Here is a 57,089-nt window from a genome sequence, read left to right on the forward strand (position 1 = left end):
CCTGCGACGGGCCCCCCCCCGCTGCCCCCACCCTAAGACCCTGGGCCCCCCACCCCCCGGGGCCCGGGGCTGACCCCCCCGCCGGGCACGCCTGTGGGCGTCAGCCCACTACGATGTCAGGCGGCGGCGGTCGCCGCGATCCGCTCGGAGAACTCCACGAGGCGGTTGGAGAAGCCCCACTCGTTGTCGTACCAGCCGAACACCTTGACCTGGTTGCCGACGGCCTCGGTCAGCGGCGCGTCGAAGACCGCCGAGTAGGGGTTGCCGACGATGTCCGCCGAGACCAGCGGCGCCTCGGAGTACTGCAGGTAGCGCCGCAGCCCCGGGGAGGCGGCGGCCTCACGGAACGCCGCGTTGACGTCCTCGACGTCGGCGCGCTGGCGGAGGACCACGGTGAGGTCGGTGATCGAGCCCGTCGCGACGGGTACGCGCAGTGCGGCGCCGGTGAGACGCCCGTCGAGCTCCGGGATGACCTTGCCGATCGCCTTCGCCGCGCCCGACGACGTCGGGATGGTCGAGACGGCCGCCGCGCGGGCACGGCGCAGGTCGGAGTGTGGCGCGTCGTGGAGCCGCTGGTCGCCCGTGTAGGCGTGGATCGTCGTCATCAGTCCCGACTCGATGCCGAACGAGTCGTTGAGCACCTTCGCCAGCGGCGCCAGCGAGTTCGTGGTGCAGGAGCCGTTGGAGAAGACGTCGTGGCTGTCCGGGTCGAGGCTGTCGTCGTTCACGCCGAGGACGAACGTGGGGACGTCCCCCTTGGCCGGCGCCGAGATGATGACCTTCCTCGCGCCGCCCTTGAGGTGGGCTGCCGCCGCGCCGCCGTCGGTGAAGTGACCGGTGGACTCGATCACGACGTCGGCGCCGACGTCGCCCCAGGGGATGGTGGCCGGGTCGGACTGCGCGAAGACCCTCATGCGCGTGCCCTGGACGGCGATCGCGTCGCCGTCGTAGGCGACGCCGTCCAGGTGGCCGGAGACCGAGTCCCACTCGAGCAGGGTGGCCAGCGTGCGGGCATCGGTGAGGTCGTTCACCGCGACCACCTCGACGTCGGCGTTGTTGGCCAGGGCCGCGCGCAGGTAGGTGCGCCCGATCCGTCCGAACCCGTTGATGCCGATGCGTACCGTCATGGCTTCAGTTCCTCCTGTTGTTCTCGTGGGCGGGCCCGGCTGGTGCCGCCGCCCGGAGCAGGGCGAGAGCACCGGCGCGGGCATCGTCGAACGGGCCCGGGTCCTGCTGGGCGATGGCGAGCACATAGCCGCCCTGTAGGACGGCCATCAGGGTGTTGGCGAGTTGCTCGGGGTCGAGGTCGTCCCGCAGTTCGCCCGCGGCGACGGCCTCGCGCAGCACCGTGACCCAGCGGACGCGGACCTCAGCGAACGCGCGCGCCACCGGGGCGAGCAGCACCGGGTCCTCGCGGACCTGCGGGTCCTGGGTCATCCGGCCGACCTTGCAGCCCTTGAGGGCGTCGCGGGGTCGCATCAGGTATGCCTCGATCCGAGCCATCGGGTCGCCCGGACCGTCGAGTTCGGACCGGGCCGGCAGCAGATCGGCGACGTTGCGCTCAAGGGCGGCGAGCGCGAGATCCCGCTTGGTCGGGAAGTGGTGGTACATGCTGCCCTGACCCACGCCGGACCGCTCGCGAACGTCACGCGGGCTGGTGTCGGCGTAGCCGCGCTCCCACATGAGCTGCCTCATCGTGTCGACGAGTAGTTGTCGCGAGTCCATGGCATCACTGTACATACCAGTAGGTACAGTCCGCCCGTGGACCCCGCCCTGCCCGCTCCTGACCTGGGCCGCCTGGGCAGAATGGTGGCATGACCGACATTGACTGGGCGCGACTGCGCGCCGCCGCCACCGACGCGATGCGGCACGCGTACGCGCCGTACTCGACGTTTCCGGTCGGCGCGGCCGCGCTCGTCGACGACGGCCGCGTGGTGGTCGGCTGCAACGTGGAGAACGCCGCGTACGGGGTGACGCTGTGCGCCGAGTGCGGCGTCATCTCCAGCCTGCACGCCACCGGTGGCGGTCGACTCGTCGCGCTGTCCTGCGTCGACGCGACAGGTGAACCGCTGATGCCGTGTGGTCGCTGTCGGCAGCTGCTCTGGGAGCACGGCGGGCCGGAGTGCCTGATCGAGAGCAAGACCCGCCCGCTGCGGATGGCCGAGCTGCTGCCGCACGCCTTCGGCGTGGAGGACCTGGAGGCCGTCACCGGGGAGACGCCGGTGCCGGTGGTCCCGGAGCGGCTGGCCGCCTGGCGTGGGCGTGGCACCGTCTTCGTGCACCCGGACATGTCCGCCGGGCAGCAGGTCTGGACTGCCTACTGGGAGCGGTCGGCCGGAGACGACGTCGGTGCCGAGACCGGTGTGCTGGAGGAGGCCCCGAGCTGGGACGACCCGGCCGAGGCGATCACCTGGGGCCTGGCCCGGACACCGCGTGTGGTGGTGGTCGACGCCACCGGCACGATCTTCTGGGCTGGGGAGGGTGAGCCGCCTTTGGAGATCCCGGTGCGCTGGTCTTGATTGTGGTTGCGGTTGGGGGCGGGGGCCGACCGTGCCCGGCTCCGGGCGGTCAGGCTTGATCCCTCCGCCGGGCACGGTCGGCCCCCGCCCCGACCTGGGCGCGGGCCGCCGGTCGGTTCCTCCAAACGACTAGGGAAGATCTTTCAATGAGTGGTTTTGCTGCTGTTGACGTTATTCGGGTCAAGCGGGATGGCGGGGTGCTGTCGGACGCACAGATCGACTGGGTGGTCGACGCGTACACCCGGGGGGTTGTCGCCGACGAGCAGATGTCGGCGCTGGCGATGGCGATCCTGCTCAACGGCATGACCGGGCCGGAGATCGCCAGGTGGACCGCCGCGATGATCGCCAGCGGCGAGCGGCTGGACCTCTCGGCGGTACGCCGGCCGACAGTCGACAAGCACTCCACCGGCGGCGTCGGCGACAAGATCACGCTGCCGCTCACCCCGCTGGTGGCGGCGTGTGGCGCGGCCGTGCCGCAGTTGAGCGGCCGCGGTCTCGGGCACACCGGCGGCACGCTCGACAAGTTGGAGTCCATCCCGGGCTGGCGGGCCACGGTGAGCAACGACGAGTTCATCGCCCAGCTCGACGAGGTCGGCGCGGTGATCTGCGCGGCCGGTGCCGGGCTCGCCCCGGCCGACCGCAAGCTGTACGCGCTGCGCGACGTCACCGGCACGGTGGAGGCGATCCCGCTGATCGCCAGCTCGATCATGAGCAAGAAGATCGCCGAGGGCACCGGCGCGTTGGTCCTCGACGTGAAGGTCGGCTCGGGTGCCTTCATGAAGTCCGTCGACCAGGCCCGCGAGCTGGCGCGCACGATGGTCGAGTTGGGTGGTGCGCACGGCGTTCGGACGGTCGCCCTGCTCACCGACATGTCCACCCCGCTCGGCCTGGCGATCGGCAACGCGGTGGAGGTGACCGAGTCGGTCGAGGTGCTGGCCGGAGGTGGACCTGCCGACGTGGTGGAACTGACCCTCGCGCTGGCCCGGGAGATGCTCGACGCGGCCGGCCTGCCGGACGCCGACCCGGCGGCGGCACTGCGCGACGGCCGGGCGATGGACTCCTGGCGGGCGATGATCCGGGCGCAGGGTGGCGACCCGGACGCGCCGATGCGGACCGCGAACGAGGTCGAGGTGGTCCGCGCCGAGCGGGACGGGCACGTCGCGGCCGTCGACGCGTACGCGATGGGGGTTGCGGCGTGGCGGCTTGGCGCGGGTCGGGCCCGCAAGGAGGACCCGGTCAGCGTGCCGGCCGGGGTGGTGTTGCACCGGCGGCCGGGTGACCCGGTCCGGGCTGGTGACCCCCTCTACGAGCTGCGTGCCGAGGACGCGACGCGGATTCCGGCGGCGTTGGCCGAGGCCGCCGACGCGGTGCGGATCGCGCCGACCGCCCCGGCGGCGACGCCGCTGGTCATCGAACGCATCGGCTGAGGCGAAACAGGGGTCGGGGTGGCGTGGTGCCGGTCACCTTGGAGCGCTATTGTCGCAGGCCAAGGGGGGACAACCGGCGTTGAGCCGGCGCGAGCAGACAGGAAGACCCGCCGTGACCGTTGCTGCTCCCAACCCACGTGAGGTGCGCGAAGCGAGCCTGGACGAGCTGTCCCGGCTCGGCCTGCCGCTGCCGCCGGCCCAGTTCCCGCTGGTCTGGGAGCCGGGCGACGAGATCGACCTGCGCCCCACTGCGGAGATCGAGGCGCGGATCGCCGTGCTGCACCTGATCCTGGCCCGCTGCTTCGGGATGCCCCCGGAGGCGGCGATGAGCTGGCTGCTCGGCTCGCACCTGGTCGAGATGGTCACGCCACCGGAGTGGCAGTTCGTGATGGGCGGCAAGGGCGACCACCGCTCGTTCGTGCTGCACCACGACGCGCTCTTCGCGCTGGCCTGGGTGCTCGGGTTGAGCAAGCAACTCGACCCGACCCTGGCCGTCGACGAGCGGCTGGTCGAGCGGCTGCCGCACATCGCCGAGGGGGAGACGTTCCCGCGCTGGCGTTCCCGCATCCTCACCGCGCCGCAGCACCCCGCCGACGCGGCCGCCCTGCTCGACCTGCACTACTGCCTGGACTGGGCGTACCTGGAGACCGAGCGCGACGGTCGACGGGCGCCGGGCCTGGTCGACGCGAACGCGATCGGGCAGCGCCGCTGGGCGCTGGAGTGGGCGGTGATCCTGCGCGGGCCGTACCACGACGAGCCGCCGGGTTGGGAAGAGGTCGACCTCTCCACCTGAGCTCAGCGCGGTCGGTACGCGTCGACCCGCACCGCCACGGTCACCCGGACCGGTTCGGGCAGCGCCGCCAGCCGGGCGCGCAGTGCCTCCGGGTCGGTGTGCCACGCGTTCGGGCCCATGCCCACCAGGGTGGCGACCTCCGGCCGGGCCAGGGCCAGCTCCGCCCGGTGCGCCGACGAGCTGACCAGGGTGAAGTGCCCGCCCAGGCTGCCGGTCACCCGGTCGGCCTTGTCCGGGTCCACCCGCAGCAGGGCCAACGCACCCACCAACTCGGTGAGATGGTCGGTGTCGGGTGTGACCACCAGCAGGGTGCCCGCCGGGTCGAGCACCCGGTGGAACTCCGGGCCGTTGCGCGGGGCGAAGACGTTGAGCAGCACGGCGGTCGAGGCGTCCGCGAGCGGCAGCCGCTGCCAGGTGTCGGCGAGCGCCGCGGCGGCCCGGGGGTGCGCGCGGGCCGCGCGGCGCAGCGCCGGCTTGGACACGTCCAGGGCCAGACCCACGGCGTCCGGCAGCGCCGCCAGCACCGCGCCGAGATACCGGCCCGTGCCGGCGCCGGCATCCACCACCAGGGGGTACGCCCCGACGTCCGCCGCCGCCGGTTCGACACGTACCCCTGCCGTGGTGTCCTTTGCTCTGTTTATCTCCGCGCGCCGGTCCTGCTCGGACATCGTCGCGTCGGTTGCCGCGGAGCGGGAGTCGGACGGCGTGGCTCCCAATGGCGTGGCGGCCGTCGTGCGCAGCCGGGCAGTGGCCTGCGTCGCGGCAGCGGCGAGGGCGGCCGAGATGACGTCGTAGTGCCCGGCGGCCTGGAAGTCCGCGCGCGCGGCGACCATCTCGGCGGTGTCGCCCACGTGCGGGGCCCGGCCGGTGAGCAGGTTGACGTAGCCCTGGCGGGCGATGTCGAAGCTGTGCCGCCGTGGGCAGCGCAGGGCCCTCGCGTCGGTGGCCAGCCCCAGCGGTTCGGCGCAGACCGGGCAGCGCAGTCGGTCGAGGATGTGGGGGTCCACCTCAGGCCTCCGCGGCGGGCCGCGGCCGGGTGGCCCGAGGGGCCGGGTCGGCGAGGTTGTCGACCACCCGGTGGGTGAGCGCGCCGAGGGCGTCGACCTCCGCGGGGGTGAGCAGGTCGATCAGGTGCCGGCGGACGGCGGCCACGTGACCGGGTGCGGCGGACTCGATGGCCTGCCGGCCCGCCGGTGTGAGCACGACGACCGAGCCGCGGGCGTCGTCGGCGCACTCCTCGCGGGTCACCAGGCCACGCTGTTGCATTCGGCTCAGGTGGTGGGAGAGCCGGCTACGTGACCACAGCATCCGGTCTGCCAGCTCGCTGAGGCGCAGGCGCCCCTGGGGTGTCTCGGAGAGGTCGGACAGCACGTCGTAGTCCGGCTCGGAGAGGCCGGCGTCCTGGGTCAGGTCCCGGGCCAGCTCCAGGTCGAGCAGTCGACGCATCCGGCGGTAGCCGCGCCAGGCGCGGTCCTCCCGCTCGTCCAGCCACCGGGGTGCGTCCATCCGGCGAGTCTAACGCTTTCGTTGACATGTCATCAATCTGCCTCTAGCGTCGATGACATGTCAACCAATTCTCTCCAGGACGACCCGACCAGCCGTCCCGCTCGGGCCGACGTGGACGACCGGCTGTGGGAGCTGTTCGGTCAGCGGGGGCGCGGGGTGCTGGTCACCCTTCGCCGGGACGGGCGGCCCCAGCTGTCCAACCTCGACTACCTGGCCGAGCCGGGGTTGATCCGCTGCTCCACCACCGCGGGCAGGGCGAAGGTGCGCAACCTGCGCCGCGATCCCCGGGCCAGCTTCCACGTGACCACGCCGGACGGCGGCGCGTACGCGGTCGCCGAGGGGACCGTGACGCTCACCGAGCCGGCCGCGGCCAGCACCGACGAGACGGTCGACGAGTTGGTCGAGGTCTACCGCCGGATTCGCGGCGACCACCCGGACTGGGCGGACTACCGCGCCGCCATGGTCGCCGACGGGCGGCTTGTGATCCGCCTCGACGTGCACCGGGTGTACGGGTGGCGGCCATGACGCCCGGCCGGTCCCGTACCGGTCCGCCCAGGCCGCTGGCTAGGGTCTGAGCATGGTCGCAACTATCCGGTACGAGGACATTGTCAAGGCTCCGAAGGCGCTGCTGCACGACCACCTCGACGGCGGGCTGCGGCCGGCGACGATCGTCGACCTGGCCGCGGAGGTGGGCCACGAGTTGCCCACCACCGACCCCGAGGCGCTCGGACGCTGGTTCGTGGAAGCGGCCAACTCCGGCTCCCTGGAGCGTTACCTCGAGACGTTCGCGCACACCGTGGCCGTCATGCAAACCCCGCCCGCGCTGCGTCGGGTGGCCCGCGAGTGCGCACTGGACCTGGCCGCCGACGGGGTGGTCTACGCCGAGGTGCGCTTCGCCCCGGAGCAGCACCTGGAACAGGACCTGAGCCTGGACGAGGTCGTCGAGGCGGTGCTGGCCGGGTTCGCCGAGGGCACCGCCCAGGCCGTCGAGGCGGGCCTGACCATCCGGGTGGGCACCCTGCTCACCGCGATGCGTCACGCCGCCCGCTCGCAGGAGATCGCGGAACTGGCCGTACGGCACCGGGACGCCGGGGTGGTCGGCTTCGACATCGCCGGCGCCGAGGCGGGCTTCCCACCCACCCGGCACCTGGACGCCTTCGAATACCTGCAGCGGGAGAACTTCCACTTCACCATCCACGCCGGTGAGGCGTTCGGTCTGCCGTCGATCTGGCAGGCGATCCAGTGGTGCGGGGCGGACCGGCTCGGTCACGGGGTGCGGATCGTCGACGACATCGCCCCCGACGGCGCGCTCGGCCGGCTGGCCGCGTACGTGCGGGACAAGCGGATCCCGCTGGAGTTGTGCCCCTCGTCGAACGTGCAGACCGGCGCGGTGGCCTCGATCGCCGAGCACCCGATCGGCCTCCTGCGGGACCTGCGGTTCCGGGCCACCGTCAACACCGACAACCGGCTGATGAGCGGCACCTCGATGTCGCGGGAGATGTCGCTGCTGGTGGAGAACTTCGGCTACGGCTGGAAGGAGATGCAGTGGTTCACCATCAACGCGATGAAGAGCGCCTTCATCCCCTTCGACGAACGGCTGCGGATCATCGACGAGGTGATCAAGCCGGCGTACGCCGACCTGCTGGCCTGATCGGCTCAGGCGTGCGGGTGGCCGGCGAGCAGGCCGGCCACCCGACGCAGCACCTCCCGGGCGCGGGCCGCCTCCGCGCCCAACCCGGTCTGCCGACGCAGCACCGCCGGCTCGGCCCGCAACAGTGCCACGCCCCGGCTGACCAGCACCCCGGGTGCCTTGCGCTGCTCGGACAGGTCGCGGGCCAGCCGGCGCAGGAAGGTCGCACCACGCGGCCGGCGCAGCGCGTACGCCCCGGCCAGCAGTCCGCGGCGACGGCACTCCTCGACGATCTCGGCGGCGAAAATCCCTTCAGCCACGAAAAGTGGCGATCCGGCGAGATCAAATGACCGGGTGGCCACCCGTCGATCTGCGCCGATCGCATAAACCGGCACATCGGCTCGGCCCTCACGAGCGAGCTGGGCAATGATTTCCACCGCACTCGGGGCGTCCCAGGACTCTGGTGATTCCCAATCCACCTGGTCGTTTCGTCGCGGCAACGTAGGGTCATCGCCGTCTTTGTAGAAGTCGTCCAAGCAGAGCACCGGGAGGCCGGTTTGCTGGGCTATGTACGACTTCCCGGACCCGGAAGGCCCGGCGAGGAGGACAACGCGGTGCGGATGTTTCATTACCTTCAGTTACTCCGGCCAGACGGACTGCTATCAAATCGCATCAACATCTCATCACACCTTCGGTAGGTGACAACCTGGGCTTTCTTCTTGTCGACCGGCGTGATGGAATCTCGGGGGTCCGACCCGCCGGGTCGGTCGCTGGGCGTTGCCCGGAGGCAACGCGTTGAAGCTGTAATCGCGAGGGCGGTGACGTGAGCAAACGGCCAAAGACGGCGGGCTCCTTCCTGTCGCGGCTGCGCCGGCCGGCCAGCCGGCTCCGGGACATGCCGATCTGGTCCAAGCTCGGTCTCATCATGATCGTGCCGACCATCGCCACGGTCGTGGTGGGCACCAGTGGTCTTGTCGACCACGTGGAGACGCTCAACAATGCCAACCGAGCCGGCGACCTGGCCAACCTGTCGAGCTATTCGGGTGACCTGGTCGACGCCCTGCAGGACGAACGGACCGCCGCCGTGCTGCTGTTGGGCGCGGACGGGACGCAGCCGACGGCTCAGTACCAGGAGGCCTACAACCGGGTGAACTCCCGGGTGGACCAGGAAGCTGGCCCCTACCGCCAGCAGCGGACCGAGGTCGAGGACCTGCCGAGCAGCCTCGAGACGCTGCTCGACGGCATCGACCAGAACCTGCAGGACCTGTCCGGCATCCGCAGCCAGGTGTTCAACGGCAAGCTCGCGCTCACCGAGACCGTCCAGGCGTACGAGGGCCTGATCAGCGACCTGCTCGCCATCCGTGACTCGGCCACGCAGCTCGCCGGCGACAACGACCTGAGCGACCGGATGCGCGCCGCCGCGGCGGTCGCCCGGGAGAAGGAGTTCCTCGCCGCACGCCGGGTCGTCGTGCACCGCGCGCTGGGCGTGAAGGGCGGCAAGCGCCTGACGCCCGCGCTGCGCACCGACTACATCGCCAGCGGCACCGGCCAGCAGCAGGCACTACAGAGCTTCAAGGCCGTCGCCACCCCGGACGACGCGAAGTTCCACGACCAGACGGTCGCGGGCGGCGACCGCCGGGAGGCGCAGAACTACACCGGCTGGATCGACGGCAACACCACCGGCGACATGCGCGATGCGCCGTTCAAGCCGGACCAGTGGGAAGCCGCCATGACGGCCAACGCCAAGCTGATCCGCACCGTCGAGCGGAAGCTCGACAGTGAGGTGGTCACCGGGGCCGACACCCTCCGCTCGGACGTCCAGCGCCAGGTCTTCCTGGAGACCGGTCTGCTGCTCAGCATGCTGCTGCTGGCCATTCTCTTCGCGTACCTGGTCGCCCGCTCGATGGCCCGCTCACTGCGTGAGCTGCGGCAGGGCGCACTCTCCGTCGCCCAGTACGGCCTGCCGCAGGCGGTGGCCCGACTGCGCGACCCGCAGGTCGTCGGGCAGCTCTCCCCGGTGCAGCTGGCCAACCAGATCGCCGAACCGCTACCGGTGCGCAGCAAGGACGAGTTCGGTCAGGTGACCGAGGCGTTCAACGCCGTCCACCTGGAAGCCGTCCGCACGGCCGCCGAGCAGGCCGCCCTGCGCGCCTCCGTCGCGACCATGTTCGTCAACCTGGCCCGCCGTTCACAGATCCTGGTCGACCGCCTCATCGGGCACCTCGACCGGCTGGAGCGCGGCGAGGAGGACCCGGACCGGCTGGCCGAGCTGTTCCAGCTCGACCACCTGGCCACCCGGATGCGCCGCAACGACGAGAACCTGCTGGTGCTCGCCGGTGCCGACTCCACACGTGTGCAGCGTGAGCCGGCCGCTCTGATCGACGTGCTGCGCGCCGCGCAGTCCGAGGTCGAGCACTACACCCGCATCGAGTTCGGTGTCATCGACCGTGACATCGAGGTCGCCGCGCACGCGGTCAACGACCTGGTGCACCTCGTCGCCGAGCTGTTCGACAACGCCACCGCGTTCTCGCCGCCCGACTCGCAGGTGATGGTCGAGGCCCGCCGGGTCGGCGACCGCTCCTCGCTGTACGTCGAGGACCGCGGCATCGGCATCAGCGCCGAGCAGCTGCACGACCTCAACGAGCGGCTCGCCACGCCGCCGCAGGTGGACGTCGCGGTGTCCCGGATGATGGGCCTCGTCGTGGTCGCTCGGCTGGCGTCCCGGCACGGTGTCCGTGTCGAGCTGCGCCCCGGCTCCGACCGCGGCACGGTCGCCGACGTGACCCTGCCCACCTCGGTGCTGGTGCCCCGGGCGCTCTCCGGCCGGGTGCAGCAGCCGCCGGCCCTGCCTGCGTCCGGTGGCCCCCAGCAGGGCGGGTCCGTGCCGGTCTTCGGTGCGCTGCCCGCACTCGGCAACCACCCGCGCTCCAGCGAGTCCGGCAACCAGGTCACCCTCGGCGGTCGTCCGTTCGAGCCGGCATCGCGAAACGGTGCCGGCACCCCCGCCAACGCCGGTGCGTACGGTTCGATGCCGGCCTGGTCGGATCTGACCGGTGCGGCCGGGACGAACGGCGTCAACGGTGGCGACGGGTTCACCCCGCGGCCGGCCAACGGCCAGCCGATCGACCCGCTGCCGCAGCGCCGCTCCGGGGACGACGCTCCGACCACCGGTCAGCAGCCGTCCATTCCCCGGCAGTTGCCGAGCAGCCCCGAGACGCGTCCGTACTCGGTGCCGCCGGTCTCCGCGCAGCCCTACTCCGGCGCGCCGGTCTCCGCCTCGCCGGCCTCGGGTCAGCCCTACTCCGGGCAGCCCTACTCGGGTGCCCCGTACGGCGGTCCGCCGGTGTCCGCCGCGCCGGCCTCCGGGCAGCCGTACGCTGGTCCGCCAGTGTCCGCCTCGCCGGTGTCCGCGTCGCCGGCGTCCGGTCAGCCGTACTCGGTGCCACCGGCGTCCAGCCAGTCGTTCAGCGGGTTCGCGACCCGGTCCACCCCACCCGCGCAGGCGCCCAGCGCCCCCGCACCCCCGGCCTGGCCGCCGGTGCCGGGTGGCGACCGGGACGCGGCGACCCCGCCGGTGCCGGAGCGGCTCGCCGCCGCCCTGGACATGACGACGGAGCTGCCGCGCGTGCCGCGACCCGGCGAGCAGCCGCCCGCCGCGGCCCAGCCGCCAGCTCCGGCTCCGCAGGCCCGGCCGGCGCCACAGCAACCGCAGGCGCAGAACCGGCAGCGGTACGCGGACGAGACGATGGAGCTGCCGATCTTCCGGGAGCTGGAGTCGGCCTGGTTCCGGACCCGCCGCCCGGGCTCGGAGGAGTCCACCGCCGCCGCCCAGCCGAGCACGAACGGCGACACCGCGACCCAGCAGTTCGCCACGGTCGAGGCCACCGGTCGGACAGTCCACAAGACACCACCCGGGACGACAGGTAACACACCGATGGCAGACACTCCGACGGCCGGAGGAGCGCCGCGGGACAACGGCTCCACAGCGAACGAGGGCACCCGCCCCAGCCTCGCCGAGAGCCTGCCGAACCGCCGGCCCCAACCGCAGAGCAACGGCTGGCAGACCGCGGCTGACGACGGCTGGCGTGCCGCTTCGGCGGCGGCCGGCGCGGCACCGGTGAGCGAGACCACCACTACCGGCCTGCCGAAGCGCAAGCCGATGGCGCAACTCGTACCGGGTGCGGTGGAGAAGCCCGCCACCTCGGTCCAGCGCCGTTCCCCGGAGGCGGTCCGTGGCCTGCTCTCCGCCTACCACCGGGGTGTGCAGCGAGGGCGTAGCACCTCGGACAACCCGACCAGCCCGGAGGCAACTCCGGGAGGGCAATCCTCGCAGTCTGGCTCAGGCCCGGTGGCCGGGAGCGGGCAGAAGGAGCAAGAAGGATGACAACTACGCAGGATCTTGGTTGGCTGCTGGCCAACTTCGCCGACCGGGTGCCCGGCGTCGCGCATGCGGTCGCCGTCTCGGCGGACGGCCTACTCCTGGCGTCGTCACGGGATCTGCCGCGCGACCGGGCCGATCAGCTTGCCGCGATCTCCTCGGGTCTGGTCAGTCTGACCCAGGGGGCAGCCCGCTGCTTCGAGGGAGGCGCGGTGTTGCAGACCGTCGTGGAGATGGACAATGGTTTCCTGTTCCTGATGTCCATCTCGGACGGCTCCTCCTTCGCCGTGCTGGCCGCCCGCAGCTCCGACGTGGGCCAGGTGGGCTACGAGATGGCACTGCTGGTCGACCGGGTGGGCGACGCGCTTACCCCGCAGCCGCGTGCGGCTGCGGGCATGCTGGGCTGACGCCTCGCCGATCGTGAGGTCGGCAAGACTGCAACGACGACAACGACGGGTTTCACCGGTGGGAGCCGGTAGCGGGCACGAAGGGGGTGAGCGGCGAGATGGCCGATCGTGACGAACCAACCGGAGCGTTGGTGCGTCCATACGCCGTGACCCGCGGTCGTACCCGTCCTCGGCTCGACATCGCGCTGGAGGCGCTCGTCGAGACGACGGTGCGCGGCCGGGCCGCTGCCAATGGCAACGGCGGCCAGGGCCGCGAACACCAGTACATCGCCGCGCTGTGTGACGGTCGTGTGCAATCGCTCGCGGAGATCGCGGCGCGGATGCAGCTCCCGCTCGGTGTGGCCCGGGTGCTCATCGCCGACATGGCGACGGACGGCCTGGTCGCGGTTCACGAGCCGACCATTTTGGACGACTCCGACGACGCGGTGGGCACTGAACTGCTGGAGAGGGTGCTGAGTGGACTTCGCAGGCTCTGACATGTCGCACCGCCCACCGAACCCGAGTGGGCGCGTGACGTCGGCGAAGATCGTTATCGCCGGTGGATTCGGCGTAGGTAAGACGACGCTGGTCGGCTCGGTCTCGGAGATCACGCCGCTGACCACCGAGGCCATCATGACCTCCGCCGGCGTGGGCGTCGACGACACCCGGCAGGTGCCGGGTAAGACGACGACCACGGTGGCTATGGACTTCGGCCGGATCTCGATCGACCGTGACCTGATCCTGTACCTGTTCGGTACGCCGGGTCAGACCCGATTCTGGTTCATGTGGGACGAACTGGTTCGGGGCGCCATCGGTGCGGTCGTGCTCGTCGACACGCGCCGGCTGGCCGACTGCTTCGCGGCGATCGACTTCTTCGAGCACCGACGCCTGCCGTACCTGGTGGCGATCAACTGCTTCGACGGGATGCAGTACCACGACCCGCAGGACGTTCGAGACGCCTTGGCGATCTCGAGCGACGTGCCGGTGGTGGCCTGCGACGCCCGTAACCGGGAGTCGACGAAGCACGTGCTGATCTCGCTTGTCGAGTACGTGCTCACCATGCGCCGTACGCGCGCGGTCGCCCCGGCCTGATCGGGCACCGCACGCCCGGTGGTGGCTCCGGCCGCCACCGGGCGTTGCGCCCTGCCCCGTCGCGCTCTTCGCGCCGCTTCTCGAGATCTGGAAGGCGTCTGCCCCTGCGAGGCGCAGCTCTTCCACGATCTTCGAGGAGCGGCGTTGTCGTGTCCGCATCGCGCTGACGCGAACGCGCCCCCAGTCAGCTGACTGGGGGCGCGTTCGTGGACGGCAGAGGCGGGTGCGGTCAGGACTGGTAACCGGCGGAGCGGTACTCGTACTCCCGGTCGTCGTCACGGTCGCCGTGGTCGCGGCTGAAGTCCCAGCCGCCGGCCGCCTCGCGGCCGGGCCGACCACCCACCGCGAAGCCGCCGATCTCCTGCCCGCGACGCCAACCACGGAAGTAGCCTGTGGTGTTCTCCGCGAGGCTCGCCGCATCACGCACTATCCGCAACGGGCGCTCCTCGCGCAGCGGAGAACCAGGGACCAGGTTGGCCTGTGGCACGCGCTTCGGCAGCCCGGCGTTGGTCTCGGCACCCACCGCGGGACGCGCTGCCTGCTCGGCGGCCTGCCAGCCGGTGTCGGCAGTGGTCGACCAGTCCAGGTCGGACTCCTCGGCCTGACCGACGAACCAGGCCGACTTGGCCTGCGCGAAGATCAGCAGGTCGCCGTCGCCCTCGTCGGCGACCGGTGGCGGGCGGTGCTCGACCGGAGGCGATCGGCGCTCCAGCGGAGGTGGCCGGTGCTCCACCGGGGGTGCCGGCCGGTGCTCCGCGGTGCGGTCGGTGCGCGCGGCCGCTCGACCGCCGCGAGCGGCCTGCTCCCGGTCGACCAACCGCAACGGCGGCGTCTCCAGGTGCGCGTCGGCCGGCGGGTTGAGCCCTTCGCGCAGCGCCCGGTCAGCGAGCGGCGGTGGCTCCACCAGCCGCAGCATGGGGGGCTCCTGGGGCAGGTCGTCCGCCAACCAGGGCGGGGTGACCCGACCGTCGGCGCGACCCGGGTCGGTCGGCGCGTCGATGCCGCGGCCACCACCGTACGAGTAGGGAGCCGGGTTGTTCGGCGAGCTGTCGGCCGGGTCCTCCGGGTTGTTGACAAGCGGCCAGTTGGCCCGGGAGCCGGGTGGCGCCGACTCCTGACCAGGCCGGGGCGTCGGCACCGGAATGCTGAGATCGGTGGCGCTGAACCCGCCCGTCGGCGGCTCCTCGACCGGGCGTTGCAGGTGGCTCGGCCGGGGCTCGCCGTTGGTCTTGGGACGCGGCGGGATGACCGTGCGCTGCCGCTCCGCGCGGGCGTGGTTGATCGCGGCGGTGGTCAGCGTCGGCCGGAACGGCTCACCGGCCTCGGCCGGCGGCACCATGCCCCGCTGCGCGGGTGCGATCGGGGTGATCCCGGGCGGCGGAGGAGGCGGAGACGACACCGGTCGGTTGGTCGGGCCGTCGATCCGGTTGGGCATCGGATCGGTGCGCCCGGGCAGCGTGGACGACGGCGGGCCGGCCATCGCCGCCGGGGCCATCGGCGCGGGTGCCACCGGCGGCGGCGTGACCGGCGGCGGGGCGACCGGTGGCGGCCCGAGTGGGCGGGGCGATGCCAGCGGTGCGTTACCGGGGATCGGCTCGGGGCGGCTGCGCCGACCGACGGCCGGTGCGGGGTCGACCGCGGGCGGGGTGGGTCGGACCGACCGCAGACCGGCACCGGTGCCGGCCAGACCGGTCAGCCCCGCGTTGTTGCCGGCCAGACCGGTCAACTCGCCGACCGTCTCGCCACGGCGGGCAGCGGCCCGGCGACCGGGCGCCTGGACGGGCGTGCTGACCCGGGAGCTGAGCGCGCTGACCAGCGCCTCACACCCCGCGTCGCAGGCCCGCACGGAGGCCACGGCCTGACGGACCGTCTCGGCCACCGCGGACGTGAGCGCCCGGTTGACCGCGGCGCGGCGCGGCGTCTCGGAGATGGCGACCCGCAGCGCGGTGACCGCCTCGTTGATCTCCTCGGCGTCGGCGACCCCGTCGGCGGCGAGGTGCGCGGCGATGGCATCCGCCGCGACGGACACCTCGCGGCCCCGGGCGACGGTGCCGCCGAGCATGCCCGGCTCGGGCAGCGCGTCCAGCACCGCCAGCGAGACCGGCTCGGCCGGATCCGGGTACGCGCGCAGCGCCGCCGGGTAGAGCTCACGCAGCACCTCGCGCAGCGCCACGGCGGCGGAGTGCCGACCGCTGGCCAGCGCGGCGTGCGCGGAGAGCACCTGCTTGTAGCCGGCCAGGTCCCGGGGCGCCGGCAGGGTGACCGCGGAGAGCGCGCCCGCCTGCAACGCGCGGGCCAGGCCGACGGCCCGTCGTTCGGCCGGAGGCGACTGCATCTCCTCCAACGAGTCGTCATCGGCGAACCGCTCGGCGAAGTCGTCCACCGAGTCGTCGTCGGCGATGGCCAACGGTCGACCCGCCGCGCTCAACAGCGAGGTGACCGTGTGGTCGTCGCTGTCGGCGGCGATGGCCGCACCGCTCGGCCCGCCCGACCGCTCCACGAGCAGCGCGACGAGCTGGGCGTAGCCAGCGGCGTCATCGCTGATCTCGCAGACATGCAGCAGACGGCCTGCGTCGTCGACCACAGCGGACGTCAGCGTCGAACCGGCGGAGGCCGGTCGGTCAGCCGGATCCGCCGAGGCCAGACCGCAGTAAACGCGCACGAGCGCCACGGCGTCGTCCTCCTCCCGGGACAGGTCTTTCCTCTGCCAGCAACTGATGCTCCCCGGTACGGGTCAGTCGCGCCAGTCCACCACCGCAGAGATCTTGCCGACAATGGTGCGCCAACCCAAACTCGCGGTCTGTGCTCCGATCTTCTTCAGCCGCCGGCGACCCATGAAAGCGCCGATCCCGCCGTTGGTGGTGGCGCGCAGCGCCTCGTCCAGGTCGTCCAGGCTGGAGCCGGCGGAGAGCATGTCGAGTACCGCAGGCAGCCGCAATGCGTACGAGATGTCCCGCGCGATCTCGCCAGCCTCGATCAGCAGGGTCGAATCCCAGGTGTCGTGCCCGCCGCGCAGATTCTCCACGACCAGGTCGAGTTCGTAGGCGTCCTCGTCGAGCGGAGCGATGTCGGCCGGCTCCACCCGTTCGGACAATTCATTCCAGCTGTCCAGTTGGGACAGATCGTTGGGAGCACCGGACCGGATGAAACTGACCAACGACTCGGGGGTCTTGAACAGCAGCAGCTTGCCCCGGTTGCTGAGGAAGACCGGCACCTCCTCGTCGTCCGCCTCGTCCGTGACGGCCTCGTCGGCCTCGGTCTCGTCCTCGGCCTTGCCGGTGGCACGGCGGCCCGTCGACTCGTCCTCGTCGCTGTCGGCGAACTCGTCGGCCAGCTCCTCGTCGAGGATGACGACTGTCTCGTCGTCCTCCTCCTCGACGACCTGGCGGCGGGCGAGGAACGGGTCGTCCTGGTCGCGCTCGGTGACGTCGGTCGGGGTCAGCGAGCTGGCCGGCCGGTACGCCCGCAGCGTGAAGCCGGTGCCGGCGGGCAGGGCGATCTCCACCGGATCGATGCGCAGCTCGTCCCAGAGTGAACGGTCGACCGGGGCCGACGCGCGGTCGGTCTCCTCGGCCTGATCTGGCTCGGCCGCGCCGGTGGTGTCGTCGAGCTCGGGCTCGTCGGCGTCGGGCCGTTGGGGCGACTGGCGGGCCACGCTGACCTCCGTGTGCTTCGGGTTGCCCACCCGCCGGGGTCTCTGACCGACGAGTGACTCTGGGCACATACCCTAGTCGGCGGCCCTGGGTGACCGATGCCCGCACCCCGGTGGTCGGTTGGCGCGTGGGTTCGACCTGCTGGTGGCTGCCGCTGGCGAAGCGGCCGTTCGACAAGTAGCGTAGCTACGTATGAAGGCCCAGTCGTTGCACGGCCATCTCGACGCTCTGCTGCTCGCCGTGCTGGAGCAGGGCGAGCAGCACGGCTACGCCATCATCGAGGCGCTGCGCGAGCGCAGCGACGGCAGCTTGGACCTGCCCACCGGCACCATCTATCCGGCGCTACGTCGCCTGGAACGCGCGGGGCACGTGGCGAGCACCTGGAGCACGGTCAACGGTCGGGAACGGCGGACGTACCAGCTCACCGACTCCGGCCGCCGGGCGCTGGCCGGGGAGCGCGCCGGCTGGCACGAGTTCCAACTGACCGTCGGCCGGTTCCTCGGTCCCGGCAGCCCACCCGGCACCCCGGCCTGACCCTCCCGGGCCCGGGTCAGCGGGCGACGGCCAGCAGCCACCCGCGCGTGGCGCGGGTCAGCGAGAAGTACGCCCCGCCCACCAGCACCGCACCGATGAACATCGGCGGCCAGCGCAGCGCCTCGTCCCAGAGGTTGAGTGACCAGGTGAAGAGGGCGCAGCCGGCCACCATGCCAAGCGCCAGCAGACCGGTCAGGCCGGCGCCCACCGCGCGTTGCGCCACGGCCAGGCCCGGTCGTGGCGACCTGGCGCTCACCGCGACCACCAGCAGACCGGCCACCGCGACCAGCAACGTGCCCATCCAGATCCAGTCGACCGAGTGGGAGAGCAGCACGTAACCGGCCGGCGGGCGGGGGCCGTCGCTCCAGCTCGCCCCGCGCCAGGTCAGGTCGCCCGCGGCGATCCCGACCCCGGCGACGGCAAACATCCGCAGGGAGAGGCCGCGCAGCGCGCCCACCGCCAGCTCCGACTGCCAGGAGGGCAGCAACTGCGCCGGTGAGCCGAACTCGGCCACCGCCCGGCGCTGCGCCTCGGTGGGGGGCACACCGCTCTCCTGGTACGCCTCGACGGCGTCCAGCAGCCCGTGCCGGGCCTCGGTCAGCAGGTCGGTCTTGAGCCGCGCCGGCCCCTGCAGGCGGGCAGCCAACTCCCGCAGGTGTTCGTCGACTAACACGTCCTCACAGCGCGGCATGGCACCACCCTGCCACGACTTCACCACACCGGCCTCGGGGGGAACCCTGGTCCGTCCCGGAAGAGTCGGTCAGGGGGCGAGCGCCAGGTAACCCCGTTCGGCCGCCGCCTGAAGCAGCCACTGGTCCCGGTACCAGCCGTCGGTGGCGACCAGCTCGGTGTGCCGACCCCGCTGGATCACCCGCCCGGCGTCGAGGACGACGATCTCGTCCAGCCCGGCCAGCCCGCTGAGCCGGTGGCTGATCAGCAGCACCGAGTGCCCGACGGGGGTGGCGGCGAGAGCGGACGCGAGCACCGCGTCCGCGGCGGCCGGGTCCAGCCCCTCGGTGGGCTCGTCGAGCACCAGCACGGGCGGCGCGGCGAGCAGGGCCCGGGCGAGGGCCAGCCGTTGCCGCTGGCCACCGGAGAGCTGCCCGCCCTCCTCGCCGACAAGCGTGTCCCAGCCGGCCGGCTGGGCGCGTACCCACTCCAGCAGACCGGCGGCGGCGGTGGCGGCGCCCAACTCCTCCTCGCCCGCCCCGGCGCGCCCGAGCAGCAGGTTCTCCCGCACCGTGGCGTGGAAGACGTACGCCTCGGCGAGCAGCCCGCCGACCGCGCGGGGCAGCGCCTCCGCGGCGTACGCCGACAGGTCCTGACCGTTCAGGGTGACCCGGCCGGACACCGGCCGGACGGTGCCGGTCAGCACGGCGGCCAGGGTGCTCTTGCCGGCGCCGCTCGGGCCGACCACCGCGATCCGGCGTCCGGCCGGCAGGTCCAGGCTGACGCCGTCCAGGGCGGGCGCCGCGCCGGCCCGGTACCGCACCGTCACGTCGTCGAAGCGCAGCTCGTGTGGACCGGTCAGGTCGGTGCTGCCGTCCGTGGCCGGGCGAGCCGGCGGGCCCGGGTCGAGCAGCGCGGCCACCCGGGCCAGGCCGGGACGCAGTTGCGTCCACTGTCGGGCCGCCGCGACCAGCGCCAGCGTCACCTCGACGGCGGCCAGTGCGCCGACGGCCAGGACGCCCACCAGCACCCCCGGCACGTCGGCGGCCAGCGCGGCCAGCACCACCGCCGCGGCGGTCACCCCGGCGGTCAGCACCCCGGCCGCGTCCACCGCGAACCCGGTGGCGGCCAGCCGGCGTTCCAGCCGGGCCAGCCGGCGGGCGCGCTGTTCGGCGACGCGCAGCATGCCGTCGGTCGCCCCGAAGGCGGCCAGGTCGGCGGCGCCGTGGGTCAGGTCGATCGCGTCGGTGGCCAGCGCGCCGCGCAGCGGGGCCACCTCGGCCGCGCTGCGGCGGGTGACCACGGTGGCCAGCGCGGGCAGCGCCACGCCGGCAACCAGCAGCCCGGCGGCGAGCGCCCCGGCGGCCGGCGGCGAGATCAACGCGGCCCCGGCGACCGCCAGCACACCGACCAGGGCCGCCGCCGAGCCCGGGACCAGCACCCGCAGCAGCAGATCCTGAACCGCCTCGACGTCGGAGACCAGCCGGCTCAGCACGTCCCCCGAGCGGTGTACGGCGCTGCGGCGGGCCGCGAGGGTGGCGAACACCTGGGCCCGGACGTCGGTGATCATGCGGAGCACCGCGTCGTGCCCGGCGAGCCGTTCGGTGTAGCGCAACACGCCCCGACTGATCGCCAGCGCCCGGACCGCGACGATCGCCACGGTGAGCCGGTCCAGTGGGGGCTGACCGGCGGCGCTCATCAACAGCCAGGTGGCCGTGGCCATCAGGGCCAGCCCGGCGAACTCGGTGGCGGCCGCGAGCAGCCCGGCACCAACGAGGCGGCCCAGGTACGGCCGGGCCAACCGCAACACGGCCCGCTCGGCGCCGGCCCGCCCGCCCGGTGCGTCGGCGGCGCTGGCCCGTCCGTCCAGGGTGGCGTCGGAGCTGGCCTGCCCGGCCGGTGCGGCGGCGGCCGGCTGCGCGTCTGCCGGGTCCGGTCCGTGTGCCGCGGTCATCGGGGCGCCCCTCCGGTGGGCTCGGGCGTCAGCTCGGTGACCCGACCGTCCTCGACACGCAGGATCCGGTCGGCGTCGGCGAGCAGCGCCGGTCGGTGTGCGACAAGCAGCGCGGTGCGCCCGGCGACCAGCCGGCGGGTGGCGTCGAGCACCACCGCCTCGGCCGCGGTGTCCAGTCGGGCGGTGGGTTCGTCGAGCAACACCACAGGTGCGGCACGCAGGAATGCCCGCGCCAGCGCGACCCGCTGCCGCTGCCCGCTGGACAGCCCGTGGCCGCGTTCGCCGAGCAGAGTGTCCAGGCCGTCCGGCAGACCGGCCACCACGTCGTCCAGGGCGGCGTCGTGCACCGCGGCGGCGAGTGCGTCAGCGGGGGTGTCCGGTGCGCCGAGCCGGATGTTGTCGGCCAGCGAGGCGGCGAAGAGGTGGGCCCGTTGCGGCACCCAGGCGAGCTGCCGACGCCAGGCGTCCAGGTCGGCGGTGGCGAGGTCGACCCCGTCCACGGTGACCCGGCCGCTGGTCGGGGTCACGAAACCGAGCAGCAGGCCGAGCAGGGTGCTCTTGCCGGCGCCGCTGGGCCCGATGACGGCGATCCGTTCGCCGGGCCGGATGGTCAGGGTCACGTCGCGCAGCGCGGTGGTCCGCTCGTACGCCACGGTCACCCTCTCGAACCGGATCTCGCGTCGCGCGTCCGGGGTGGTGGCGCCCTCGGCGGCCCGGGGTGCGGCGGGCGCGGCCGAGATGGTCAGTGCCTCGTCCAGCGCGGCGAGCCCCTCCATGCTGGCGTGGAAGCGGCTGCCGGCGGAGCGCAGCGGCAGGTACGCCTCCGGGGTGAGCAGCAGCACCAGCAGCGCGGTCTGCAGGGCCAGCCCGCCGCCGAGCAACCGGATGCCGACCGGCACCGCGACCAGGGCCACCGAGAGGGTGGCGACCAGCTCCAGCACCAGCGCGGACAGGAACGCGATCCGCAGCGTCTTCATGGTGGCCACGCGGTGCCCGTCGGCCATCCGGCGTACCACGTCGGTCTGCGCCCGGGCACGCCCGAACGCGCGCAGCGTGGGCAGCCCGGCGACCATGTCCAGGAAGTGCCCGCCGAGCAGCGACAGTCGGCGCCACTGCCGTTCGGTGGCGGCCTGCGCCTGCCAGCCGAGCAGTGCGCCGAAGACCGGGATCAGCGGCAGGGTGAGCGCGATGATCACCGCCGAACTCCAGTCGGCGAAGACGACCCGGGCCAGCACCGCCAGCGGCACTGTCACGCTGAGCACCAACTGCGGCAGGTACCCGGTGAAGTAGGCGTCCAACGCGTCCAACCCGCGCCCGGCCAGGGTGGCGAGCTGACCGGCCCGCTGCCCGGCCACCCAGCCGGGGCCGTGCCGGCCCACCGCGCCGAGCAGGTCGGCCCGCAGCACGGCCTTGACCGTGGCGGCGACCCGCGCCGAGAACGTGCCCTGGGCCCAGACCAGCGCCGAGCGGGCCGCGACCGCGACCACGAAGCCGGCCAACGCCTGCCGATCCAGCCGACCGTCGACGGCGGTGGCCAGCACCGACGCGAGCGCGGTGGCCTGCGCCACGATCAACCCGGCGGCGACCACACCCAGCAGCGCGAGCACGGCAAGATCGCGCCGGGCCGCGGGGACCCGGCGCAGCAGACGCGGGTCGAACGGACGGCGGTTCACCAGTACACCGGTGCCCTACCGTCGGTCCGTCCTCGGAAAACCCACCAGCACATCGCCTGGAAGCCTAGTAGGGCCGGAAGGAGCGGCAGCGCCACCCAGCCCAGCAGCCGCAGTGTCGGTGCGCTGGCGGCCGCGTCGGCCACCGTCAGCGAGGCACCCGGGTCGGTCGTGGACACCAGCACGTAGGGCCAGAGGGCTGCGCCGACCAGCACCACCGGCAGCGCCAGGGCGGCACCGGTGGCGACCAGAGCCCACCCCGGCCGCCGCCGCGCCAGCGCCGCGCGGGCCGCCAGCAGCGCCACCACGAGGAGCACCGGCAGGAGTACGGCCACCGCCGGCCGCTGGACCGCGTCGCGTACCCGGGCAGACAGCAGGCCCACGACGGTGGCCAGCGCGACCGCGGTGAGCGCCACCCGCACCAGCCGGCGGGCGGTGCGGCCGAGCACGGCGGCCTCGGCGGCCGGCAGACGCAGGGCGAGGAAGGTCGCGCCGTGTGCCGCGACCAGAGCGACCATGGCCAGCCCGGCGGCGGCCGCGAACGGGGTGGCGAGGTGCGCCACCCCGGCGACGTGCCCGTCGGCCTGGCGGGGTACGCCCTGCAACAGTGCGGCGAGCACCACACCCCAGCCCAGTGCGGCGAGTGCGCTGCCGATCGTCACGATGCGGTCCCACCGGGCGCGGATCCGCTCGTCGGCGTGCCGGCTGCGCAGTTGCACCCCGGCGGTGACCAGGATGACGCCGACCAGAGCGCCGGCGACGGCCGGATAGCAGCCGGCGAGCAACTCGCCCTCCAGCAGCGGAAACGCGCCGAACAGGATGCCCACGGCGGCCACCAGCCAGACCTCGTTGCCCAGGAAGAACGGGCCGAGCGCGGTGAGCGCGGCCCGCCGCCCGGCGGGGCTTGCGCCCCGCGCGAGCAGCAGCCCGACGCCGTAGTCGTAGCCGGCGAGCACCAGGTAGCTGGCGAAGAAGAGGCCGAGCAGGGCGTACCAGGCGAGGTCCACGGTCTTCTCCTCAGATGCTCAGACGAGGGCGGGTTCGGGAAGGGCCGGCTCGCCGGGCGTCGCCGGCGGGCGGCCGAGTGCCGGGTCGACCGCGCCGCGCTTGGCGTGTCGGGCCAGCAGCACCCAGTTGGTGACGGCGAGGGCGCCCAACAGCAGGCTGAACCCGATCAGCGAGGCCAGCATCAGCGGTGCGCCGACCGGGGAGACCGCCTGTTCGGTGGGGAGCAGCCCGTACGCCACCCAGGGTTGCCGGCCGACCTCCCGGGAGATCCAACCGAGGATCACCGCGACGAACGGCAGTGGCAGCGCCAACAGGATCAGCCAGAGCGGGAAGCGCAACCGGATGATCCAGTCGCGGAAGAGCAGGGGCAGCAGGAACCAGACGCAGCCGAGGGTGAAACCGGTCAGGATCATGAACCCGAGCCCGACGCTGGCCAGCACCGGTGGCGTGTAGTCGCCGGGGCCGAACCGGACGGTCCACTCGGCGATCAGCGCCTGGGCCTCCGCGCCCTGGCCGCCGAACTTGGTCGGCTGCACCTCGCCCACCGGGCCGAACTGGGCGAAACCGAAGCCCTGCACCAGGGAGATCGCCAGGGCCGAGGTGACCAGGCCGATCCGCAGCGAGGTGCGGAAGAACGCGAAGTCAGGGGTACGCCGGAGCAGGTGCCAGGCGCTGACCGCCGCCATCAGCATCCCGCCGACCAGCAACGCGGCCGAGACCACGTGACCGAACGCCATGCCGAGGGTGGGGTTGGTGAGCAGCGCGCCGAAGTCGGTGAGGTGGGCGATCCCGTCGCGGACCTCGTATCCGACCGGATTCTGCAGCCAGGAGTTGGCCACCATGATCCAGAACGCCGACGCGTACGCGGTGATCGCCACGCCCCACAGCAACGCGAGGTGGACACCCTTGCGGAGCTGGTGCCAGCCGAAGATCCACATCCCGAGGAACGTGGACTCCAGAAAGAACGCCACAAGCGTCTCCAGGGCCAGCGGCGCGCCGAAGACGTTGCCGACGTAGCGCGACAGGCCACTCCAGTTCAGCCCGAACTGGAACTCCATCACGATGCCGGTGGCGATGCCGAGCACGTAGTTGATCACGTAGAGCTGGCCCCAGTAGCGCGTGAGCCGCTCCCACTTCGGATTGCCGGTGATCACCCAGGCGGTCTGCATCCCGACCAGCAGGGTGACCAGCCCGAGCGTGACGACCACGAACAGGAAGTGGATCGAGGTGGTAGTGGCGAACTGCAGGCGGGCGAGGAGCAGGGTGTCCATGGCCGGCTCTCCGTAGTGTTGGCTCCCTTGTCGTAGCCACCCTACACGTAGTTTCTCTACATGTCCGACTACTACGCCCCGTCGTAAGTGAGTCTACGACATCATGTAGTAGATTGCGTCAGGGCTGTACCCGGCGGGTCAACCCGGGTGAGGAAGTGCCCCGATCGGGGAGCGGGTCGGGTCCGGCTTGGCGATCATGGAGTTGTGGTGCCGACTTTGGGGGTTTTACGGGCGTTCTGTTACCCACCACAACTCCATGATCGGCGAGGCAGTGCTGGCGTTCCACCTAACGCAACGGCGTTGACCAGGATGTAGTGGCCTCGCCGGCGGGCCGTGGATGCCACTAGAACCTGGATCGAGCGCGATCTTCGGATCGGTGCGCGGGAACGCGGCGCGCGGGAACGCGGGGTGGGCGGGCACGAGTGTGGGGTGCGTGTGGCGCTGGGGTCAGCTCGGGTGGAGCGCCGGGGTCAGCTCAGGAAGAGGGAGATCGGGAGGGCGACAAGCGTGCTGGCGACCGCGAGGGCGGTGGTGCCGAGCACCCGGGGCGGCCGGTCGCTGACCAGGAGACGCTGGACCCGTACGTCAAGATCGCGGTCGCCCATGCCCAGCGCGCCCGCCGGGGTGATTCGGTGACCGGCGGCGGCGAACCGGCGCAGGGCCCCCGCCAGCGGGGCCTCGGCGTGCAACTCACGGGCCTTGTCGTCGGCGCGCATCTCGACCAGCAGGGCGACCCGCTCATGGGCGTCGCGGACCCAGGCGAACCACGGCAACGCGCGGCACAGCGCGGTGAACGGCAACAGGACCAGGTCGTGCCGCTCGTGGGCGTGCGCACGCTCGTGGCTGAGCACCGCGGCCAGCTCGGCCCGGTCCAGCAGGTTCAGTGTGCCGGCGCTGACCACCACCTGCGGTTTCACGCCCGGCAGGCAGTACGCGGCGGCACTCGGATGATCCAGCACCAGCGCGCCGGGTGCGGCCGGGTCGTCCCGGGCGACCAGGGAGAGCAGGTCCCGGTGCCGGCGCTGGGCGCGTACGGTGCCGTGGATGCTGCGCACGGTCGTGGTGACCAGCACCGCACCGATGCCGAAGCCCACGCCGACGCCGGCCAGGTGGAACGTGCCCACCCCGATCGGCAGGGCGCCGTGGGCGAGGTCGTTGGCCAGGGCGAGCAGTGCGCTACCGGTTGGCAGGTCGTACGCGCTCAAGCCGAGCGCCATCGGCAGGCCCATCGCGGAGAGGCCCAGCGCCAGCCCGACAGCCTGCCAACAGATGATCGCCACCCGGGGGCTGCGCCACGTCCAGGTGGAGCGGGCCAGCACCTGAGCCGTCAGATAGCAGGCCAGCATGGTGGCGGCGAAGTGCACGGCGTAGGCCATGGCGCGCGCCCTACCGCTCCGCTGCCTCGCCGGCGGGTCGCCGGCCCACCGGCCCGTCCACCCGGTCGGTCAGGTCGGCACCCGACCCGGCCGGGCCCGGCGCGTTCGGCCCGGCGGCACCCGTGCCACCGGCGGTGGTGTCCAGCCCGGCCTCGTGTCCCAGTGCCGCCCGCAGCACCTCGGCCTCGGTGCCAGTGACCGAGCGGGCGAAGCGCACCAGCGCGGCGTCCCGGCTGCCACCCAGGTCCAGGGCGTCGAGCATGAGTTGAGCGATGTGCGCCTCGCGGCTGGCCGTTGGACGGTACCGCCAGGCCCGACCTTCGCGCTCCCGCTGCACCATGCCCTTGCCGGCGAGCCGGTCCAGCACTGTCATCACCGTGGTGTACGCCAGCTCGCGACCATCGAGCGCGTCGGCCACCTCGCGCACGGTCACACCATCCGACGTGCCGGGGACCACGTCCCACAGCACGTCCATCACCGCACGCTCAAGATCGCCCAACCGAGTCACCACCCAATCCTACCCCCGGTAGTAGACCCCCCACCGACCCCACCAGGCCGTCCCCTGCCCACGCCCACCCACGCCAGCGGCGATCATGGGGTTGACCGGCTTGACGGAGATCAAACACCCCGCCACCCCCGTGATCACCAGCCAGGATCGGCGGCGCCGACGCGGGGCCGGCGGCCGACGCCCGCCGACCGGCAACCCACCCCGAGGCAGTGCCCCTGAGCTGAACCAGCCGGCGAACCCGGCCCACGTCAGGTTTTCCGGGGGAGCCCGCCCACGCAGGGATCAAGCCTGACCGCCCGGAGTGGGCGGGCTCCCCCGGAAAACCCAAAGGCCGAGAAAGACGATCACACCCCCTTGGGGTGCCACACCGTCTTCGTCTCCAACAGCGCGGTCATCGGCGCCACCCCCGGGTCGGCGGTCCAGTCGTGGTCGGCCGAGGCCGGGCGGAGCACCCGCTTGAGGTTCTCCGCGGCCTTGACCTCAAGGTCGGTGGCGAGTGCGGTGTCGGTCACCCCGGTCAGGTCGATCGCGTTGACGTCCATGTGGGCCGCCAGCGCCGGCGCGGTCTCGGTGATCGCGCCAGTGAGAATGTTGACCACCCCGCCGGGCAGGTCGGAGGTGGCCAGCACCTCGGCCAGCGTCACCGCCGCCAGTGGCTCCGACGGCGACGCCGCCACCACCACCGTGTTGCCGCTGACGATCGCCGGGGCGATGACGCTGACCAGGCCGAGCAGCGCCGGGCGTTCCGGAGCGACCACCGCGACCACACCGGTCGGCTCCGGGGCGGAGATGTTGAAGTACGGGCCGGCGACCGGGTTGGCGCCGCCGTAGACCTGGGCGAGCTTGTCGGCCCAGCCGGCGTACCAGACCCAGCGATCGACCGCGGCGTCCACCTCGTCGCCGGGGATGCCGAGGGCGACGAACTGCGCGCGGCGGCCCTCCAGCATCTCGGCGGCCCGGTAGAGGATCTGACCCCGGTTGTACGCGGTCGCACCGGCCCAGCCCTTCACGGCGGCGCGGGCGGCGACCACCGCGTCCCGGGCGTCCTTGCGGGAGGCCAGTGACACATTCGAGGACTGCACGAGATACGACCGTCCCGACTCGCTGCGCGGGAACTTCCCGCCGATGAAGAGCTTGTACGTCTTGCGTACCGCGACCCGCTCAGACATTGAGGTACCCCTCCAGCCCGTGCCGGCCGCCCTCGCGACCGTAGCCCGACTCCTTGTAGCCACCGAACGGCGAGGTGGGGTCGAACTTGTTGAACGTGTTGGCCCAGACCACGCCGGCGCGCAGCCGGTCGGCCATCCACAGGATTCGGGAGCCCTTGTCCGTCCAGATTCCCGCCGACAGCCCGTACGGCGTGTTGTTGGCCTTTTCCACGGCCTCGGCCGGGGTGCGGAAGGTGAGCACCGACAGCACCGGGCCGAAGATCTCCTCCCGGGCGACACGGTGGGCCTGGGTGACGCCGGTGAAGATGGTCGGCGCGAACCAGAAGCCACGGTCGGGCAGGTCGCACGGCGGTGACCAGCGTTCGGCGCCCTCGGCCGAGCCGGCGTCGGACAGTTCGCGGATCCGTTCCAGCTGGGCGGCGGAGTTGATTGCCCCGACGTCGGTGTTCTTGTCCAGTGGGTCGCCGACCCGGAGTTGGGCCATCCGCCGCTTCAGCGACTCCAGTACGCGGTCGGCGACGTTCTCCTGGACCAGCAGCCGCGAGCCGGCGCAGCAGACGTGCCCCTGGTTGAAGAAGATGCCGTTGACGATGCCCTCGACGGCCTGGTCGATGGGGGCGTCGTCGAAGACGATGTTGGCGGCCTTGCCGCCCAGCTCCAGGGTGAGCTTCTTGCGGGTGCCGGCGACGGAACGGGCGATGGCCCGGCCGACCTCGGTGGAGCCGGTGAAGGCGACCTTGTCCACGCCGGGGTGTTCGACAAGTGTGCGACCGGTGTCGCCGGCGCCGGTGAGGATGTTGACCACACCGGCCGGCAGGTCGGCCTGCTGGCAGATCTCGGCGAACAGCAGCGCGGTCAGCGGGGTGGTCTCGGCGGGCTTCAGCACCACCGTGTTGCCGGCGGCGAGCGCCGGGGCGATCTTCCAGGCCAGCATCAGCAGCGGGAAGTTCCAGGGGATGACCTGCGCGGCCACGCCGATCGGCCGCGGGTTCGGCCCGAAGCCGGCATGACCCAGCTTGTCGGCCCAGCCCGCGTAGTAGAAGAAGTGCGCGGCGACCAGCGGCAGGTCGACGTCGCGGCTCTCCCGGATCGGCTTGCCGTTGTCCAGCGATTCCAGGACGGCCAGCTCGCGGGAGCGTTCCTGGACGAGACGGGCGATCCGGTACAGGTACTTGGCCCGGTCGCGGCCCGACATCGGGCCCCAGACCTTGTCGTACGCCTTGCGGGCGGCGCGTACCGCGCGCTCGACGTCGGCGGCGCCGGCCCAGGTGACCTCGGCGAGCACCTCCTCCGAAGCAGGATTGATCGTCTTGTGGAGATCCTCGCCGTCGACGAACTCGCCGTCGATGAACAAACCGTAGGACGGCTTGAGGTCGACGATCGCGCGCGACTCGGGCGCAGGGGCGTATTCGAACATCGGCTATCAGTCCAGGGTGAAGTAGTCGGGACCGGAGTAGACGCCGGTCGTCAGCTTGGTGCGCTGCATCAGCAGGTCGTTGAGCAGGCTGGACGCGCCGAAGCGGAACCAGTCCGGGTCGAGCCAGTCCGGGCCGACGGTCTCGTTGACCATCACCAGGTACTTGATGGCGTCCTTGGTGGTCTTGATGCCACCGGCGGGCTTCACGCCCACCTGCCGCCCGGTCGCCTCGCGGAAGTCACGGACCGCCTCCAGCATCACCAGGGTCACCGGCATCGTCGCCGCGACCGGGACCTTGCCGGTGGAGGTCTTGATGAAGTCGCCGCCGGCCAGCATGGCCAGCCAGGAGGCCCGCCGCACGTTGTCGTAGGTGGCCAGCTCGCCGGTCTCCAGGATCACCTTGAGGTGGGCGTCGCCGCAGGCTTTCTTGGTGGCCACGATCTCGTCGTAGACCTCCTGGTACCGCCCGGCCAGGAACGCACCCCGGTTGATCACCATGTCGATCTCGTCGGCACCGGCCGCCACGGCGGCCCGGGTGTCGGCCAGCTTGATCTCCAACGGCGCCTGGCCGGACGGGAACGCGGTCGCCACGCTGGCCAGGTGAACGATGCCGGGTCCGGCCGGCGCGGCGCCGGCCGCCTCAACCGGTCCGCCGGCTGACCGCCCGGCCCCGGCGGCGCTGCCCCGCAGCACCTCGGCGACGTACGGGACCATCGCCGGGTAGACGCAGACCGCGCCGACGTGCGGGCAGGACGGGTCGGCCGGGTCCGGGCGCAGCGCCTTCGCGGCGAGCGCGCGCACCTTGCCCGGGGTGTCCGCGCCTTCCAGGGTGGTCAGGTCGACCATGCGGATCGCCAGGTCGATCGCCTGGGCCTTGGCGGTGGTCTTGATGGATCGGGTGCCGAGCTGTGCCGCCCGCTGCTCCGCGCCGACCTGGTCCACGCCCGGTAGGCCGTGCAGGAAGGTCCGCAGAGCGGTCTCGGATCGTCCCAGCTCGGAGAGCTCCGACCGGGCCGACGTCGTTGTCGCCGTCATGCCCCGAAGTCTACGCACCGGAAGGCCAAGTGATCTTGCTCACAGCGGGTGGGCCGGACGTGAGCGGCGTCGCTGGTCCGAGCGCGGCCGCACCGCCGAGCCGGGTGGACCGGTAGGTTGAGCGATCGTGGACGTACACGTCATTGACCACCCGCTGGCCCAGTCCAGGTTGACTGCCATGCGGGACGCGCGCACCGATTCCTCGACGTTCCGGGCGGCGCTGCACGAACTGACCACCATGCTGGTGTACGAGGCGGCGCGTACCTTCCCCGTCGAGCGGTACCCGGTGCAGACGCCGGTCACCGGCACCGAGGGCACCCGGCTGGCGAACCCGCCGCTGCTGGTCCCGGTGCTGCGGGCCGGCCTGGGTATGGCGGACGCCGCGCTCGGCCTGCTGCCCGAGTCCTCGATGGGCTTCGTCGGCCTGGCCCGGGACGAGGAGACCTACGAGCCGCGCGCGTACATGGAGTCGTTGCCCCGCGACCTGGCCGGGAAGCCGGTGCTGGTGCTGGACCCGATGCTGGCCACCGGTGGCTCGCTGGAGCACTCCTGCCGGCTGCTGGCCGACCGCGGCTGCACCGACATCACCGTGCTCTGCGTACTCGCCGCGCCGGTCGGCATCGAGCGGCTGGAACGCTCCGGTCTGCCGTTGCGCCTGGTCACGGCCTCGATCGACGAGGGGCTCAACGACCGAATGTTCATCGTTCCCGGGCTCGGCGACGCCGGTGACCGCCAGTTCGGCGGCATGCCCCGGTTCTGAGGGCGGCACCCGGTTGGTGCCGGGTCGGGCGGGTCCGTGCGCGGTGGTGCGCGGACCCGCTACCGTCTCCGGCCATGACTGGTGTTGCGCTCGCCGAGGAGTTGTTGCTCCTCGCCTACGACGACACGACCGGCAAGGCGACCATGCCGCGAATCAGCCTGGACCTGGGCATGGCCGCCGCGGTGCTGGTCGAGCTGGCCCTGGCCGGCCGGATCGCGTACGCCGACGGATCGTTGGCAGTGATCGACCCGACGCCCACCGGCGAGCCGGTCGCCGACGAGGTGTTGGGCCGGGTCGCGGCCGACACCCCGCACAGCCCGGCCTCCTGGGTGCAGCGCCTGCGGCACGGCCTGCGGGACCGGATCCTCGGGGATCTGTGCAGCCAGGGTGTGGTCCGCGACGTCGACGAGACCGAGTTGGGCTTCATCCACGTGCACCGCTACCCGGTCGTGGACGCCTCCGTCGAGGCGGAGACCCGGCAGCGGCTGGCCGAGGCCCTGGCCGGCGCGGCGGCCCCGGACGAGCGGACCGCCGCACTGGCCACCCTGGTCGTGGTGCTGCGGATGGAGTCCGCGCTCGGGGTGAGCGGCGACACCGCCGCCGACGCGCGCCGTCGGCTGGAGGAGATCGCCACCGGAGCCGGCTTCTCTGGTGAGGTGAGCACCGACGACTCGGTGGTCCGTCCCTCGGTCGGCCTGGTCGTCGCCGCTCTGGGCCGCGCCGTCGACCAGGCCCTCGGCCCGCGCCGCTGACCGTCGGACCGACCCCGCTCGGCCTGCCCTTTGCTCTGCACCCGCGGAGGCGCCACCCGGCTCTGCACCCGCGGAGGCGCCACCCGGCTCTGCACCCGCGGAGGCGCCGCACCCGGCCGCTCTGCACCCGCCGGGCGCCGTCCTTTGCTCTGCACCCGCCGAGGCGCCACCGGGCGACAGGTGACCGGCGCCTCCGCGGGTGCAGAGCAAAGGACGGACTTGTGGTGGGTGGGACCTGCGGGCTCAGATGCCAAGGGCAGCGCTGACCTCGCCGCGGAGCGCCGCGACGGCCGACGCCGCCCGGCTGCGGGCCGCCCGCACGTCACCGTCGACGACCGGTTCCACCACCTCGAGGTACGCCTTGAGCTTCGGCTCGGTCCCGGACGGGCGGATCACCACCCGGGCCACAGCGGTCCGCAGGATCACCACGTCCGCCTCGGGTAGCAGGTCCCGGACGCTGTCGACCGGCTGCCCGAGCAGGGTGGTCGGGGTGGCCGCCCGGATCCGGGCCATCGCGTCGACGATCACCCGCAGGTCGTCCACCCGGACGGAGAGCTGGTCGGTGTGGTGCACGCCGAACTCGGCGGCCAGCTCGTCCAGCCGGTCGGTCAACGTGCGGCCCTGCGTCTTGAGTCCGGCGGCCAGCTCGGCCACGGTCAGCGCGGCGGTGATGCCGTCCTTGTCCCGGACGTGCTCCGGGGCGACGCAGTAGCCGAGCGCCTCCTCGTAGCCGAAGACCAGCGGCGCGCTGCCACCGCCGGCCCGCACGATCCACTTGAAGCCGGTAAGTGTCTCGTTGTAGGGCAGGCCCCGGGCCGCGCACATCGCTCGCAGCAGGGACGACGACACGATGGTGGTGGCGTAGAGCCCGGTCACCCCACGGCGCATCAGGTGGTCGGCGAGCAGGACACCCACCTCGTCGCCGCGCAGCATCCGCCAGCCGTCGCGGTCGTCCCGGACGACCACCGCGCACCGGTCGGCGTCCGGGTCGTTGGCGATGGCGAGGTCCGCGCCGGTTGAGTCGGCCAGCGCGATCAGCCGGTCCACCGCCCCCGGCTCCTCCGGGTTGGGAAACGACACAGTCGGAAACGCCGGGTCCGGCTCGGCCTGGTCGGGCACCACACCGGGAACCGGGAAACCAGCGCGGGCGAAGGCGGCGGTGAGCACCGCCGCGCCCACCCCATGCAATGGGGTGTACGCCACCATCAGGTCCCGGGACCCGTCCGGGTCGATCACGGCGGTGGCCCGTTCCACGTACGAGGCGACCAGGTCGTCGCCGAGCACCTGCCCGGGCTGGCCCAGCGGCACCTGGGTCAGCGGCCCGACCGCTCGGATGGCCGCTTCGATGCCGGCGTCGGCGGGCGGCACAATCTGCGCCCCCGCGCCCAGTTCACCGCCCAGCTCCGCGCCGAGGTAGACCTTGTAGCCGTTGTCCTGGGGCGGGTTGTGGCTGGCCGTGACCATCACCCCGGCGACCCCGCCGAGGTGGCGCACGGCGTACGCCAGCACCGGGGTGGGCAGCGGGCGGGGCAGCAGCAACGCCGGACGGCCCGCCCCGGTCGCCACCTGGGCGGTCCGCTCGGCGAACTGCCGGGAGCCGTGCCGAGCGTCGTACCCGATCACCAGGGGGCCGGTGCCACCCTGGGCCGCGAGCCAGCCGACCAGGCCGGCAGCGGCCTGGGTGACCACGGCGAGGTTCATTCCGTTCGGGCCGGCGCGCAGTGGGCCGCGCAGGCCCGCGGTGCCGAAGGTCAGCGGGCCGGCGAACCGGTCGGCCAGCTCGGGGGCGCTCGCCGGCAGCCGGTCGAGCACCGCCGTCAGCTCGGCCCGGCTGGCCGGGTCGGGGTCGTCGGCGAGCCAGCGTCGGGCTTGCTCGCGAATGTCGTCGATGTCAGTGGTGTCCGCCGCCATGCCCCTTGATAGCACGGCGGCGGATCACCGCTGGCGGTTCCCTCCGGCTCAGCCTTCCCCGGTGAGCTGGAACGTCTTGACCATTTCGTCGAAGATCGGCTTGCTCTCGGCGAACTTGGCGTCGTTTGCGGTGAGGTAGAACGAGTACGCCTTGCCGTCCTGTGCCACGCCGAGCCAGATGCCGTGCCGCATGGTGTCGCCCGCGCCGCAGGTGTACTCGAATTCGGCGGCCGGCTTGTCGGCCAGTTGGGTCTCCCTGGAGGCGACCTGCGCGTACGGCTTGACGCAGGAGGTGCTCCTGGTCTGCAGGCCGTTCGCGGCCGTCTCGGCCCAGCGGTTGGAGTCGCTGGACCACTTCTCGGTGATGATGCGGACCTTGCGGCCGCTGTCCTCCGGGTCGATGTAGTCGGTGTACGAGCCGCCGCTGGCCTTCTTCCAACCCTTCGGCACCATGACCTGGATGCCGCGGGCGGTGTGCTCCTGCATCTCGACCGTGGGAGCCGCCGGGGCGGACGCGGTGGGCTGGGCCGCCGGGGTGTTCGGCGGGGGGTCGTCGCCGCTGGACAGGGCCACCACGGTGAGCAGCAGCACGACGGCCAACCCGCCGGCCGCGGCGAGCTGCACCTTGCGGGGCCAGCCCTTGACCGTGCTGACGAGCTGACCACCGGTGGCGCGGACCTTGCCGAGAGCGCCGCCGCCCGGCGCGGCGGGCGAGGTGGCCCAGGGCTGGCCGGTGCCCGGCACCGACCACTGGTTGCCGCCGCCGTAGGTGCCGCCGACGCGCGGGCTGGCCTGCGGTGCGCCGCCGATGCGTTGGGTGGCCTCCGGTGCGCCGCCGTAGCCGACCTGCTGGGTGGCATCGGCCGGGCTGCCGTAACTGACCCGCTGGGTGGCGTCCGGGTGTGCGCCGGCGTCCACCCGCTGGGTGGCGTCGGCGCTGCCGCCGTAGGTGCGCCCGCTGGGCGGCTGGTCGGGGCCGGGCATCGCGCCGGTGGGCGTGTGCAGCGGGCCGGCCAACGCGTCGGCGCTTGTCTCGTCGAACCCGCTGCCGGCGACCGGGGTGACCGGCTGTGGGCGTTCGCCCCGGCGTAGCGCGGCCAGCCGGTCGGTCAGGGACTCGTTCGGGGCCAGCATCGCCGGGCCGCCGATCTGGTTGTCCGGCTTCGGCTCCGGCTGGGCCGGTGGGAGGACGGGCACCGGGCGTTGCTGCACCGGCACCACTGCGTACGGGTCGGTGACCGAGTGCACCGAGGTCGCGGTGCTGCCGAGCGGGCCGGCGAGCAACTCGCGCAGCATGGCCCGGGAGGCGTGCACGTCCAGTCGGCGGGCCGGGTCCTTCTCCAACAGGCCCATGAGCACGCGGGTCAGCGGGCCGCTGCGCTGCGGCGGGGCGGGCGGGTCCTCGACCACGGCGTGCATGGTCTCGATCGGGTCACCCTTGTCGAACGGGGGCCGCCCCTCCACCGCCGTGTACAGCGTCACACCCAGCGAGAAGAGGTCGCTCGGCGGGCCGAACTCCTGGCCCATGGCCCGCTCGGGCGAGATGAAGTGCGGCGAGCCGAGCACCATGCCGGGGGTGGTGAGCTGCACGTCGGTGGGCATCCGGGCGACCCCGAAGTCGGTCAGCACGCAACGCCCGTCGGTGCAGATCAGCACGTTGGCCGGCTTGACGTCGCGGTGCAGCACGCCGATCGCGTGCGCCACCTCCAACGCGCCGAGCAGCGCGATGCCGATCTTGGCGACGGCGCGGGGCGCGACCGGCCCGTCCTCGATCACCATGTCGGCGAGGCTGCGGGCGTCCAGCAGCTCCATCACGATCCACGGCCGACCGGCCTCGGTGACCACGTCGTACACCTGCACCACGGCCGGGTGCTGGATGGCGGCGGCGGCCCGCGCCTCACGCAGGGTGCGTTCGTACATGGCGTCGCGGTCGCTTGGGGCCAGCCCCGGGGGCAGGACGACCTCCTTCACCGCCACGTCGCGGCGGAGCAGGGTGTCGGTGGCGCGCCACACCGTGCCCATGCCGCCGTTGCCCACCGAGGACCGCAGCGCGTACCGGTCACCGATGGTGGTGCCTGGTGCTGCGCGGCCGTTGGCGGGACTGACTGGTCCGCCGCTCCACGTCGGGATCTGAGTCACAGAAAAGCCACCGGGGGAAATCGAGGGGGGCTGGGACACAACCCCCCTATCTTGCTGGTTCCGACGCCCGATGCGAAAGCCGACGCGACGGACGTTTGTCGAAGTCGACAGAAAGTACTGCTCCGTTCACCTCCTGTGGGCGGGTCGGAATCCGCTGTGCGGTATCCCTCCCCCCGGCGGCTGCCTGCGCGTCCTACCATCCGGGGATGAGTGAACGGCGGTCAAGCGAGTCCGGTTTTCCGATCAAGGGCGTCTACACGGGTGCCGACCTTCCGGAGGATCTGGACTCCAGGCTGGGCGCCCCCGGCGAGTTTCCGTACACCCGGGGGGTTTATCCCACCATGTACACCTCCCGTCCGTGGACCATGCGCCAGTACGCCGGCTTCGGCACCGCCACCGAGTCCAACGCGCGCTACCACCAACTGTTGCGGGCCGGCACGATGGGCCTCTCGGTCGCCTTCGACCTGCCGACCCAGATGGGCTACGACTCGGACGAGCCGATCGCGCACGGCGAGGTCGGCAAGGTGGGCGTCGCGATCGACTCCATTGAGGACATGCGGCTGCTCTTCGCCGACATCCCGCTGGACAAGGTCTCCACCTCGATGACCATCAACGCGCCCGGCTCGGTGCTGCTGCTGCTCTACCAGCTCGTCGCCGAGGAGAACGGGGTGCCCGGCGTGGCGCTCAACGGCACCATCCAGAACGACATCCTCAAGGAGTACATCGCCCGGGGCACCTACATCTTCCCGCCGAAGCCGTCGCTGCGCCTGGTCGCGGACACGTTCGCGTACTGCCGCAAGGAGGTGCCGAAGTGGAACACCATCTCCATCTCCGGCTACCACATGGCCGAGGCCGGCGCGACGCCCGCGCAGGAGATCGCGTTCACCCTGGCCAACGGCGTCGAGTACGTGCGGGCGGCGCTGGCCGCCGGGCTCGCGGTGGACGACTTCGCACCCCGGCTGTCGTTCTTCTTCGTGGCCCGCACCACACTGCTGGAGGAGGTGGCGAAGTTCCGCGCCGCCCGGCGGATCTGGGCCCGACTGATGCACGACGACTTCGGCGCCAGGGATCCGAAGTCGATGATGCTGCGGTTCCACACCCAGACGGCCGGCGTGCAGCTCACCGCGCAGCAGCCGGAGGTCAACCTGGTCCGGGTGGCGGTGCAGGGGCTGGGCGCGGTGCTCGGCGGCACGCAGTCGCTGCACACCAACAGCTTCGACGAGGCCATCGCACTGCCCACCGAGAAGGCCGCCCGGCTCGCGCTGCGGACCCAGCAGGTGCTGGCGTACGAGACCGACCTGACCGCCACCGTCGACCCCTTCGCCGGCTCCTACGTGGTGGAGGCGATGACCGCCGAGATCGAGGCCGCCGCCCTGGAGTTGATGGAACGGGTGGCCGATCACGGTTCGGCGGTGGACGCCATCGAGGCCGGGTTCCAGAAGCGGGAGATCGAGCAGTCCGCGTACCGGATCGCGCAGGAGATCGACTCGGGTGAGCGGGTGGTGGTCGGGCTCAACCGGTTCACGGTGGACGAGGAGGAGCCGTACGAGCCGTTGCGCGTCGACCCGACGATCGAGGCGGCCCAGGCCGAGCGGCTGGCGCGGCTGCGCTCCGAGCGGGACGCCGACGCCGTGACGCGGGCCCTCGCCGACCTACGCGCCGCGGCGGAGGGCTCGGACAACGTGCTCTACCCGATGAAGGAGGCGCTGCGGGCCCGGGCCACCGTGGGTGAGGTCTGCGGGACGTTGCGCGAGGTGTGGGGGCTGTACCGGCCCACCGACCGCTTCTGACCGTTTCCGGTCGCGGACGCGGTGTGTCGGCCGGGCCTGGCGGGTACCGGGACGGGGGAACACGGACGCACACGGTGTGCGCCCGTGGCGGACGGCGCCATGTGAGCGTCCCTATCCGGCTGGTTGCGGAGTGTGGTCGGCTAATTGTCGGAGTGTCAGTTCATCACCCCGACTAATGCGACAATTCGCACCAGGACCCGCGCGTGTGCCACCAGCTTCACGGCCGCCGCGATTGGTTACGCGTTGTAGGAGGTGAGGGACGGATGGCGGCGTTCGACGGCGATCTACCTGCTGTCCCAGGCATCTCCGAGCGCCCAGAACGGGGCATACGTGACGCTGTGCGGTCTGATCATTACCGTAGCGAGGTTGCGCAGCGTCACCGTCGGAGGTCTAGGCTGTCTGCTGTCCCCGATGATCCATCCGTTTCTACTGATCGAGAATTCGACGTGACGAGTGCGTTGACGCTGCCCACGGATGGCCAGCTGGCGTCGTCCTGGCGGGAGCTGCCCCCGGGATCCGAGCCACTGCCCCGCGAGCTGGACCACCTCCTAGCGCTCCGCGTGCCGGGGCTGATCGCTACCCGCCGTCACCTCCACTCGCACCCTGAGCTCTCCGGCTCCGAGTTCGAGACGGCCGCACTGATCGCCCGCGAGCTCTCGCTGGCCGGGCTCAACCCGCGCCTGCTGCCCAAGGGCAACGGCGTGATCTGCGACGTCAACGGCCGGCCGGACGGCCCCGTGATCGCACTGCGCGCCGACATCGACGCCCTGCCACTCGACGACTCCAAGGACGTGCCCTACCGGTCGACAGTGGCGGGCGTCTGCCACGCCTGCGGCCACGACGTGCACACCACGATCCTGCTCGGCGTCGGCATGCTGCTGGCCCAACTCGCGGACCTCGGTGAGTTGGACGGGCGGGTCCGGCTCATCTTCCAGCCGGCCGAGGAGATCCTGCCCTGCGGCTCGCTCGAGGTCATCGAGGCCGGTGGTCTGGACGACGTGGTGCAGATCTTCGCGCTGCACTGCGACCCGAACCTGCCGGTGGGGCGGGTCGGGCTGCGGGTCGGCCCGATCACCGCGGCCGCCGACAACGTCACCGTCCGGCTCTCCGGTCCGGGCGGGCACACCGCCCGCCCGCACCTGACCGTCGACCTGGTCGACGCGCTCGGCCGGTTGGTCACCGAGGTGCCCGCCCTGGTCAGCCGCCGGGTGCCGGCCAACAGTGGTCTGCTGCTGGTCTTCGGCCACGCCTCGGCCGGCACCCGCTACAACGTCATCCCCTCCGAAGCGAGCGCCTCCGGCACCCTGCGGGTGATGGACCGCGACACGTGGGAGCAGGCACCCAAGATCGTCGCTCAGGTGGTCCGGGACGTGATCGCGCCGACCGGTGCCACCGTCGACCTGGAATACCTGCGCGGCCGGCCGCCGGTGTCCAACGACGCCCAGGCCATCCAGGTGCTGACCGCAGCCACCGCCGCCGCGCTCGGCCCGCAGGGGATCGCCGAGACACCGCAGAGCATGGGCGGCGAGGACTTCTCCTGGTATCTGGAGTACGTCCCCGGCGCCCTCGCCCGGCTCGGTGTGGGTCGCTCGGGCCCCAACGTCGACCTGCACCGGGCAAGCTTCGACGTGGACGAGCGGGCCATCCCCGCCGGCGTACGCGTCATGGTGCAGACCGCGCTGCGGGCACTGGCGGCGGCGCGCTGACCGGAGCGGTCGGGATCGGGGCCTTCCTGCGCCGACGCAGCACCAGCAGCAACGCCGCCACCGGCACGCCGAATGCCACGAGCCACGGCAGCAGCGCCCCCAGCACGGTGAGCAGGACGGTCAACGAGACGACGAACGCCCTCCAGCCGCCCTTGAGCCCGACCAGGAAGCCGGTCTCGGCCTTCTCCTCGGTGGCCTTCGCCGCCGGCCCGACGAGCGTCACGGTGATCGTGGAGAGGGCGGTCAGGTCGGCCAGTCGCCGTTTCTTGGCCTCCAGCGACGCCAGGTCGGCCTCGCGGCGACCCAACTCGTTCTCCAACGACACCAGGTCGGTGATCGAGCTGGCGCGGGCCAGCAACCGGCGGGCGCTGTCCACCCTGGCCCGCTGACTGGTGATGCGCGCGTCGAGGTCGACGATCGCCTCGGTGGCGTCCTCGGTGCTGATCTCCCGGCTCAGCTGGCTGCCGCGCGTCGCGATCTCGTCCACCACAGCTGTGAACTTCTCCGCCGGCACCCGCAACTCCAACTCCGCCACCGCGTCGGCGCCGGCACTGCGCCGCTGGTCACCGCCGACGAAGCCACCCGCTCGGGTGACCAGGGTGGTCACCTCCCGGGCTTCGGCGTCCACATCGTCCACCTGCACCCGCATCGAACCGGTGTAGATGATGGCCCGCTGGTCGACCCGCAGGTCCGCCGCGCCGGTGCCGGCCTCCTGGGGTGCCCCGGCCCCGCCCTTCTGCGGGTCCGCCGCGGCCTCGGGTGCTCCCATCGCGTTGTCCCGCTTCGCGGCGTCGCCGTTCGCCGGGGCGTCGGCCGCGGTGCCCGTCGATCCGTCGTCGCCGGCCCCGCACCCGGTCAACAGCAGCGCTGCCGCCAGTGCCGTTGCCGCCAGCAGTGTGCCGCGGCGTCGTACCGCCTGTCCGTCCATCCCCGCTCCCATCGTCGTGATCCGGTGTGGTGATAGCTCGGACGCGGCGCACGCGTCGGCTGGTTCCGGCAGACTGCGCTGAGGACATCACGATTCGATAATCGAGGAGTCACGATGCGGCTCACCAAGTACGCCCACTCCTGCCTCCGGGTGGAACACGACGGGGGAGTGCTCGTCGTCGACCCCGGCGTGTTCAGCGACTCCGCGACGGCGTTGGACGGTGCGGACGCGGTGCTGATCACCCACGAACACCCCGACCACCTCGACCTGGCCGCGGTGCGCCGGCAACTGGACAGGCAGCCGTTCCCGATCCACGGGCCGGCCTCGCTCGCCGGCGCACTCGGCGACACGGCCGAGACGCTGCGCCCGGTCGCCCCCGGTGAGTCGTTCACCGCCGCCGGGGTCGCCGTCCGCGCGTACGGGGGGCGACACGCGGTGATCCACCCTGACATCCCGGTGATCGACAACCTCGGTTATCTGATCAACGACGTGGTCTACCACCCTGGCGACTCCCTGGTGGTGCCCGACGAGACACCCGTCGACACCCTCTTCGCGCCGATCCACGCCCCCTGGTCGAAGTTCTCCGAGGTGGTCGACTTCATCCGCGCGGTCGCGCCCCGGCGCGCGTACGCCCTGCACGACGCCTTGCTCAACGACAACGGGCTGGGCGTGCTCGACCGGCAGTACACCGCGTTGTCCGGCACCGAGTACCAGCGGCTGGAGCCCGGCAGCCGGGTGGACGTCTGACCCGATGCCCGGCCCCTCAGCGGAGCTGGTGCAGCAGCTCTACCGCATCCCACCGGACCGGTTCGTGGCCGCCCGGGACGCCGCCGTGGCCGAGGCCCGCCGGGCCGGCGATCCGGGCACCGCCCGACAGGTGGCCCGACTACGTCGTCCGACCGTGGCCGCCTGGCTGGTGAACCTGCTCGCCATCCAACGCCCGGAGCTGGTCGCCGACCTGGTTCAGCTCGCCGACGCGCTGCGTACCGCCCAGCGCGAGCTGCGGGGTGCCCGACTGCGGGAGTTGTCCGCGCAGCGCCGGGCGGTGGTCGGCGCCCTGGTCGCCGAGGTCCGCAGGCTCGCGGCGGCGGAGCCGGACGCCCCACCGGCCAGCCGGCTGCCACTGGCCGAGGTGGAGGCCACCCTGAACGCCGCGTTCTCCGACGTCGAGGTCGCCGAGCAGGTCCGGGCCGGCCGCCTGCTCCGGGCGACCAGCTACGCCGGCTTCGGCGAGGTGCCCCGGCCACAGCTGAGGCTGGTCACCGGCGAGGACGAGGAGCCGGCGGAGGAACGCCCGACCCGCCGGCCGACTGCCCAGCGGGGGCGTCCCGAGGCGGTGCCCCGCACGGACCGGTCGGCGGAGCGCGCCGAGCAGGCCGAACGGACCGCGCAGCGGGCCGCCCGCGCCGAGCGGGCCCGGCAGCGCCGTGCCCTGGATCGGGAGCTGGCCAAAGCCCGGACCGACCAGCAGCGCGCGGAGGCCGAGCTGACCGAGGCGGCCGGGCAGGAGCGGGACGACGCTGCCGTACTCGATGGGATCGAGGCCGAACTGGCCGAACTGGAGCGGCGGCGGGCGGTCGCCGAGCAGGATCTCAGCCGGGCCAAACTCGCTCGGCGTGCCGCCGAGCGGGCGGTCACCGTGGCGCGGCGGCGTGCGGGTGAGGTGGAGGCGGCGGTCGAGGCGTTGGCCGCCGAAGAGGGGGATGCGGACGCGGGCGGTGGCGCGGCAGACTGACCATCGATGGACGACGACGAGTGTGCGGGCCGTCCAGGGCGGGTGACCCCGGGTCGGGGCCCCGTCGTGGTCGACGGACCGGGCTGCCCCAGAGGGTTGCTCGGATGACACCGGAGCAGGTCGCTGCCGCCAGCAAGCCCGTCGTGCTGGACCTGGGCGACGCGTTCGCCCGGGACCCGGCCACGTTGCGTCGTGCCCGGCTGCTCGGCATCTCCGGCTGGGCGTTCTACATCAGTGGCCGGGCCGGCGCGCTCGGCGACGTGCGGGCCGAGACGGCCGCCGCCGCTCTCGGGTTCATCGCCCCGGACGCGGTCGCCGACGGCTGGGACGCCGCCGCCCGGGTCGTCCCGCCCGTCGAGGTGGCGGCGGCGAGCCTCGCCGAGTGCTGCCGGTGGGGGTCGCAGCAGCTCGATGCCCTGCCCACCACCGAGCGCCTGGCGGTGCTCGTCGAGCGGGCGGTGGCGGCGGCGGACGCCAGCGGGATGCCGCTCTTCGCCGCGTGGCGGGTCATGCCACTGCCGGATCTCTCCCCGGGTGCCCGGAGTGCCGCCGGGCTGCGACTGCTGCGGGAACACTTCACCGGTGCCTACCTGCTGGCCGTACGCGCCGCCGGGATGACCCCGCTGGAGGCCGTGCTGGCCGGCCCGGAGGGGGAGGCCGGGGCGGTGGCCTGCGGCTGGCCGCCGCCCTACCCGCCGATCGGGCCGTTGGTGCGCCGACGACTCTGGGCGGAGGCGGTGACCAACCGTCTCGTCGCGCCGGCGTTCACGGCTCTCGGCCCGGCGGACGGCGCCGAGCTGGTGGAGTTGCTGCACCGCACCCGGGCCGACCTCGCCGCCGGTGTGTGATTGCCGACCCCGGTCGGGCCCGCCCTCCGGTCCGGTCGGCGGCGGGAGCAGACTGGAGGCGTGCGAGACGCGCTGCTACGCCGACGCGGTGCCGGTGGGGCGGGACCGCAGCTCGGTGACGTAGTCGTCCGGGGCGCCCGCCTTCTCGGCGGCGTTCGCGATCTCGGACACATACCACGAGGTCGGCAGGCCGCCCTCGTACCCGTTGAAGACGTAGATCCACGCGGTCACGTCGCCGTCGAGGGTGGAGACCCGGACGTGCAGCTTGCGGTACGTGCCGGCGGTCACGCCCTCGATCTCGTCGAGCTGGCCCGCGTCGTACGGGTGGATGTCGTAGAGCGCCACGAAGACCCGGTCACCGGGCGACTCGACGAGGGTGCTGACCGCGCCCTCCCAGCCGATCACGTCCGCCCCGGCGAAGGTCAGCCGCCAGCCCTCCAGCCAGCCGGTGCCCACCATCGGCGAATGCGGACAGTAGGCACGCATCCGGGCAGGGTCGAGATTTGAGCCGTAGGCGGCGTGATGACGCACGGCGATGACGATAGCCCGGCGGACGGGTGGGGGAGAATACGACAGTGCGTGTCGAATGCGCTCGGGAGAACAAAGTCACTGTGAAAATGGACGAAGGGCGAACGCTGTGAGCCGGATCGTGATCATCGGCGGGGGGCCGGCCGGGTACGAGGCGGCCCTGGTCGCCGCCCAGCTGGACGCCGATGTCACAGTGGTCGAGGCCGACGGGGCGGGCGGCGCGTGTGTGCTCTCCGACTGCGTACCGTCGAAGACGTTCATCGCCAGCTCCCAGGTGGTCACCGGCTACCGGGACACCGAGGAGTTCGGGGTGCACTCGGACGGCCTGGAGGCGGTCACCGTCGACGCGCGGGCCGTGCACGAGCGGGTCAAGCGGTTGGCGCTGGCGCAGTCCGCCGACATCCACGCCAAGCTGCTCAAGGCCGGCGTCACCGTCGTGGCCGGCACCGCGCGGCTCGGCGAGGACGCCCTCGGGCACACCCACCGGGTCGTCGTGACTCCCGCGGACGGCGGCGAGGAATACTCCATCGCGGCGACCACCGTGCTGGTGGCCACCGGCTCGACACCCCGCCAGTTGCCCACCGCCGTCCCGGACGGCGAGCGCATCCTGACCTGGCGCCAGGTGTACGACCTACCGGAGCTGCCCGAGCACCTGATCGTGGTCGGTTCCGGTGTCACCGGTGCGGAGTTCGCCAGCGCGTACCTGGCGATGGGGGTCCAGGTCACCCTCGTGTCCAGTCGCGACCGGGTGATGCCGCACGAGGACGCCGACGCCGCGTCCGCCATCGAACGGGTCTTCCGCAACCGGGGCATGGAGATCCTCAACAACTCCCGGGCCGACGCGGTCCGGCGTACCGCCGACGGCGTCGAGGTGGAGCTCTCCGACGGCCGCAGGGTCACCGGCTCGCACGCGCTGATCACGGTCGGGTCCATCCCGAACACGGCCAACCTGGGCCTGACCGAGTACGGCGTGGAGCTGGGCCGGGGCGGCTACGTGACAGTCGACCGGGTCTCCCGCACCAACGTGCCCGGCATCTACGCCGCCGGCGACTGCACCGGGGTGCTGCTGCTGGCCAGCGTCGCCGCGATGCAGGGTCGGATCGCCATGTGGCACGCGCTCGGTGAGGCGGTGCGCCCGCTGCGGCTGCGTACCGTCGCCGCGAACGTCTTCACCGACCCGGAGCTGGCCACGGTGGGCGTCTCGCAGGACGAGGTGGACGCGGGCAAGACCCCGGCCCGGCAGGTGATGTTGCCGCTGTCCGGCAACGCCCGGGCGAAGATGGACGATCTCTCCGACGGCTTCGTGAAACTGTTCTGCCGTCCGGCCAGCGGCCAGGTGATCGGCGGTGTGGTGGTCGCGCCGAAGGCCAGCGAGCTGATCCTGCCCATCACCATGGCCGTGGAGAACAACCTGACGGTCAACGAGCTGGCCCAGACCATCACCATCTACCCGTCGCTGTCCGGCTCGATCACCGAGGCGGCCCGCCAGCTCATGCTGCACGAACTGGAGTGACCCGCCGGGTCTGGGCCATCGCCACCGTGGCCAGCACCGCCACCTCGGTGAGGATGAGCAGGCGTTCGGCCAGGCCGATGAGCACCCGGTCGCCGGGGTAGGCGGACCAGACCATGGCCGCCGCCAGGGCCAGGCTGAACAGGACGAGGGTGCGGAGCGTCCGGGCCGCGGGGGCCAGATCCGGTCGGCGGGCGAGCAGCCAACCGCCGACCGGCAGCGCCAGGAAGGCGACGACCGAGGCGTACCGGTGGACGTACGCGGCGGTGGTCATGGCGGTGCCGGGCTCGTTCGTCGGCACCAGTGCGGCCAGCAGCAGCCCGCCCACCCACCCGCCGAGCAGCAGCTCGGCGGTCCCAGCGCGCGGTCGGGGCGGGCCGGTGCGGCGCAGCCCGTACAGCAGCGCCACCGTGGCGAGCGCCAGCACCACCATGGCGACGTCGATGACGCCGCCCCGGTCGGAGACCGCGAAGTCGCTGATGGTCAGCGCCCACGGGTTGAGGTCGTCGTTGACTTCGAGGTGACCGATCACGGTGAGCAGTGCCGCCAGGGCGATCCCGCCGAGCGCCAGCAGGCCGGTGTTCCGGGTTCCAGGCATGACTCAGCCTGTCGCCGCTGACACCCGAGCCGGATCCGGGACGGACACCGAGATCGCCCCGAGAGACGACCCCTAGAGGCATCCGGAGAGTCGGTGTGGTCCCCTCAGGTGCGGCCGTGTGTTGGCCTCTCCACAGGCGGCCATCGCTCGGTCAGGCAACGTTCAGGCGGATGTTCCCGATGCGGGCGACGACGTCGAGGTGGCCCCCGAGTCCAGTGACGTAGGCACGGAGTGTTTCCAGGCTGGTGTGCTCGCCATTCTCGATCTGGCTGATCCTCGCCTGGGTTAGCCCGGCGGCCTCGGCGAGCTGGGTTTGGGTCATGCCCAACTGCTTACGGATCTCCGCCAGCTGCGCACCGCTGACTGACGCCAACATCTGCTCGCGCTGCTGAGCCCGTCGGGCAACCCGCTCCGGATGATCCCAGGACGGGTCGAGCTCCCGGGCCTTCGCCTTCACGTCCCGCCAGTCAGTTCCACCGGTCATCGTTGTGTGCCTTTCAGGCTGATGAGGTGCTCCTGAAACCGATCGTCCGCCAAGGGTACGGCCGTCTGGTACCAACTCTGCCACTGGCCAGACTTGTCCCCGGCAACCAGGAAGACCGCCGCTCGGAGTGGATCGAAAGCGAAGATCATGCGGACCTCCGTGAAACCAGCGGACCCAGGTCGCAGCTCTTTCATGTGGTGGAAGGAGCTGCCTTTGAGGCGGTCGACCAATGGACGCCCGAGCGCCGGCCCGTGTTCCGTCAGGAGGTCGATTGCCTCACTGATGAGATCGGCACTGGCGGGATCCGTCCTGCAGAGGTCGAGGAACCACTCCTCGACCTGAGGATGAAGTTTGACGTCCCACATCGTGTCAATATAAGTCCAGCTTATACCCGAAGGGCGGGCCGACACTCAGTCGATGGGGATGTCTGCTCCGGCGGCGCGGGCGTGGCGGGCACTGAGCAGCGTCATGGCCCAGCCTGCCGCGGCGAACCCGACGGCGGCGGCGGTGGCGATGATGGCCAGCCGCCACGCCGACTCGGTGAGCGCGGTGCCGCCGAGGTGCCCGACCAGCGCGCCGTAGGTGGCCCAGCCCAGCGCGGCGACTGCCTCGTAGAGCACGAACAGCCGGTACGGGTAGCGGCTGCGGCCGGCCGAGAAACAGGCCGCCATCCGGCCGCCGGGCACGAACCGGCAGAGCAGGATGACCATCGGCCCGGGTTGGCGCAGCCCCTTGGTGACCCGACTGGCCACTCGGCGGGCCCGGCTCAGCTCGGCGTGCCGGGGTGCCCGCCGGTCCGGTGCGTTGCGTCCGAGCAGGTAGCAGGCCAGGTCGCCGGCGAAGACGCCGAGTGCGCCGACGGCGATGGTGACCGGCAGGTTGAGCCCGCCGTAGACGGTGAGCGCACCACTGGTGATCATGACGATCTGGGTGGGGATCACCGGGACGAAGGCGTCCGCGATCAGCAGGGCGAGCAGCACCAGGTACGCCCACGTCGGCGATGCGACGTCAGTCAGTAGTTCGGGCACGCCTGCCACCTCGCCGAATGCGGCCGATTGGGTGCCCTGAGCCTGACGGCGTGTCCGGCGTCACGGTGGACAGGCCCGGCCCGTCGTGACGGTCGACACGACAGGACCCACCCGGATACAACGAGGCGAACCAGTCTCGGGTGACGGGTCCGGTGCCCGTCCCACCCGTGCCGGACCGGTCGGCGAATCGGCGTACGTCGGCGTACCGTTGACGGGCGCGGCCCACGCCCGTCGGGTCCCCCGTTCCTGACGAATCGGGCCGCGAGGGCCGCCGGCGGGTCCCGCGCCGGCGGCCCACCTCCTCCCTCGCCGCCGCGAATCCGGGTGCGCCCCCGGTCGTCCGGCGAGTACGGTCGCCGTATGCGCAGTGCGGTAGTGGTGACCACGACGCCGGGAATCCCCGGCGCGCCGCTCTGACGTAACCACCGTCGACCAGGCCCCGGGGCGATCCGCCCCGGAGGGCCGCGCGCCGAACGGAGCCCAGGTCGCCTCCGGGTCGTACCCGATCCAGGAGCCCGACATGATCGACCACCGCAGGCTCGGCCGCGAGCTGGACCTCTTCGTCTCCGATCCGTTGGCCGGCGCCGGCCTGCCGATCTGGCTGCCGGCCGGCGCCGCCGCCCGGCACGCCGTGGAGGAGTACCTCCGGGAGCTGGAACGCCGCTCCGGCCACCAGCACGTCTACTCGCCCCCGCTGGGTAAACGCGAACTGTTCGAACTCTCCGGGCACCTCGGCTACTTCGCCGACGACATGTTCCCGCCGATGCGGCTGAGCGCGGACGACGAGTTCGTGCTCCGGCCGGCGCTCTGCCCGCACCATGCCCTGGTCTTCCGCGCCCGGGGTCGCTCCTATCGCGAGCTGCCGCTGCGGATCGCGGAGTTGGGCGGAATGTACCGCTCGGAGCGTTCCGGGGTGCTCGGCGGGCTGTCCCGGGTACGCGCCATCTCGCTCAACGACGCGCACACCTTCTGCGCCCCCGAGCAGGTGGGCGGGGAGGTCGTCGAGATCCTCCGGCTGATCCGCGCCGCGCACGCCGCGCTCGGCGTCCGTCCGGCCGGCTTCCGGCTGTCGCTGCGTGGACCGGGCGAGAAGTACGTCGGCGACGACGCGCAGTGGGGCCTCGCGGAGGACCTGCTCCGCAGCGCGCTGGCCGGGGTGGAGTACGTCGAGGCGCCGGGGGAGGCGGCCTTCTACGGCCCGAAGATCGACATTCAGATCGTCGACGCCGCCGGCCGCGAGTCGACCATCTCCACCATCCAACTGGACTTCGACAAGCCGGAACGGTTCGACCTGTCGTACACCGACTCGGACGGCAGCCGGCGTCGACCGGTCATGGTGCACCGCAGCCTCGTCGGCAGCATGGAGCGGCTTTTCGCGTACCTCATCGAGGTGCACGAGGGCGCCTTCCCGGCCTGGTACGCGCCGGTCCAGCTGGTCCTGCTGCCGGTCGACACCGGGCAGGCCGACGCGGCGGCCGACCTGGCCCGGCGGGCCGTCGACGCCGGCCTGCGGGTCGAGGTGGACGTCGCCGGCTCGCTGGGCGCCCGGATCCGGGACGCGGCCCGCCGCCGTATCCCGTACCTCGGGGTGTTGGGTGCCCGGGAGGCGGCCGACGGGCGCCTCGCGCTGCGTCTGCGCGGCGGTCGGTCCCTGGATCCGATGCCCGCGGACGCGGCGCTCGCCCTGATCGGCGGGCAGGTCGCCGCGCGCGCCGCGGAGCTGCTGCCGGTCGGCTGACCCACCCGCCGAGCTGGGGTGGGTCGCCGTCGGTCGCGTGGCGCGCACGGCGACCCGCCTCAGACCGCTGCGGGCTGGGCGGCGGGATCGGCGGCTTCCTCGTCGGCGACGGCACCGGTGAACTGGGAGCGGTAGAGCCGGTGGTAGGCGCCGTGGGCGGCGAGCAACTGCTCGTGGGTGCCCTGCTCGACGATCTGACCGTCCTCCATCATCAGGATCAGGTCGGCGTCGCGGATGGTGGAGAGCCGGTGCGCGATGACGAAGCTGGTCCGGTCCGAGCGCAGCGCGGCCATCGCCCGTTGCAGCAGCACCTCGGTGCGGGTGTCCACCGAGCTGGTGGCCTCGTCCAGGATCAGCAGCGACGGCTCGGCGAGGAACGCGCGGGCGATGGTGATGAGCTGCTTCTCACCGGCGCTGACGTTGCTGCCCTCCTCGTCGATGACCGTGTCGTAGCCGTCCGGCAGGCTGCGCACGAACCGGTCCACGAAGGTCGCCCGAGCCGCGGCGAGGATCTCCTCCTCGGTCGCGTCCGGCCGCCCGTAGGCGATGTTGTCGCGGATGGTGCCGCCGAAGAGCCAGGTGTCCTGGAGCACCATGCCGATCCGGCCGCGCAGGTCGTCGCGGCGCATCGTGGTGATGTCCACCCCGTCGAGCGTGATCCGGCCGGCGTCCAGCTCGTAGAACCGCATGACCAGGTTGACCAGGGTGGTCTTGCCGGCGCCGGTCGGCCCGACGATCGCGACCGTGTGCCCCGGCTCGGCGACCAGCGACAGGTCGTCGATCAGCGGCTTGTCCGACTTGTAGCGGAACGAGACGTGCTCGAACTCGACCCGCCCGTGCGGGTTGGTGACCCGGGCCGGCTGGACCGGGTCGGGGGTCTGCTCGTCGGCGTCGAGCACCGCGAACACCCGCTCGGCCGACGCCACGCCGGACTGGAGCAGGTTGGCCATCGAGGCGAGCTGGGTGAGCGGCTGGGTGAACTGGCGGGAGTACTGGATGAACGCCTGCACGTCGCCGAGGCTCATCGTGCCGGAGGCGACCCGCAGCCCGCCGACCACGGCGATCGCCACGTAGCTCAGGTTTCCGATGAACATCATCGACGGCATGATGATCCCGGAGATGAACTGCGCCCCGAAGCTCGCCCGGAACAACTCCTCGTTCTTCGCGTGGAACGCGGCCTCCACCTCACGCTGCCGGCCGAAGACCTTCACCAGCTCATGACCGGTGTACGCCTCCTCGATCTGGCCGTTCAACTCGCCGGTGTGTGTCCACTGGGCGATGAACTGCTTCTGCGAGCGCTTGGCGATGCGCTGGGTGACAAGCACCGACAGCGGCACGGCGACCAGGGCCACCAGGGCCAGCAGCGGTGAGATCCAGAACATCACGGCCAGCACGCCGACGACGGTCAGCAGCGACGTGAGCAGCTGACTCAGCGTCTGCTGGAGGCTTGTCGAGATGTTGTCGATGTCGTTGGTGACCCGGCTGAGCAGCTCGCCGCGCGGCTGCCGGTCGAAGTACGGCAGCGGCAGCCGGTTGAGCTTCTCCTCCACCTCGGCGCGCAGCCGCAGCACGGTGCGCTGGACCACCCCGTTGAGCAGCCAGCCCTGCCACCAGGACAGCACGCTCGCGGCCAGGTAGAGCCCGAGCGCCAGCAGCAGCACCCGACCCAGGGCGGTGAAGTCGATGCCCACACCGGGCACCACGTCCATCCGGGCCAGCATGTCGGCGAAGCTGTTGTTGCCGCTGGCTCGCGCCGCGCCGACGGCCTGCTCGGCGGTGGTGCCGGCGGGCAGGTCCCGGCCGATCACCCCCGTGAAGATCAGGTCGGTGGCGTGGCCGAGGATCTTCGGCCCGGCCACGCTGAACCCGACGCTGACCACGGCCAACGTGATGATCGCGGCCAGGTGCAGCCGGTGCGGGCGCAGCCGGCCGAGCAACCGCCGGGCGGACGGCCCGAAGTTCATCGACTTCTCGGCGGGCATACCGGCGCTCATCCACGGTGGGCCACCGCCCGGACGGCCGGGCGGCAGCCGCTTCGGCGTCGCCCCGCCACCGCCGGGCTGCGGCGTTGCTGCGCCCTGCGGCGCGTCACCTCCCGGCGTCCGTCCGTCGGCGGCCGGCTTCTGACTGGGTACGGCCGCGCCGCGCGGCTCGTCGCGCTCGCTCATGCCGCCACCTCCGTGGTCTGCTGGGACGCCACGATCTCGGCGTACGTCGGGCAGGTCTCCAACAGGTCCGCGTGTCGTCCCACTCCGACGACACCTCCGTTCTCCAGAACGATGATCTGGTCGGCGTCGATGATCGTGGAGACCCGCTGGGCCACGATGATCACCGCGGACTGCGCGGTGACCGGCCGCAGTGCCGCGCGCAGCCGCGCGTCGGTGCCCAGGTCGAGCGCCGAGAACGAGTCGTCGAAGAGGTAGATCTCCGGCTGCCGGACCAGCGCCCGCGCGATGGCCAGGCGCTGCCGCTGCCCACCGGAGACGGTGGTGCCGCCCTGCGCGACCGGTGCCTCCAGGCCGCCGGGCATCTGGGCCACGAAGTCCCGGGCCTGGGCGATCTCCAGCGCCGCCCACAGCTCCTCGTCGGTGGCGTCCGGGTTGCCGTAGCGCAGGTTGCTGGCGACAGTCCCGGTGAACAGGTACGGCCGCTGCGGCACCAGGCCGATCCGCCGCCACAGCTCGTCGGGCGCCAGCTCGCGCACGTCCACCCCGTCGACGAGCACCGCGCCGGCGGTGACGTCGACCAGGCGGGGTATCAGCGACAGCAGTGTCGTCTTGCCGGCGCCGGTGCTGCCGATGATCGCCGTGGTGGTGCCCGGGGTGGCCCGGAAGGAGATGTCCCGCAGCACCGGCTCCACCGCGCCCGGGTACTGGAAGCGCACCCCGCGCAGCTCCAACTCGGCCCGGGTGGCCAGCTCGCTGACCGGCGCGGCGGCCGGGACCACCGAGGAGTCGGTGTCCAGCACCTCGACGATCCGCTCGGCGCAGACCGCGGCCCGGGGCACCATCATCAGCATGAAGGTGGCCATCATCACGGCCATCAGGATCTGCATCAGGTATTGCAGGAAAGCGGTGAGCGCGCCGATCTCGATCGCGTTGGCGTCCACCCGCTGCGCGCCGAACCAGAGCACCGCCACGCTGGAGACGTTCAGCACCAGCATGACCACCGGGAAGATCAGCGCCAGCAACCGGCCGGTCCGCAGGGCGGTGGCGGTCAGGTCGGCGTTGGCCACGCCGAAGCGGTCCGTCTCGTACGGCTCGCGGACGAACGCGCGGACCACCCGGATGCCGGTGATCTGCTCGCGCAGCACCCGGTTGACCGTGTCGATGCGGGTCTGCATCAGCCGGAAGCCCGGCACCATCCGACGGATGATCGCGCCGAGCGTGATGGCCAGGACCGGCACGCTGACCAGCATCAGCCAGGAGAGCCCGACATCCTCGCGCAGCGCCATCACCACGCCGCCGACGCTCATGATCGGCGCGGCGACCAGCATGGTGCAGCTCATCAGGACGAGCATCTGCACCTGTTGCACGTCGTTGGTGTTGCGGGTGATCAGCGACGGCGCCCCGAACCGGGCCACCTCGCGGGCGGAGAAGCGGTTGACGTGCCCGAACAGCGTGGCCCGGACGTCTCGGCCGAAGCCCATCGCGACCCGCGCGCCCAGGTAGACCGCGGCGATCGAACAGACGATCTGGACCAGGCTGACCAGCAGCATCCACCCGCCGGTGTGCACGATGTAGTCGGTGTCGCCCCGGGCCACGCCCTTGTCGATGATGTCGGCGTTGAGGCTGGGCAGGTAGAGCGAGGCCATGGTGCCCACGAACTGGAGCAGCACCACAGCCAGCAACGGTCGTTGGTAGGTGCGCAGTTGGTTGCGCAACAGTCGGATCAGCACGCCGGGTCCTTCTGCTCGGTAGGGCGGCCGGTCATCCGCGGGTCGTCCCCGCTGCCGATGACCTCTAGCAGGAACTCCCGGATCACCTGTGCCTTCGCCGGGTCGGCGTCGACCGAGGTGATGGGGCGTCCGGAGTGGATCAGGGCCGTGAGTGCCGCCACCCGGTCCCGACCGGCGGGGGTGATCGCGAGGCGGATGCTGCGTCGGTCGCTGTCGTCGCGCTGCCGCTCGACCAGCCCGTCCCGGGCCAGCGTGTCCACGATGCCGGTCAGGGTCGCCGGGCGGACGAAGCCCATCTCGGCGACCTCCCGGTGGGGCAGCTCGCCGTGTCGGGCGAGCGTCATCAGCGTCACCATGCCGGCGTGGGTGAGACCGTGCTCCTCGGCGAGGTAGCGGTTCCACCGCTGTTCGACGAGGTGCCCGGCCACCATCAGCAGCCTGCCGAGCGGCACGTCCTGGAGGGTCACGATTTCCACAGGAAGCAGATTAGCTCCCTGATAGTCAGGGGCCAAACGATATTACCGCAGCGGTAGCCACGAACACGATCTACAGGACCGGTGCGCGGCCCAAGCGAGACAACCAAAGCACCCCACCCCACCCCCGCTCCTCCCTCGCCCCTCCCCCCTTCCCTCGGTTGATCATGGAGTTATTGCCACGACACGCCGACGCGGGTGGCAATAACTCCATGATCAACGGGGGCGGGGCGGGGTGGGGTGGGGCGGGGTGGGAGGGGGTTGGGGGTTGGGGGGAGGAGCGGGGGTGGGGGTTACCAGCTTGTGGGTAGGGGCATTCCTTCGGTGAAGCCGGCGGCGCTTTGGACGCCCACGACGGCTTGTTCGTGGAACTGCGTCAGGTTTCGGGCGCCGGCGTAGGTGAAGGCGCTGCGTACCCCGGCGATGATCTCGTCGATCAGGTCCTCGACGCCGGGTCGGGCCGGGTCCAGGTACATCCGGGCCGAGGAGATGCCCTCCTCGAACACCGCCTTGCGGGCCCGGTCGTACGGGCTGTCATCGGCGGTTCGGGCGCTGACCGCCCGAGCCGAGGCCATCCCGAAGCTCTCCTTGTACCGCCGGCCGTCCGGCTCGGTGTAGAGGTCGCCGGGGGACTCGTAGGTGCCGGCGAACCACGAGCCGATCATCACGTTCGACGCACCGGCGGCGAGCGCCAGCGCCACGTCGCGGGGGTGCCGCACCCCACCGTCGGCCCAGACGTGCCGGCCCAGTTGCCGGGCCGCGGTCGCGCAGTCGAGGACGGCGGAGAACTGCGGCCGACCCACGCCGGTCATCATCCGGGTGGTGCACATCGCGCCCGGCCCGACGCCGACCTTGATGATGTCCGCACCCGCCTCGACCAGGTCGCGCACCCCCTCTGCGGTGACCACGTTGCCGGCCGCCACGGGCACTCCCGGGTCCAGCTTGCGGACCGCCTGGAGCGCGGAGATCATCCGCGCCTGGTGGCCGTGCGCGGTGTCCACGACCAGCGTGTCCACCCCCGCCTCCAGCAGTGCGGCGGCCTTGCCGGTCACGTCACCGTTGATGCCGACGGCCGCGGCGATGCGCAGTCGGCCCCGGTCGTCCACGGCCGGCGTGTAGAGGGTGGCGCGCAGCGCGCCCTGGCGGGTCAGCACCCCGACCAGCCGGCCGTCGGCGTCCACCACCGGAGCGAGGCGGCGACGACCCGCGGAGAGCAGGTCGAAGCCGGTACGCGGGTCCGCGTCCGCCGGGACGGTGTGCAGCTCGGTGGACATCACGTGCCGCAGCTGGGCGAACCGGTCCACGCCCGTGGTGTCCGCCTCGGTGACCACGCCCATCGGCCGGCCGGCGTCGTCGACCACGATCACCGCCGCGTGCGAGCGCTTGGGCAGCAGGTGGATGGCGTCACCCACGGTCTCGGTCGGGCCCAGGGTGATCGGCGTGTCGTAGACCAGGTGCCGCTGCTTCACCCAGGCGACGACGGTCGCGACGACCTCGATCGGGATGTCCTGCGGGATCACCGCGATCGCACCGCGCCGGGCCACCGTCTCGGCCATCCGCCGGCCGGCGACCGCCGTCATGTTGGACACCACGAGTGGGATGGTGGTGCCGGTGCCGTCACCGGTGGACAGGTCGACGTCGAGCCGGGAACCCAGGTCGGAACGGGCCGGCGCCATGAAGACGTCGGTATAGGTCAGGTCGTGCGCGGGGGCCGCGCCGTGAAGGAACCGCACCCGACCATCATTCCCGCTCCCGGCCGCCGCTGCCGGGTGCGGTGCCGCAAACCACTCCCACCGCGCCCAGCTCTTCGGAAGGGCCCGTCAGGCGATGGTGCAGATGGGGGCACCGGCGGTGAGCACCGCGCCGACCTCGGCGGTGAGCCCGCTGACCGTGCCCGCCTTATGCGCGTGCAACGGCTGCTCCATCTTCATCGCCTCCAGCACCACCACCAGGTCTCCCTCGGCCACGGTGTCGCCGTCCGCTACCGCGATCTTGACGATGGTGCCCTGCATGGGCGAGGTGAGCGCGTCACCGCTGACCGGTGCGCCCGCCTTGGCCGCCCCGCCGCGTCGCGTCGGCCTACGGGAGGCGGGTGCCGCGGTGGTCGTACTCCCGCCGAAGCCGGCGGGGATGCTGACCTCCAGGCGCTTGCCGCCCACCTCGACCACGACGGTCTCGCGTTCGGCCGGCGCCTCGGCGGCGCCGGCGGCGGCGGCGAACGGCGGCACGATGTTGTGGAACTCCGTCTCGATCCAGCGGGTGTGCACGGTGAACGGTTCGGCGGTGAACGCCTCGTCCCGCACGACCAGCCGGTGGAACGGCAGCGCGGTCGCCATCCCGTCGACGATCATCTCGTCCAGGGCCCGGCGGGCGCGCTCCAGTGCCTCGGCCCGCGTCTCCCCGGTGATGATCAGCTTGGCCAGCAGTGAGTCGAAGTTGCCGCCGATCACGTCGCCGGCCGAGATGCCGGTGTCCACCCGCACACCCGGGCCGGTGGGCAGTCGCAGCGCGGTGACCGTGCCCGGGGCGGGCAGGAAGTTGCGGCCCGGGTCCTCGCCGTTGATCCGGAACTCGATCGAGTGCCCGCGCGGCGTCGGGTCCTCGGTGCTCCGCAGTTTCGCGCCGTCGGCGATCCGGAACTGCTCGCGCACCAGGTCGATGCCGGCGGTCTCCTCGGTGACCGGGTGCTCGACCTGGAGTCGGGTGTTGACCTCCAGGAAGGAGATGGTGCCGTCCTTGCCGACCAGGTATTCGACGGTGCCGGCACCGTGGTAGCCGGCCTCGCGGCAGATCGCCTTGGCGCTGTCGTGGATCTGGGCCCGCTGGGCGTCGGTGAGGAACGGCGCGGGCGCCTCCTCCACGAGCTTCTGGTGCCGACGCTGCAACGAGCAGTCCCGGGTGCCGACCACGATCACGTTGCCGTGCTGGTCGGCGAGGACCTGCGCCTCGACGTGGCGCGGTTGGTCGAGGTAACGCTCGACGAAGCACTCGCCCCGGCCGAACGCGGCGACCGCCTCCCGGGTGGCCGACTCGAAGAGCTGGGGGATCTCCTCCATCGTCCGGGCCACCTTGAGGCCGCGCCCGCCGCCGCCGAAGGCGGCCTTGATGGCGACCGGCAGGCCGTGGTCGACGGCGAACGCCATCACCTCGTCCGGGCTGGCCACCGGGTCGGGAGTGCCGGGCACCAGCGGCGCGCCGGCGCGCTGCGCGATGTGCCGGGCGGTGACCTTGTCGCCCAGGTCGCGGATCGCCTGCGGGGTGGGGCCGATCCAGGTCAGCCCCGCGTCGATGACCGCCTGGGCGAAGTCGGCGTTCTCACTGAGAAAGCCATAACCCGGGTGTACGGCGTCCGCGTCGGCGCGGGCGGCCACGTCGAGCAGCTTGTCGATGCGCAGGTAGGTCTCGGTCGCGCTGTCCCCGCCGAGCGCGTACGCCTCGTCCGCGAGGGTGGCGTGCAGGGCCGCACGGTCGGAGTCCGCGTACACGGCGACGCTGCCCAGGCCGGCGTCGCGGCACGCACGGATCACCCGAACGGCGATCTCGCCGCGGTTGGCGATGAGTACCTTGCGCACCTTCGTAGCTCCTCACCGGGCAGGTTACTGACGGGGAGTGTATCGGCCGCCCCGCTGACCCTAACGATCGCTCAGTGTGGAATGCGGCACTCATCATAGTCAAACTTGGCTATTACGCTTGCCGGGTGTCTGCGACTCGAATGATGATCCTCGGTCTGGTGCGGTGGATGCAGCCCGTGCACGGCTACGACGTGCGCCGCGAACTGTTGAGCTGGAGCGCGGACAAGTGGGCGAACGTGCAGCCCGGCTCGATCTACCACGCCCTGCGCAAGCTCACCGAGGAGGGGCTGCTCCGCGCCGTCGCCACCGAGCAGGTCGGCGCCCGTCCGGCCCGGACCACCTACGAGGTGACCGCCAAGGGTGAGGACGAGTTCGAGACGATGCTGCGCAACCTCTGGTGGAACCTCGTCGAGCCATCGGACCCCTTCGCGGTGGCCTTCTCCTTCCTGCCGGCCATGCCGCGTGCCGAGGCCGCCGCCGCCCTGCGCAATCGGGCCAATCTGCTGCGTGCCGGCGTCGAGTCGATGCGGGCCTCCCTCGAGTCGGACTGGGTGCGTAACCGCAAGCCGGTGCACGTGGGCTGGATGTTCGAGCTGTGGGCGGCGCGGGCGGAGGCGGAGATGGGGTGGTGCGAGCGGATCGCGGAGCGGATCGACTCCGGCGTGTCGTACCTGCCTGCTGAGCTGGAGAGCGCCG

The 57,089-nt window shown here is 72.2% G+C and carries 50 protein-coding genes (1 of these 50 running past the window's edge); 20 read left to right on the forward strand and 30 right to left on the reverse strand.

The window, feature by feature from the left end; all coding sequences use genetic code 11:
• Window positions 1-116: 116 nt before the first annotated feature.
• A complete protein-coding gene (gap, locus tag AB0B57_RS28400) occupies window positions 117-1,127 on the reverse strand; it encodes a type I glyceraldehyde-3-phosphate dehydrogenase (protein ID WP_357076304.1) in 1,011 nt (336 codons plus the stop codon).
• 4 nt (window positions 1,128-1,131) lie between these two features.
• Complete coding sequence (locus AB0B57_RS28405; RefSeq protein ID WP_357076307.1) at window positions 1,132-1,725, reverse strand: TetR family transcriptional regulator; 594 nt, start codon at window positions 1,723-1,725, stop codon at window positions 1,132-1,134.
• A gap of 89 nt (window positions 1,726-1,814) precedes the next feature.
• On the opposite strand from AB0B57_RS28405, the gene AB0B57_RS28410 reads away from it, so the two are divergent.
• The 3 genes from AB0B57_RS28410 (at window position 1,815) to AB0B57_RS28420 (ending at window position 4,739) form a co-directional block, all read left to right on the forward strand.
• Window positions 1,815-2,519 (forward strand): cytidine deaminase, encoded by a 705-nt coding sequence (locus AB0B57_RS28410; RefSeq protein ID WP_357076310.1) that lies wholly within the window; start codon window positions 1,815-1,817, stop codon window positions 2,517-2,519.
• 146 nt (window positions 2,520-2,665) lie between these two features.
• Window positions 2,666-3,946, forward strand: coding sequence for a thymidine phosphorylase (locus AB0B57_RS28415; RefSeq protein WP_357076313.1), 1,281 nt, complete (start codon window positions 2,666-2,668; stop codon window positions 3,944-3,946).
• Between the two features lie 112 nt (window positions 3,947-4,058).
• The gene (locus tag AB0B57_RS28420) at window positions 4,059-4,739 is read left to right on the forward strand and encodes a DUF4272 domain-containing protein (protein ID WP_357076316.1); all 681 of its coding nucleotides are present in this window, start codon (window positions 4,059-4,061) and stop codon (window positions 4,737-4,739) included.
• Window positions 4,740-4,741: 2 nt separating this feature from the next.
• Here AB0B57_RS28420 and AB0B57_RS28425 read toward each other — a convergent pair whose 3' ends face one another.
• Both AB0B57_RS28425 and AB0B57_RS28430 read right to left on the reverse strand, forming a co-directional pair.
• Complete coding sequence (locus AB0B57_RS28425) at window positions 4,742-5,746, reverse strand: putative RNA methyltransferase (RefSeq protein ID WP_357076319.1); 1,005 nt, start codon at window positions 5,744-5,746, stop codon at window positions 4,742-4,744.
• A 1-nt stretch (window position 5,747) separates the two neighbouring features.
• A complete protein-coding gene (locus AB0B57_RS28430) occupies window positions 5,748-6,245 on the reverse strand; it encodes a MarR family transcriptional regulator (RefSeq protein WP_357076322.1) in 498 nt (165 codons plus the stop codon).
• Between the two features lie 57 nt (window positions 6,246-6,302).
• On the opposite strand from AB0B57_RS28430, the gene AB0B57_RS28435 reads away from it, so the two are divergent.
• On the forward strand, window positions 6,303-6,770 hold the full coding sequence (locus tag AB0B57_RS28435) for a PPOX class F420-dependent oxidoreductase (protein WP_357076325.1): 468 nt from the start codon (window positions 6,303-6,305) through the stop codon (window positions 6,768-6,770).
• Between the two features lie 52 nt (window positions 6,771-6,822).
• A complete protein-coding gene (locus AB0B57_RS28440; RefSeq protein ID WP_357076328.1) occupies window positions 6,823-7,896 on the forward strand; it encodes an adenosine deaminase in 1,074 nt (357 codons plus the stop codon).
• A 5-nt stretch (window positions 7,897-7,901) separates the two neighbouring features.
• Here the strand turns inward: AB0B57_RS28440 and AB0B57_RS28445 are convergent, their stop codons facing one another.
• Entirely contained in the window at window positions 7,902-8,195 is a 294-nt protein-coding gene (locus tag AB0B57_RS28445) for a hypothetical protein (RefSeq protein WP_357076331.1), read from the reverse strand.
• A gap of 503 nt (window positions 8,196-8,698) precedes the next feature.
• Between AB0B57_RS28445 and AB0B57_RS28450 the strand changes: the two genes are divergently transcribed.
• The 4 genes from AB0B57_RS28450 to AB0B57_RS28465 all read left to right on the forward strand — a co-directional run bounded on the left by AB0B57_RS28450 (window position 8,699) and on the right by AB0B57_RS28465 (window position 13,731).
• The gene (locus AB0B57_RS28450; protein ID WP_357076334.1) at window positions 8,699-12,259 is read left to right on the forward strand and encodes a nitrate- and nitrite sensing domain-containing protein; all 3,561 of its coding nucleotides are present in this window, start codon (window positions 8,699-8,701) and stop codon (window positions 12,257-12,259) included.
• The gene (locus tag AB0B57_RS28455; RefSeq protein ID WP_030329023.1) at window positions 12,256-12,660 is read left to right on the forward strand and encodes a roadblock/LC7 domain-containing protein; all 405 of its coding nucleotides are present in this window, start codon (window positions 12,256-12,258) and stop codon (window positions 12,658-12,660) included. The genes AB0B57_RS28450 and AB0B57_RS28455 overlap by 4 nt, the downstream gene beginning before the upstream one ends.
• 98 nt (window positions 12,661-12,758) lie before the next feature.
• Window positions 12,759-13,136, forward strand: coding sequence for a DUF742 domain-containing protein (locus AB0B57_RS28460; protein ID WP_030329021.1), 378 nt, complete (start codon window positions 12,759-12,761; stop codon window positions 13,134-13,136).
• Window position 13,137: 1 nt separating this feature from the next.
• Entirely contained in the window at window positions 13,138-13,731 is a 594-nt protein-coding gene (locus tag AB0B57_RS28465; protein ID WP_007455465.1) for an ATP/GTP-binding protein, read from the forward strand.
• Between the two features lie 229 nt (window positions 13,732-13,960).
• Here the strand turns inward: AB0B57_RS28465 and AB0B57_RS28470 are convergent, their stop codons facing one another.
• The gene (locus AB0B57_RS28470; protein ID WP_357076589.1) at window positions 13,961-16,426 is read right to left on the reverse strand and encodes a transposase; all 2,466 of its coding nucleotides are present in this window, start codon (window positions 16,424-16,426) and stop codon (window positions 13,961-13,963) included.
• Window positions 16,427-16,465: 39 nt separating this feature from the next.
• On the reverse strand, window positions 16,466-17,416 hold the full coding sequence (locus AB0B57_RS28475) for a DNA primase (RefSeq protein WP_357076338.1): 951 nt from the start codon (window positions 17,414-17,416) through the stop codon (window positions 16,466-16,468).
• A 160-nt stretch (window positions 17,417-17,576) separates the two neighbouring features.
• Between AB0B57_RS28475 and AB0B57_RS28480 the strand changes: the two genes are divergently transcribed.
• The gene (locus AB0B57_RS28480; protein WP_357076340.1) at window positions 17,577-17,918 is read left to right on the forward strand and encodes a helix-turn-helix transcriptional regulator; all 342 of its coding nucleotides are present in this window, start codon (window positions 17,577-17,579) and stop codon (window positions 17,916-17,918) included.
• 16 nt (window positions 17,919-17,934) lie between these two features.
• Here AB0B57_RS28480 and AB0B57_RS28485 read toward each other — a convergent pair whose 3' ends face one another.
• From AB0B57_RS28485 to deoC, 10 genes are all read right to left on the reverse strand, one after another.
• The gene (locus AB0B57_RS28485; RefSeq protein ID WP_357076343.1) at window positions 17,935-18,609 is read right to left on the reverse strand and encodes a permease prefix domain 1-containing protein; all 675 of its coding nucleotides are present in this window, start codon (window positions 18,607-18,609) and stop codon (window positions 17,935-17,937) included.
• Window positions 18,610-18,678: 69 nt separating this feature from the next.
• Window positions 18,679-20,541: a thiol reductant ABC exporter subunit CydC gene (gene cydC, locus AB0B57_RS28490; RefSeq protein WP_357076346.1), complete on the reverse strand. Its 1,863-nt coding sequence runs from the start codon at window positions 20,539-20,541 to the stop codon at window positions 18,679-18,681.
• Entirely contained in the window at window positions 20,538-22,214 is a 1,677-nt protein-coding gene (gene cydD, locus AB0B57_RS28495) for a thiol reductant ABC exporter subunit CydD (RefSeq protein WP_357076349.1), read from the reverse strand. Before cydD ends, cydC begins: the two co-directional genes overlap by 4 nt.
• On the reverse strand, window positions 22,211-23,218 hold the full coding sequence (locus AB0B57_RS28500) for a cytochrome d ubiquinol oxidase subunit II (RefSeq protein ID WP_357076352.1): 1,008 nt from the start codon (window positions 23,216-23,218) through the stop codon (window positions 22,211-22,213). Before AB0B57_RS28500 ends, cydD begins: the two co-directional genes overlap by 4 nt.
• Window positions 23,219-23,236: 18 nt before the next feature.
• Window positions 23,237-24,490 (reverse strand): cytochrome ubiquinol oxidase subunit I, encoded by a 1,254-nt coding sequence (locus tag AB0B57_RS28505; protein WP_357076355.1) that lies wholly within the window; start codon window positions 24,488-24,490, stop codon window positions 23,237-23,239.
• Window positions 24,491-24,960: 470 nt separating this feature from the next.
• Entirely contained in the window at window positions 24,961-25,866 is a 906-nt protein-coding gene (locus AB0B57_RS28510) for a M56 family metallopeptidase (protein WP_357076358.1), read from the reverse strand.
• Between the two features lie 10 nt (window positions 25,867-25,876).
• Complete coding sequence (locus AB0B57_RS28515) at window positions 25,877-26,374, reverse strand: BlaI/MecI/CopY family transcriptional regulator (protein WP_357076361.1); 498 nt, start codon at window positions 26,372-26,374, stop codon at window positions 25,877-25,879.
• Between the two features lie 344 nt (window positions 26,375-26,718).
• Window positions 26,719-27,543: an aldehyde dehydrogenase family protein gene (locus AB0B57_RS28520; RefSeq protein ID WP_357076364.1), complete on the reverse strand. Its 825-nt coding sequence runs from the start codon at window positions 27,541-27,543 to the stop codon at window positions 26,719-26,721.
• The gene (locus AB0B57_RS28525) at window positions 27,536-28,960 is read right to left on the reverse strand and encodes an aldehyde dehydrogenase family protein (RefSeq protein WP_357076367.1); all 1,425 of its coding nucleotides are present in this window, start codon (window positions 28,958-28,960) and stop codon (window positions 27,536-27,538) included. The genes AB0B57_RS28520 and AB0B57_RS28525 overlap by 8 nt, the downstream gene beginning before the upstream one ends.
• 6 nt (window positions 28,961-28,966) lie before the next feature.
• Window positions 28,967-29,995 carry a deoxyribose-phosphate aldolase gene (deoC, locus tag AB0B57_RS28530; RefSeq protein ID WP_357076370.1) on the reverse strand — a complete coding sequence of 343 codons (1,029 nt, stop codon included), beginning with the start codon at window positions 29,993-29,995 and terminating at the stop codon, window positions 28,967-28,969.
• Between the two features lie 127 nt (window positions 29,996-30,122).
• On the opposite strand from deoC, the gene upp reads away from it, so the two are divergent.
• Both upp and AB0B57_RS28540 read left to right on the forward strand, forming a co-directional pair.
• On the forward strand, window positions 30,123-30,755 hold the full coding sequence (upp, locus tag AB0B57_RS28535; protein ID WP_204943317.1) for a uracil phosphoribosyltransferase: 633 nt from the start codon (window positions 30,123-30,125) through the stop codon (window positions 30,753-30,755).
• A gap of 74 nt (window positions 30,756-30,829) precedes the next feature.
• Entirely contained in the window at window positions 30,830-31,507 is a 678-nt protein-coding gene (locus AB0B57_RS28540) for a GPP34 family phosphoprotein (protein ID WP_357076374.1), read from the forward strand.
• Between the two features lie 243 nt (window positions 31,508-31,750).
• Here the strand turns inward: AB0B57_RS28540 and AB0B57_RS28545 are convergent, their stop codons facing one another.
• Together AB0B57_RS28545 and AB0B57_RS28550 are read right to left on the reverse strand one after the other, a co-directional pair.
• On the reverse strand, window positions 31,751-33,418 hold the full coding sequence (locus AB0B57_RS28545) for a phospho-sugar mutase (RefSeq protein ID WP_357076377.1): 1,668 nt from the start codon (window positions 33,416-33,418) through the stop codon (window positions 31,751-31,753).
• 48 nt (window positions 33,419-33,466) lie between these two features.
• A complete protein-coding gene (locus tag AB0B57_RS28550; protein WP_357076380.1) occupies window positions 33,467-35,557 on the reverse strand; it encodes a protein kinase in 2,091 nt (696 codons plus the stop codon).
• A gap of 206 nt (window positions 35,558-35,763) precedes the next feature.
• Here AB0B57_RS28550 and AB0B57_RS28555 point away from each other — a divergent pair, with 206 nt between their 5' ends.
• Together AB0B57_RS28555 and AB0B57_RS28560 are read left to right on the forward strand one after the other, a co-directional pair.
• Entirely contained in the window at window positions 35,764-37,347 is a 1,584-nt protein-coding gene (locus AB0B57_RS28555; protein WP_357076383.1) for a methylmalonyl-CoA mutase family protein, read from the forward strand.
• A gap of 446 nt (window positions 37,348-37,793) precedes the next feature.
• Window positions 37,794-39,053 (forward strand): amidohydrolase, encoded by a 1,260-nt coding sequence (locus tag AB0B57_RS28560; RefSeq protein ID WP_357076386.1) that lies wholly within the window; start codon window positions 37,794-37,796, stop codon window positions 39,051-39,053.
• Here the strand turns inward: AB0B57_RS28560 and AB0B57_RS28565 are convergent.
• On the reverse strand, window positions 39,010-40,002 hold the full coding sequence (locus AB0B57_RS28565) for a DUF4349 domain-containing protein (RefSeq protein ID WP_357076592.1): 993 nt from the start codon (window positions 40,000-40,002) through the stop codon (window positions 39,010-39,012). The genes AB0B57_RS28560 and AB0B57_RS28565 overlap by 44 nt on opposite strands.
• A gap of 93 nt (window positions 40,003-40,095) precedes the next feature.
• On the opposite strand from AB0B57_RS28565, the gene AB0B57_RS28570 reads away from it, so the two are divergent.
• The 3 genes from AB0B57_RS28570 (at window position 40,096) to AB0B57_RS28580 (ending at window position 42,564) form a co-directional block, all read left to right on the forward strand.
• Window positions 40,096-40,728, forward strand: a complete 633-nt coding sequence (locus AB0B57_RS28570) for an MBL fold metallo-hydrolase (RefSeq protein ID WP_357076389.1) — start codon at window positions 40,096-40,098, stop codon at window positions 40,726-40,728.
• 4 nt (window positions 40,729-40,732) lie between these two features.
• The gene (locus tag AB0B57_RS28575; protein WP_357076391.1) at window positions 40,733-41,716 is read left to right on the forward strand and encodes a hypothetical protein; all 984 of its coding nucleotides are present in this window, start codon (window positions 40,733-40,735) and stop codon (window positions 41,714-41,716) included.
• Between the two features lie 104 nt (window positions 41,717-41,820).
• A complete protein-coding gene (locus AB0B57_RS28580) occupies window positions 41,821-42,564 on the forward strand; it encodes a hypothetical protein (RefSeq protein WP_357076394.1) in 744 nt (247 codons plus the stop codon).
• 75 nt (window positions 42,565-42,639) lie between these two features.
• On the opposite strand, the gene AB0B57_RS28585 is transcribed toward AB0B57_RS28580, so the two are convergent.
• A complete protein-coding gene (locus AB0B57_RS28585; RefSeq protein ID WP_357076397.1) occupies window positions 42,640-43,095 on the reverse strand; it encodes a gamma-glutamylcyclotransferase in 456 nt (151 codons plus the stop codon).
• Window positions 43,096-43,201: 106 nt separating this feature from the next.
• Between AB0B57_RS28585 and AB0B57_RS28590 the strand changes: the two genes are divergently transcribed.
• On the forward strand, window positions 43,202-44,605 hold the full coding sequence (locus AB0B57_RS28590; RefSeq protein WP_357076400.1) for an NAD(P)H-quinone dehydrogenase: 1,404 nt from the start codon (window positions 43,202-43,204) through the stop codon (window positions 44,603-44,605).
• Here the strand turns inward: AB0B57_RS28590 and AB0B57_RS28595 are convergent.
• From AB0B57_RS28595 to AB0B57_RS28610, 4 genes are all read right to left on the reverse strand, one after another.
• Window positions 44,583-45,200 carry a DUF998 domain-containing protein gene (locus tag AB0B57_RS28595; protein ID WP_357076402.1) on the reverse strand — a complete coding sequence of 206 codons (618 nt, stop codon included), beginning with the start codon at window positions 45,198-45,200 and terminating at the stop codon, window positions 44,583-44,585. The two genes, AB0B57_RS28590 and AB0B57_RS28595, sit on opposite strands and share 23 nt — an antisense overlap.
• 151 nt (window positions 45,201-45,351) lie before the next feature.
• On the reverse strand, window positions 45,352-45,684 hold the full coding sequence (locus AB0B57_RS28600; protein WP_357076405.1) for a helix-turn-helix transcriptional regulator: 333 nt from the start codon (window positions 45,682-45,684) through the stop codon (window positions 45,352-45,354).
• Window positions 45,681-46,049, reverse strand: coding sequence for a type II toxin-antitoxin system RelE/ParE family toxin (locus AB0B57_RS28605; protein ID WP_357076408.1), 369 nt, complete (start codon window positions 46,047-46,049; stop codon window positions 45,681-45,683). The genes AB0B57_RS28600 and AB0B57_RS28605 overlap by 4 nt, the downstream gene beginning before the upstream one ends.
• A 45-nt stretch (window positions 46,050-46,094) precedes the next feature.
• Complete coding sequence (locus AB0B57_RS28610; protein WP_357076411.1) at window positions 46,095-46,712, reverse strand: DedA family protein; 618 nt, start codon at window positions 46,710-46,712, stop codon at window positions 46,095-46,097.
• A 520-nt stretch (window positions 46,713-47,232) separates the two neighbouring features.
• Here AB0B57_RS28610 and thrS point away from each other — a divergent pair.
• Window positions 47,233-48,450: a threonine--tRNA ligase gene (thrS, locus tag AB0B57_RS28615; protein WP_357076414.1), complete on the forward strand. Its 1,218-nt coding sequence runs from the start codon at window positions 47,233-47,235 to the stop codon at window positions 48,448-48,450.
• Between the two features lie 59 nt (window positions 48,451-48,509).
• Here thrS and AB0B57_RS28620 read toward each other — a convergent pair whose 3' ends face one another.
• The 5 genes from AB0B57_RS28620 to AB0B57_RS28640 all read right to left on the reverse strand — a co-directional run bounded on the left by AB0B57_RS28620 (window position 48,510) and on the right by AB0B57_RS28640 (window position 56,393).
• Window positions 48,510-50,432 (reverse strand): ABC transporter ATP-binding protein, encoded by a 1,923-nt coding sequence (locus AB0B57_RS28620; RefSeq protein ID WP_357076595.1) that lies wholly within the window; start codon window positions 50,430-50,432, stop codon window positions 48,510-48,512.
• A 182-nt stretch (window positions 50,433-50,614) separates the two neighbouring features.
• Window positions 50,615-52,348 (reverse strand): ABC transporter ATP-binding protein, encoded by a 1,734-nt coding sequence (locus tag AB0B57_RS28625; protein WP_357076417.1) that lies wholly within the window; start codon window positions 52,346-52,348, stop codon window positions 50,615-50,617.
• Window positions 52,342-52,824, reverse strand: coding sequence for a MarR family transcriptional regulator (locus AB0B57_RS28630; RefSeq protein ID WP_357076421.1), 483 nt, complete (start codon window positions 52,822-52,824; stop codon window positions 52,342-52,344). The genes AB0B57_RS28625 and AB0B57_RS28630 overlap by 7 nt, the downstream gene beginning before the upstream one ends.
• Window positions 52,825-53,114: 290 nt before the next feature.
• Window positions 53,115-54,554 carry a GuaB1 family IMP dehydrogenase-related protein gene (locus AB0B57_RS28635; protein WP_357076424.1) on the reverse strand — a complete coding sequence of 480 codons (1,440 nt, stop codon included), beginning with the start codon at window positions 54,552-54,554 and terminating at the stop codon, window positions 53,115-53,117.
• A gap of 87 nt (window positions 54,555-54,641) precedes the next feature.
• The gene (locus tag AB0B57_RS28640) at window positions 54,642-56,393 is read right to left on the reverse strand and encodes a biotin carboxylase N-terminal domain-containing protein (protein WP_357076427.1); all 1,752 of its coding nucleotides are present in this window, start codon (window positions 56,391-56,393) and stop codon (window positions 54,642-54,644) included.
• 140 nt (window positions 56,394-56,533) lie between these two features.
• Here AB0B57_RS28640 and AB0B57_RS28645 point away from each other — a divergent pair, with 140 nt between their 5' ends.
• Window positions 56,534-57,089: the 5' portion of a PadR family transcriptional regulator gene (locus AB0B57_RS28645; protein WP_357076598.1), read on the forward strand. Its footprint extends 59 nt past the window's final position; 556 of the gene's 615 nt are visible here — the first part of the coding sequence; the start codon lies at window positions 56,534-56,536; the stop codon falls past the right edge of the window.

Source organism: Micromonospora sp. NPDC049101, assembly GCF_040648675.1.
Lineage (GTDB): Bacteria > Actinomycetota > Actinomycetes > Mycobacteriales > Micromonosporaceae > Micromonospora.

Bases quoted from the DNA above. Each gene is read 5' to 3' on its own strand.
- gap (WP_357076304.1), bottom strand. From the start codon at position 1,127: ATGACGGTACGCATCGGCATCAACGGGTTCGGACGGATCGGGCGCACC.
- AB0B57_RS28405 (WP_357076307.1), bottom strand. From the start codon at position 1,725: ATGGACTCGCGACAACTACTCGTCGACACGATGAGGCAGCTCATGTGG.
- AB0B57_RS28410 (WP_357076310.1), top strand. From the start codon at position 1,815: ATGACCGACATTGACTGGGCGCGACTGCGCGCCGCCGCCACCGACGCG.
- AB0B57_RS28415 (WP_357076313.1), top strand. From the start codon at position 2,666: ATGAGTGGTTTTGCTGCTGTTGACGTTATTCGGGTCAAGCGGGATGGC.
- AB0B57_RS28430 (WP_357076322.1), bottom strand. From the start codon at position 6,245: ATGGACGCACCCCGGTGGCTGGACGAGCGGGAGGACCGCGCCTGGCGC.
- AB0B57_RS28435 (WP_357076325.1), top strand. From the start codon at position 6,303: ATGTCAACCAATTCTCTCCAGGACGACCCGACCAGCCGTCCCGCTCGG.
- AB0B57_RS28440 (WP_357076328.1), top strand. From the start codon at position 6,823: ATGGTCGCAACTATCCGGTACGAGGACATTGTCAAGGCTCCGAAGGCG.
- AB0B57_RS28455 (WP_030329023.1), top strand. From the start codon at position 12,256: ATGACAACTACGCAGGATCTTGGTTGGCTGCTGGCCAACTTCGCCGAC.
- AB0B57_RS28460 (WP_030329021.1), top strand. From the start codon at position 12,759: ATGGCCGATCGTGACGAACCAACCGGAGCGTTGGTGCGTCCATACGCC.
- AB0B57_RS28465 (WP_007455465.1), top strand. From the start codon at position 13,138: ATGTCGCACCGCCCACCGAACCCGAGTGGGCGCGTGACGTCGGCGAAG.
- AB0B57_RS28480 (WP_357076340.1), top strand. From the start codon at position 17,577: ATGAAGGCCCAGTCGTTGCACGGCCATCTCGACGCTCTGCTGCTCGCC.
- AB0B57_RS28485 (WP_357076343.1), bottom strand. From the start codon at position 18,609: ATGCCGCGCTGTGAGGACGTGTTAGTCGACGAACACCTGCGGGAGTTG.
- cydC (WP_357076346.1), bottom strand. From the start codon at position 20,541: ATGACCGCGGCACACGGACCGGACCCGGCAGACGCGCAGCCGGCCGCC.
- AB0B57_RS28505 (WP_357076355.1), bottom strand. From the start codon at position 24,490: ATGGACACCCTGCTCCTCGCCCGCCTGCAGTTCGCCACTACCACCTCG.
- AB0B57_RS28510 (WP_357076358.1), bottom strand. From the start codon at position 25,866: ATGGCCTACGCCGTGCACTTCGCCGCCACCATGCTGGCCTGCTATCTG.
- AB0B57_RS28520 (WP_357076364.1), bottom strand. From the start codon at position 27,543: ATGTCTGAGCGGGTCGCGGTACGCAAGACGTACAAGCTCTTCATCGGC.
- AB0B57_RS28525 (WP_357076367.1), bottom strand. From the start codon at position 28,960: ATGTTCGAATACGCCCCTGCGCCCGAGTCGCGCGCGATCGTCGACCTC.
- deoC (WP_357076370.1), bottom strand. From the start codon at position 29,995: ATGACGGCGACAACGACGTCGGCCCGGTCGGAGCTCTCCGAGCTGGGA.
- AB0B57_RS28540 (WP_357076374.1), top strand. From the start codon at position 30,830: ATGACTGGTGTTGCGCTCGCCGAGGAGTTGTTGCTCCTCGCCTACGAC.
- AB0B57_RS28545 (WP_357076377.1), bottom strand. From the start codon at position 33,418: ATGGCGGCGGACACCACTGACATCGACGACATTCGCGAGCAAGCCCGA.
- AB0B57_RS28555 (WP_357076383.1), top strand. From the start codon at position 35,764: ATGAGTGAACGGCGGTCAAGCGAGTCCGGTTTTCCGATCAAGGGCGTC.
- AB0B57_RS28570 (WP_357076389.1), top strand. From the start codon at position 40,096: ATGCGGCTCACCAAGTACGCCCACTCCTGCCTCCGGGTGGAACACGAC.
- AB0B57_RS28575 (WP_357076391.1), top strand. From the start codon at position 40,733: ATGCCCGGCCCCTCAGCGGAGCTGGTGCAGCAGCTCTACCGCATCCCA.
- AB0B57_RS28580 (WP_357076394.1), top strand. From the start codon at position 41,821: ATGACACCGGAGCAGGTCGCTGCCGCCAGCAAGCCCGTCGTGCTGGAC.
- AB0B57_RS28595 (WP_357076402.1), bottom strand. From the start codon at position 45,200: ATGCCTGGAACCCGGAACACCGGCCTGCTGGCGCTCGGCGGGATCGCC.
- AB0B57_RS28600 (WP_357076405.1), bottom strand. From the start codon at position 45,684: ATGACCGGTGGAACTGACTGGCGGGACGTGAAGGCGAAGGCCCGGGAG.
- AB0B57_RS28605 (WP_357076408.1), bottom strand. From the start codon at position 46,049: ATGTGGGACGTCAAACTTCATCCTCAGGTCGAGGAGTGGTTCCTCGAC.
- thrS (WP_357076414.1), top strand. From the start codon at position 47,233: ATGATCGACCACCGCAGGCTCGGCCGCGAGCTGGACCTCTTCGTCTCC.
- AB0B57_RS28620 (WP_357076595.1), bottom strand. From the start codon at position 50,432: ATGCCCGCCGAGAAGTCGATGAACTTCGGGCCGTCCGCCCGGCGGTTG.